Source organism: Streptomyces aureocirculatus, assembly GCF_000720475.1.
GTDB classification, from domain to species: Bacteria; Actinomycetota; Actinomycetes; order Streptomycetales; family Streptomycetaceae; genus Streptomyces; species Streptomyces aureocirculatus.
Genome location: NZ_JOAP01000070.1, coordinates 1 through 47,680 on the forward strand (window position 1 = coordinate 1; position 47,680 = coordinate 47,680).

Sequence of the window (47,680 nt, forward strand, 5' to 3'; positions counted from 1 at the left end):
GGAGGGGAGGGGGCGGGGAGGGAAATGGTTACGGTCGGTAACCGTGGGAGGGAGGGGGTGGCAAGGCGAAGTGGGGCGGAACGATTAATTCGGGTCAGGGGGACAGTGGGGGTGGTCTGGGGTGGTCCGGTCATTTCCGCAACGTTCTTGCTGAACTGTGCGCGTTTGCATCGAAAGCCGCAACGGTGATCGAATGCCTCTTCGTTGCAGGTGTTGTGTTGTCAAGGTCCTCGGGGGTGTGTCGCAGTGTTCGGCCGATGGCTGGGAAATCTTTCGGGCCGAGGCGGGAGGTCCGGGCTGCTGTCGGCGGTGACGGTGCCCACCGGCGCGGGAGTGCTCAGTTGTCGGGTGCTCGACCCGGTCAACGAGCCGGTTCAGCACGCTGAGCTGTCCCTCAGTGACACCATGGGCCGCAAGGTCGTCACCGGGGGTACGGACCCGTTCGGTTCGTTCGTCGCGACGGTGCCGACGGGGGAGTACCGCCTGGCGGTGTCGGCGGAGGGGTTCACCCCGTACCGGGCGAATATCACGGTGGGTGAGGGTGCGCATGCGTCGATGGGGGATGTGACGCTCCAGATCGCGCAGCTCGCGGCGCTGCCCGAGCCCGGGGACTGGGACCTCGACCCGCTGCACTCATCGATCGCGTTCACGGCGCGGCACATCGGCCTGGCCCGGATCCGCGGCCGGTTCAACACGTTCGCGGGGGCGATACGGCTTGCCGAGCGGATGGAGGACTCCGCGATGCACGTCGTGATCGACGCCTCCTCCATCGACACGGCCGTGAAGATGCGCGACGACCACCTGCGCTCGGGGGACTTCCTGGACGTGGCGCGGTATCCGACGATGGAGTTCTACAGCGACCGGTTCGTGCACAAGGGCGGTACACGCTGGGCGATCACCGGGGCGCTCTCGCTGCACGGTGTGACGCGGACGGTCACCCTTGACACGGAGTACCTCGGGGTCGGGCACGGCCTGGAGGGCGAGACGCGGGCCGCGTGCAGGGCGACGACCGAGCTGCACCGGGACGACTTCACCATCACCTGGCAGACGATGCTCGCCCGTGGCATCGCGGCGGTCGGCGCCAGCATCACCATCGAGCTCGACATCCAGGTCCTGCCCAAGAGCTGAGCAGACCGAAGGGCGGGCGGTACGAGGGCCGGGGAGTCACGAGGGCCGGATCACGGCGCCTCCAGCCAGCCTTCGAACTCGGCTGCAAGCGCGTCCAGTCCCGTCGCGTCCAGGCGCCGCTCGGGGTCCTCGACGACCACCAGCCACTGGGCGTCCTCGGCGTCGTCCTCGCCGGCGAGGGCGTCGCGGACGAGCTGGGGTTCCTCGCGGACACCGAAACGGTCGGGGAGCTCTTCGGCGACTTGTTCCGCGGCATCGCGGTCGGGCAGCACCAGGACATGTCGTACGTCGGTCACCTGCCCATTCTCCGGTACCGGCGGATCGGGGCGCGACGGGCTGTCAGTGGGGCGTGGGATGCTTGGCGGCGATGGCCAGGAAGAACGCAAACGACAACCCGCTCGCTCCTGTCACGGTCGCCGTGGGGCAGGAGGATCTGCTGCTCGACCGTGCCGTGCAGGAGGTCGTCGCCGCCGCGCGGGTGGCGGACGCCGACACGGACGTGCGTGACCTCACGCCCGACCAACTGGAGCCGGGCACCCTCGCGGAGCTGACCAGTCCCTCGCTGTTCGCCGAGCGCAAGGTGGTCGTCGTCCGCAACGCGCAGGACCTGACGGCGGACACCGTCAAGGACGTGAAGGCGTATCTGGGGGCGCCGGCCGAGGAGATCACGCTCGTGCTGCTGCACGCGGGCGGCGCCAAGGGCAAGGGACTGCTCGACGCGGCGCGCAAGGTGGGGGCGCGGGAGGTCGCCTGCCCGAAGATGACCAAGCCGGCGGACCGGCTGTCCTTCGTACGGGGCGAGTTCCGTGCCCTGGGGCGGTCGGCGACGCCCGAGGCGTGTCAGGCCCTTGTCGACTCCATCGGCAGTGATCTGCGGGAGCTGGCGTCGGCGGCGGCGCAGCTCGTCGCGGACGTCGAGGGCACGATCGACGAGGCGGTGGTCGGGCGGTACTACACGGGGCGGGCGGAGGCCTCCAGTTTCACCGTGGCCGACCGGGCCGTGGAGGGGCGGACGGCGGAGGCCCTGGAGGCCCTGCGGTGGTCCCTGTCGACCGGGGTCGCGCCCGTGCTGATCACGTCGGCCCTGGCGCAGGGGGTGCGGGCCATCGGCAAGCTGTCCTCGGCCCGGGGCGGGCGGCCCGCCGATCTTGCTCGTGAGCTGGGGATGCCGCCTTGGAAGATCGATCGGGTGCGGCAGCAGATGCGGGGGTGGACCCCGGACGGGGTTGCTGTTGCTCTGCGGGCCTGTGCGGAGGCTGACGCGGGGGTCAAGGGGGGTGGGGACGATCCCGAGTACGCCCTCGAGAAGGCGGTCGTCGCCATCGCCCGGGCGGCCCGGTCCCGCCGGGGGTAGGCCCACCGACCCGACCCGACCCGCCCCCCGGTTCACCGGTCCAGCTCGGCTACCGGCCGCCCGGTTCACCGGCTCGTCAGCTCGATGGCTCGGCTCGGAGTCTTGGCACCGCCGGGGCTCTCGTTTGTGGTTGCGCGCCGTTGCGGCGGGATTTTTTCTTCCCCAAGCCCGCCCCTTCCCGAAACCGGGGCTCCGCCCCGGACCCCGTACCTACGGAGCCCCGGGCCCCAGGCTCCCAGGCCCCAAAACCCCAGCCGCCAAGCCCCAGAACCCTGGGCCCCAGCACCCCGCTCCTCAGGCCCCGGAACCCAGGCCCCAAGCCCCAGAACCCCAGCCCCCAAGCCCCCAGCACCCTGCTCCCCGGGCCCCGCACCCCGGGCCCGGAAACCCCAGCACCCCGCCCCCGGGCCCCAGCACCCAAAACCCCTAACCCCCAAAAAACCTCCAACCCCCAAAAAACCCAAAACCCCCGCGTCCCGTCCTGACAAAGGACAAAACACGGGGGTCCCGGGTTCAAGCTCTTGAAAGATCCACACCCGCGTGGCGAACGCAGGCCGCGTGTGGATCGGGGTGCTGGGCGGGAGCGGAAGAGAGAGGGCCCGCTCTGGTCCGGCCAGCGGTCACATCACTGCTCAGCCCTTGAGGGTCGCGACCTTCGAAGCAAGCGCCGACTTCTTGTTGGCGGCCTGGTTCTTGTGGATGACACCCTTGGAGACGGCCTTGTCGAGCTGGCGCGCGGCTTCACGGGACAGCTCGGTCGCCTTCTGGGTGTCGCCGGTGGCAACGGCCTCGCGGGCCTTGCGGACAGCGGTCTTCAGCGAGGACTTGACGGCCTTGTTGCGCAGGCGCGCCTTCTCGTTGGTCTTGTTCCGCTTGATCTGGGACTTGATGTTCGCCACGAAAGAGCCTTCTCAGGTTCAGGTACTGCCGAGTTTTCTGACAAGCGCCTCGCGCTGAGAGGGCTACGAGACACAGCTACCTACGGTACCAGCCGCCGTCCGACCGGCCCAAACCGGTCCCCGCGGCCCACCCATGGGACGATGGAGGCTACGTATCGATCCGACCCGAGGCATAAGGCGCCTCAAGAGACAGGACCCTGCGTGCCCGCGACCCCTAAGAATGTGCCCGAACCGAGCCGTACCGACCCGGCTCTGATCCGCAATTTCTGCATCATCGCGCACATCGACCACGGCAAGTCCACGCTCGCCGACCGTATGCTGCAGCTCACCGGTGTGGTCGAGCAGCGGCAGATGCGCGCCCAGTATCTCGACCGCATGGACATCGAGCGCGAGCGCGGTATCACGATCAAGTCCCAGGCGGTGCGTCTGCCCTGGGCCCCGACCGAGGGCCCGGATCAGGCCAGGACGCACATCCTGAACATGATCGACACCCCCGGCCACGTGGACTTCACCTATGAAGTCTCGCGTTCGCTCGCGGCCTGCGAGGGCACGGTCCTCCTCGTCGACGCGGCCCAGGGCATCGAGGCGCAGACCCTCGCCAACCTGTATCTGGCCATGGAGAACGACCTCAAGATCGTTCCGGTCCTCAACAAGATCGACCTTCCGGCCGCGCAGCCGGAGAAGTTCTCCGAGGAGCTGGCCAACCTCATCGGGTGCGACCCCGATGACGTCCTCAAGGTCTCCGCCAAGACCGGGCTCGGCGTCGAGGCGCTGCTCGACAAGGTCGTCGCCGAGGTGCCGCCGCCGGTCGGCGTCGCGGACGCGCCCGCCCGCGCGATGATCTTCGACTCGGTCTACGACTCCTACCGTGGCGTGGTCACGTACGTACGAGTCGTCGACGGCCAGCTCAACAAGCGTGAGCGGATCCGGATGATGTCCACCGGCGCCACGCACGAGCTGCTCGAGATCGGTGTCTCGTCGCCGGAGATGACCGCCGCGGACGGCATCGGCGTCGGTGAGGTGGGCTACATCATCACCGGCGTCAAGGACGTCCGGCAGTCCAAGGTCGGTGACACGATCACCTCCCTGCACAAGGGCGCCACGGAGGCGCTCGGCGGCTACAAGGACCCCAAGCCGATGGTGTTCTCGGGTCTGTATCCGCTGGACGGCTCGGATTACCCGGACCTCCGCGAGGCCCTGGACAAGCTGCAGCTCAACGATGCCGCGCTCGTCTACGAGCCCGAGACGTCCGCCGCGCTCGGCTTCGGCTTCCGCGTCGGTTTCCTCGGCCTGCTGCACCTGGACGTGATCCGTGAGCGCCTTGAGCGCGAGTTCGGGCTCGACCTGATCGCCACCGCCCCCAACGTGGTCTACCGCGTGATCATGGAGGACGGGACCGAGCACACGGTCACCAACCCGAGCGAGTTCCCCGAGGGCAAGATCGACCAGGTCTTCGAGCCCGTCGTGCGCGCCACGATCCTCGCGCCCAGCGAGTTCATCGGTTCGATCATGGAGCTGTGCCAGAACCGGCGCGGGGTCATGCTCGGCATGGACTACCTCTCCGAGGACCGCGTCGAGATCCGGTACACGCTGCCGCTCGCCGAGATCGTCTTCGACTTCTTCGACCAGCTCAAGTCCAAGACGCGGGGGTACGCCTCGCTGGACTACGAGCCCACCGGCGAGCAGTCCGCCCAGTTGGTCAAGGTCGACATCCTGCTGCACGGGGACAAGGTCGACGCCTTCTCCGCGGTCACGCACAAGGACCAGGCGTACGCGTACGGGGTGCGGCTCGTCGCCAAGCTGCGCGAGCTGATCCCGCGGCAGGCCTTCGAGGTGCCCGTGCAGGCCGCCATCGGTTCCCGGGTCATCGCCCGCGAGACCATCCGCGCCATCCGCAAGGACGTCCTCGCCAAGTGTTACGGCGGTGACATCTCGCGTAAGCGCAAGCTGCTGGAGAAGCAGAAGGAAGGCAAGAAGCGGATGAAGATGGTCGGCTCCGTGGAGGTCCCGCAGGAGGCGTTCATCGCGGTGCTTTCCAGCGACGAGAGCTCCGCCAAGAAGAAGTAGCCGCCGCGTACCGCCGCGCACCGCCCCACGCAAGAGCGTCTGCCCGCCCCGCCGGTCAGGCGCTCTTGCCGTCCCCACGGCCTTGAGACGCCCCCCGGCCAGGCACTCTTCCCGTCCCCGCGCCCCCGGCCCGCCCCGCGGCCCCCGCGCCCGGGGCGCCCCACGCCCACGCGCCCCGGCGCGAGCCACCCCGCGCCCCCTGTGAGAAAGAACCCGTACGAAGTGACAGGCGGCAGCCTCTTACGCACCGGCCGCCCGGCCTTTACTCTGATCACTGCTCGGAGGTTACTCGCAAGTTAAACAAGCGTCGGAAGAGGCGCGCGAGCGTGGTAGCCGTAATCAGTGATTGGGCAGCCAGCCAGCCATAAGGACAGACGCACGCACCATCGCGGGCCCGGAGGATGTCGTGAGCGACACACAGACTTTGATCGATGACCGACCGCCCTCCGTGGCGCACCTCCTCCTTGAGCGGGTGGCGGCCACGCCGGACGCCGAGGCCTACCGCTATCCCGTCCCCGCGGCATGGGGCGAGGGGCCCGACGACTGGAAGTCGCTCAGTTGGACGGAGACCGCCGACCGGGTCTTCGCCATCGCGGCCGGCCTCGTCGACCTGGGCCTGCGCCCCGAGGACCGGGTGGCCCTCGCCTCCGCGACGCGCGTCGAATGGATCCTCGCCGACCTCGGCATCCTCTGCGCCGGCGCGGCCACCACGACCGTTTATCCGCAGACCAACGCCGAGGAGTCCGCGTTCATCCTCGGCGACTCCGGCAGCCGGGTCCTGATCGCCGACAACGCCGAGCAACTGACGAAGGCGCGCGAGCAGCGGGGGAACCTGCCCGAGCTGAAGCATGTGGTGGTCTTCGACGCCGAGGGCGTCAAGCCCGCAGCGGAGGACCCCGAGGGGTGGGTCCTCACGCTCGCCGACCTGGAGGCCCGCGGCGCCGCGTATCTGAAGAAGAACCCGGTCGCGGTCCAGGAGCGCATCGAAGCGATCCGGTCCGATCATCTCGCGACCATCATCTATACGTCGGGGACCACGGGGCGCCCCAAGGGCGTGCGGCTTCCGCACGACAACTGGTCGTACATGGCCAAGGCCATCGCGGCCATCAGGCTGCTCTCCGCCGATGACGTGCAGTATCTGTGGCTGCCGCTCGCGCATGTCTTCGGCAAGGTGCTGACCAGCGGCCAGATCGAGCTGGGGCACGTCACCGCCGTCGACGGCCGCGTCGACAAGATCATCGAGAATCTGCCGGTGGTGCAGCCGACGTACATGGCCGCCGTGCCGCGCATCTTCGAGAAGGTCTACAACGGAGCCGCGGCCAAGGCGCGGGCCGGTGGCGGCGCCAAGTACAAGATCTTCCAGTGGGCGGCGGAGGTCGCGAGGCAGTACGCGAAGACCAGTCAGGACAACTTCCGGCGTACCGGCGTCGCCTCGGTGCCGTTCGGGCTCGGCGCCAGGCACAAGGTCGCCGACAAGCTCGTCTACGCCAAGCTCCGCGAGGCCTTCGGCGGCAGGCTGCGGGCGGCGGTGTCGGGCTCCGCGGCACTCGCGCCCGAGATCGGGTACTTCTTCGCGGGCGCGGGCATCCACATCCTTGAGGGCTACGGGCTCACCGAGTCCTCCGCCGCGTCCTTCCTGAACCCCGGCGAGGCCTACCGCACCGGAACCGTCGGCAAGCCGCTGCCCGGCCTGGAGGTGCGGATCGCGGACGACGGCGAGATCCTGCTGCGCGGCCCCGGCATCATGGAGGGCTACCACGGCCAGCCGGAGAAGACCGCCGAGGTCCTGGAGTCCGACGGCTGGTTCCACACCGGGGACATCGGTGAGCTGTCCGTCGACGGCTATCTGCGGATCACCGACCGCAAGAAGGACCTGATCAAGACGTCCGGCGGCAAGTACATCGCGCCGGCGGAGGTCGAGGGCCAGTTCAAGGCCGTGTGTCCGTACGTCTCCAACATCCTCGTGCACGGCGCCGACCGGAACTTCTGCACCGCCCTCATCGCCCTCGACGAACCGGCCATCATGGCCTGGGCCGAGGAGAACGGCCTCGGCGGCAAGCCGTACGCCGAGGTGGTCGCGGACCAGGCGACGATCACGCTGGTCGAGGGGTATGTGAAGCAGCTCAACGACGGTCTTCAGCGCTGGCAGACGATCAAGAAGTTCCAGCTCCTGCCGCGGGACCTCGACGTCGAGCACGGCGAGCTGACCCCCAGCCTGAAGCTGAAGCGGCCGGTCGTGGAACGCGAGTACAAGGAGCTCATCGAGGAGATGTACGCGGGCTCGCGCGAGGCCTGACCCCGGACCCGACGACGCGGGCGGCCCGACGACCGGGCCCGCCCGCGCCGGGCCCCCGCCGGGCTTCTCCGCGCCGGGCCTCCCCGCGCCGGGCCTCCGCCCGGCCTCACCGCGCCGGGCCGCTCACCCGGCCCGCCCGCGCCGCATCTCCCGCAGCAGCTCCTCCATGTGCGTGACGTGGTGGCGCAGTTCGAGTACGTCGTTCAGGCTGCTCGCCGCCATGTGCCGCTCGACCACGGCGAGCCGGGCGGACAGCTCGTCGAACTGTGCCTGCTCGCGCGCCAGCAACCGCTCGAGCTGCTGGTTCTTGCGGTGCAGTTCGAGGAAGACGGTGACTTTCGCACGCAGCACCCAGGGGTCGAAGGGCTTGGTGAGATAGTCCGCCGCGCCCGTCGCGTAGCCCCTGAAGGCATAGCCCGCGTCGTTGTCGGTGCCCGTCAGGAAGATGATGGGCACGTCCTTCGTCTGGTCGAGCCGTTTGATGTTGGTCGCGGTCTCGAAGCCGTCCATGCCCGGCATCCGGACATCCAGAAGGATCACGGCGAAGCGCTGCCGCAGCAGGGCCTTCATCGCCTCCTCCCCGGACCTGGCCCGCACGAGCGGCTCGTTGAGGGAGCCGAGGACCGCTTCCAGGGCCATCAGGTTGTCCTCCATGTCGTCGACAAGGAGGATGCTCGCGCGGCTTTCGGGCGCCGCCTTTGTGCTCATGGTGGCAAGTGCCTCACTCGGTCGTGGGCGGAACAGCCGTCTCCCCTGGTGTGGCCTGCTGTTCCGGGTCGTCTGGGGTCTCAGGGCCCTCGAAGGAGTCGAGGGCCGCGGACGGGAGGGCCGGAGCGAGCGCCGCGGGCGCGTCGGGCTCCGCGGGCTCTTCCTGGGCGACGGGCTGTTTGTAGGCGGCCGCACCCTCGGGGTCCAGGAGCGAGCAGACGACGGTGAGCAACTGGTCCACGTCCACCGGTTTCGGCACATAGTCGGTGGCGCCCTGCGAGATCGCCTTCTCGCGGTCGCCGGGCATGGCCTTGGCGGTCAGCGCGACGATGGGCAGGCCGGTCCAGCGTGGGGTGCGGCGGATGGCGGCGATGGTCTCGTAACCGTCCATCTCCGGCATCATGATGTCCATCAGGATCAGATCGGTGTCGGGGTTGCGCTCCAGGGTCTCGATGCCCTCGCGGCCGTTCTCGGCGTAGAGCACCTCCAGGCCGACCCGGCTGAGGACATGGGTCAGCGCGAAGACGTTGCGGATGTCGTCGTCGACGATCAGCACCCGCCGGCCCGGCAGGGTCTGCCCCGCCCGGCCCTCCTTCCAGGCCTCCAGCTTGGTCGGCGCGGGCCAGTTGTCGTCCGGCTCGGGCACGGTGTCCGCGGCCTCCGCCACGCTGTGCGGGTGGGGCGTGGGCGCGGGGAGCGTGCGCGAGGAGGCGTACGCCACGGCCGCCGCGCCGTGGCCCGGGTGCACCACGGGGACGTACAGCGTGAAGGTGGAGCCCTCGCCGGGCCTGCTCTCGGCAGTGATGCGGCCGCCGAGCAGCCCGGCGATCTCGCGGCTGATGGACAGGCCGAGGCCGGTGCCGCCGTACTTGCGGTTGGTGGTGCCGTCGACCTGCTGGAACGCCTCGAAGATGACCGGCAACTGATCGGGCGGGATGCCGATGCCGGTGTCCCTGACGGTGAAGCTCACCACGTCGCCGCGGTCGCTCATGAGCGGGTCGGACGACTGGTCGACATGCTGGACGCGCAGCTCGACGCGGCCGTTGCCGGTGAACTTGACGGCGTTCGACAGGAGGTTGCGCAGGATCTGCTGGAGGCGCTGCTCGTCGGTGAACATCTCACGCGGTACGTCGTTGCCGACGTCCACGTCGAAGGCGAGCCCGCGGTCGAGCGTGAGCGGGCGGAACGTGGCGTGCACATAGTCCAGGACCTTGATCAGCGGCAGCTTCTTGGGGCGTACGTCCATGCGGCCCGCCTCGATCTTCGACAGGTCGAGGATGTCGTTGATGAGCTGGAGCAGGTCCGAGCCCGAGCGGTGGATGGTGGTGGCGAACTGCACCTCCTGGTCGGAGAGATGGCCGTCGGGGTTGTCGGAGAGCAGCCGGGCCAGGATGAGCAGGGAGTTCAGCGGCGTACGCAGCTCGTGCGACATGTTCGCGAGGAACTCCGACTTGTACTGCGAGGAGGTGGCGAGCAGGGCCGCCTTCTCCTCCAGTTCGGCGTTCGAGCGGCGCAGCTCCGCCTGCTGGCGCTGGAGCTCGTCGGAGCGCTCCTGCAACTGGGTGGCGAGCCGCTGGGACTCGCTGAGCAGCGACTCCGTACGGGAGTTGGCGATGATGGTGTTGATGGCGACGCCGATGGTGTTCACGAACTGGTCGAAGAACGCCAGGTGGACGTCGGAGAAGCGGGAGAACGTGGCCAGCTCGATGACGCCGAGCAGCTTGTCCTCGAACAGGATCGGGATGATGACGACGCTGGCCGGTGAGGCGTCCCCGAGCCCTGAATGGATCTTGATGTAGTCCGGCGGCACCTCGTCGAGGAGGATGCGTTTCTTCTCCAGGGCCGCCTGCCGCACCAGGCCGTGCGCGGGCATGCCCCCGGTGTCGACCAGGAAGCCCTCCTCGGTGCCGCGGTCCCGGGCGGAGCCGTACCCGGCGATGAAGGCGAGGCCCTTGGCGGGCGAGGTCTGTAGCGGCACCGTGCCGTCGGCGTCCGGGTCGGCCAGGAAGAAGGCGCCGTACCCGGCGTTGACCAGCGGGGTCAGCTCGCGCAGGATCAGGTCCGCGACCTCCATCAGGTCCCGGTGGCCCTGCATCAGGCCCGCGAGCCTGGCCAGGTTCGACTCCAGCCAGTCCTTGGCGCGTGTGGTCTCGCGGAGGTTGGACACCATCAGATTGATGTTGTCCTTGAGCTCGGCGACCTCGCCGCGCGTCTCCACGGTGATGGAGCGGGACATGTCGCCCTGCGCCACCGCGGAGGCGACCTCGGCGATCGCGCGGACCTGAGTGGTCAGATTCAGCGCCAGTTCGTTCACGTTCGTGGTCAGGCGTTTCCAGGTGCCGTACACGCCCTCGACCCGGGCCTGACCGCCGAGCTGCCCCTCGGAACCGACCTCGCGGGCCACCCGGGTGACCTCGGAGGAGAACGACGACAGCGTGTCCACCATCGTGTTGATGGTGGTCTTCAGCTCCAGGATCTCGCCCCGCGCGTCCACGTCGATCTTCTTCGACAGGTCGCCCTGGGCCACCGCGGTCGCGACCTGCGCGATGTTGCGGACCTGTCCCGTGAGGTTGTCCGCCATGTAGTTGACGTTGTCGGTGAGGTCCTTCCACACGCCCGACACGCCGAGGACCTGGGCACGGCCGCCCAGCCTGCCGTCCGTGCCGACCTCGCGGGCCACCCGGGTCACCTCGTCGGCGAACGCGCGGAGCTGCTCCACCATCGTGTTGACGGTGTCCTTCAGCTCCAGGATCTCACCGCGCGCCGTCACCGTGATCATCTTCGACAGGTCGCCATTGGCGACGGCGGTGGTGACCTGGGCGATGTTGCGCACCTGGGAGGTGAGGTTCGACGCCATGAAGTTGACGTTGTCCGTCAGCTCCTCCCAGACGCCGCTGACGCCACGCACCTGCGCCTGACCGCCGAGGTTGCCCTCGGTGCCGACCTCGCGTGCCACGCGGGTCACCTCGTCGGCGAAGGCGGAGAGCTGGTCGACCATCGTGTTGATCGTCGACTTCAGCTCCAGGATCTCGCCCTTCGCCTCCACCGTGATCTTCTTCGACAGATCGCCCTGGGCGACCGCCGTCGACACCAGGGCGATGTTGCGGACCTGCGAGGTGAGGTTGTCCGCCATGAAGTTGACGTTGTCGGTGAGGTCCTTCCACACCCCGGAGACACCGCGTACGTGGGCGCGACCGCCGAGGTTGCCCTCGGTCCCGACCTCGCGGGCCACGCGGGTGACCTCGTCGGCGAACGCGGAGAGCTGGTCGACCATCGTGTTGACGGTGTCCTTGAGCTCCAGGATCTCGCCGCGGGCGTCGACCGTGATCTTCTGGCTCAGGTCGCCGTTGGCGACGGCGGTGGTGACCTGGGCGATGTTGCGCACTTGGGAGGTGAGGTTCGACGCCATGAAGTTGACGTTGTCCGTGAGGTCCTTCCACACGCCCGAGACCCCGCGGGCCTGCGCCCGCCCGCCGAGCCGCCCCTCGGTGCCGACCTCCCTCGCCACCCTGGTCACTTCCGCCGCGAATGCCGACAGTTGTTCGACCATGGTGTTCACGGTGAGCTTCAGTTCGAGCAGCTCACCGGTGGCCTCGACCGTGACCGTGCGGGTCAGGTCGCCCTGCGCCACGGCCGTGGTCACCAGGGCGATGTCACGCACCTGTGCGGTCAGCCGTGAGGCCATGGTGTTCACGGCCTCCGTGACGTCCCGCCAGCTCCCGGACAGGCCGCGGACCTTGGCGCGCCCGCCGAGCCGCCCTTCGGTGCCGACCTCGCGGGCGACGCGCGTGACCTCGCCCGTGAACAGGGAGAGCTGGTCGACCATCGTGTTGACGGCGCGGCCGAGGCGGCGCAGGTCGCCGCGCAGCTCGCGGGAGCCGTCGTGCAGGTCTACGCGCTGGGTGAGGTCGCCGCCCGCGACGGCGTTGAGGACCCGGGTCGCGTTCGTGGCGGGCGCGACCAGGGAGTCGAGGAGCGAGTTCACCTCGATGATGCGGGTGGCCCAGCTTCCCTGCCCCGGGCTCGCCGTGAACCGCTCGTCGAGCCGGCCGTGGCGGACCATTTCCCGGCGTACGCGGATCAGCTCGCGGTCGAAGTGCGTGGAGCGGTCCACCAGCTCGTTGAACACCGTGACCAGCTCCGCGACCACGCCGGAACCGGTGTGCGGGGCCTTGGTGAAGTTGCCGTCGCGGGCGGCCCGCATGGCGGCGAGCAGGGCACGCAGGTCGGCGTCGGAGGCGGCGTCGGGACCGTGCCCGGCGCCATACCCGGCGCCGCGTCCGGTGCCGGCGGAGGCGCCCGCCGCGCGACGGCTCGCGGAGGGCGCCCCCGCGCCCGGCCTCCGTGCGGCCACGCCGGGCTCGGGCGCCCGCGTGGACTTGGCCGCCCGCCGGGGTGCCGACCGGGGTGCGGGTGCTTTGGCCGCCCGCTCGACGGGGCTCTTGGGCGGTACGGGTGGAACGGGTGGAACGGGTGGTACCGGTGGCTCGGCAGGCGCGGGGGCGTTGGGCGGTACGGGCGACCCGGTCGCCCCGGGAACCGCCGACGCCCCGGGCGCCCCGGCGAGTTCCGAGGCCCCGGGCGCTCCGGCGAGTTCCGACGGCTCGGGCGACCGCGCGGCTGGGACCGCTGGGCCTGCCGGGTCCGCCGGGCCTGCCGGTCCCGCTGGGTCTGCCGGTCCCGTTGGGCCTGCCGGTCCCGTTGGGCCTGCCGGTCCCGCTGGGTCTGCCGGTCCCGCCGGGCCTGCCGATCCCGCCGGGCCTGCCGATCCCGCCGGGCCTGCCGATCCCGCCGGGCCTGCGGGTCCCGCCGGGCCTGCGGGTCCCGCAGGGCCTGCCGGGTCGGCTGGGTCTGCCGGGTCCGCTGAGCCTGCCGGGTCCGCCGGGTCTGCCGGGTCCGCCGGGTCTGCCGGGTCCGCCGGGCCTGCCGATCCCGCTGGGTCTGCCGGCCCCGCTGGGTCTGCCGGTCCCGCCGAGCCTGCCGGGTCCGCCGAGCCTGCCGATCCCGCCGGGTCTGCCGGTCCCGCTGGGTCTGCCGGTCCCGCCGAGCCTGCCGGGTCCGCCGAGCCTGCCGGTCCCGCCGATCCTGCCGGTGCCCCCGGGCCCCGCGGCGCCCCCAGGTCTGCCCGGGGCTCCGTCGCCGCTATGTCCTTCACCGGCTCCCCGCCCATGCCCCTCACCGTCTCCCGTGCTGCTTCGTCCCCTGAGGAGGCCGCGGCCGAACTGCGCTTGTCGGACCGCGCTCTCGTGTCGCCCGCGCCAACCTTCCCGGCGTCACCGGGACTTGGCGGTAACGGACTGTCAGGAACCCCGGGCGTCAAGGGCGACACGGCCGAGTGGGCCTGCCCGGTGGCGGCTGGCCGGAACCCGTCGGGCGCCGGACCCGCCGCCGCGCCCGCCGCCGGAGCCTCGTTCCGCGCGGCGGGATCCGTGGTGGCCGGTGAGGGCGGGTGGGCCGGTCCGGGCGCAGGGCCCCGCGCCGGAATCGGCGCAGCACCCGCCGCGGCGTCGGTTGACGGAATCTGACCGCGTCCGAGCGCGGGCGTAGCACTGTTCTCACTCATGGTGGCCCACTTCGGTGACTCGGTGCTTATGGGCTCAACCAGTCTGTCACTCTGTCCGTGTCACCTGAGGCGTATTCGTCCGAACTGCTCAGGAGCCGCACTGTGGGGGCCATTCCGATGCAACGGGAGACCGCGTTCCGCGCTGCCGGCCAGGCCGCGGCTCGCTCCGCGCCGCCGTCGGCGGTGCGCACGTCGCTGCCCGGAAACCCGCTGGCACCCGCGGCGGCCCGCAAGTTCGTGCGCGCCGCCCTCGCCGACCGGGCGGAGCTAGGCACGCCCGCGGCCACCGGCCTCACGGACCGCCTCGCCGACGACGCGGTGCTCCTGGTCAGCGAGCTGGCGACGAACGCGGTGGTGCACGCGGGCACGGCCGTCGAGATCCTGTGCCGGTTCGACCCGGGAGTCCCGGGCGAGAGCACCGACGCCGTGGTCATCGAGGTGTCCGACCACCACCCGGCGCGCGCGGTCCGCAACGAACCGCGCAACCCCCAGCCCGGCACCCCGGAGTACGGCCGCGGCCTGCAACTCGTCGCCATGCTCTCCGAGGCCTGGGGCATCACCTACCGCTCCGGCACCAAGACGGTCTGGGCGCGGCTGCCCGTCGACATCGACGCCGACGCCCCCGCCGCGCAGGACCTGGACACGCACGCGGGCGGCCAGGAGGCAGCCCAGCGGGAGCTGAGCGCCGCCGAGATACTGGCGCCGCTGCCCAGAAGAGCCCCGCACGACACGGACTGGATCAACCGCGGTGCGCTCACCTTCCTCGCCGAGGCCTCGGACCTGCTGGCAGGGCAGTTCGACGAGAACCTGGTCGCGGCCCTGGCAGGCCAGCTCCTGGTGCCGCGGCTCGCGGACTGGTGCGCGGTGTGGCTCGACGACGAGGCCGAGGGAGCGGGGCGTGCGCTCGATGGACGCGCGCCCGGCACACGCCTCGCGCGCGTCTGGCACACGAGTGAACAGCGCATAGAGGAGCTGCGCCGGCTCCTGGAGAAGGATCCACCGTGGCTCACCGAGGCGGCCGGGTCGGGCGCGGTGTCCGTACCGTGGCCGGGCGAGGCGCTGGGCGCCGGCGAGTCGGCGGGCGCGGCGCTCGCGTACCGCCTGGTGGCGGGCGGGCGGCAACTGGGCACGCTGGTGATCGGCCGGGCCGGCCTGGTGCGCTTCCCCGACGAGGCCACGGGCCTCGTCGAGGACTTCAGCCGCCGGGTGGCGCTCGCGATCTGCGCGGCCCGCCGCTACCAGCGCCAGGCCACCATCAGCAAGGTCCTCCAGCGCGGCCTGCTGCCGGGCGCCCTCGCGGAGATCCCCGGCGTGGAGAGCGGCATCGTGTACGAGCCGCGGGAGCAGGGCGGACCCGGCGGCGACTTCTACGACGTGTTCCCCGCCGGACAGGGCCGCTGGTGCTTCGCGCTCGGCGACGTCCAGGGCAAGGGCCCCGAGGCGGCGGTCGTCATCGGGCTCGTCCGGCCCTGGCTGCGGCTGCTCGCCCGCGAGGGCTACCACGTCGCGGAGGTCCTCGACCGCCTCAACCAGCTCCTGCTCGACGACGCCACGGAGGCGGCCGACGCGGCCGCGGCCGTCCTCGCCGTCGCGGGCGGCCAGGGAGACCCGCTCGACGGCCCGACCTCACGCTTCCTCTCGCTCCTCTACGGAGAGCTCGTCCCGTACGAGGGCGGCGTGCGCTGCACCGTGGCGTGCGCCGGGCACCCCCTGCCGCTGCTGCTCGGCGCCGACGGGGTGGTCAGGCCCGCCGCGACCCCGCAGATGCTCCTCGGCGTCGTCGACGACGAGACGTACATCAGCGAGACCTTCGATCTGAAGGCCGACGACACGCTGCTGTGCGTCACGGACGGCGTGACGGAGCGCCGCTCGGGACGGCACCTCTTCGACGACGGCGACGGCCTCGCGAAGGCACTCGCGGGCTGCGCGGGCCTGGACGCGGGCCTCGTCGCCGAGCGCATCCGCCGCCTCGTCCACGAGTACTCGACGCAACCGCCCGACGACGACCTGGCCCTGCTGGTCCTCAAGGCGAAATGACGCCCACGGCCTCGATACGGCAGGGGCGACAGCTCAAGCCCGTCCGACGCGTGCAGTATCAGCCCGTCCGGCGTTTGAGGACGAGCCCGCAGGGCGACCGACGGCACCCACGGCCGGGCAGGGCGATCGACGGCACCCCCGACGCGCGGGGTACGGGACAATGGCAGACATGCCTTCCGCACTGCCCGACGGTGAGCCCATGCCCAAGGACGGGACGCTCCCCGCGTCCGCCCTAGAGGGAGCGGGCGAGCGACCGCTCGGCTTCTACCTGCACGTGCCGTACTGCGCGACCCGCTGCGGCTACTGCGACTTCAACACGTACACCGCCACCGAGCTGCGCGGCACCGGCGGCGTCCTCGCCTCCCGCGACAACTACGCCGACACCCTCGCCGACGAGGTCCGCCTCGCCAGAAAGGTCCTCGGTGACGACCCGCGGCCGGTACGGACCGTCTTCGTGGGCGGCGGCACGCCCACGCTGCTCGCCGCCGACGATCTCGTCCGCATGCTGAAGGCCGTACGCGACGAGTTCGGGCTCGCGGACGACGCGGAGATCACGACGGAGGCCAACCCGGAGTCGGTCGGCCCCGCCTATCTGAGCGCCCTGCGCGAGGGCGGCTTCAACCGCGTCTCCTTCGGCATGCAGAGCGCCAAGCAGCACGTCCTGAAGATCCTCGACCGTACGCACACGCCGGGGCGGCCCGAGGCCTGCGTCGCCGAGGCGCGCGCGGCGGGCTTCGACCACGTCAACCTCGACCTGATCTACGGCACGCCGGGGGAGACCGACGCCGACTGGCGGGCCTCCCTGGACGCGGCGATCGGGGCGGGGCCCGACCATGTGTCGGCGTACGCGCTGATCGTCGAGGAGGGCACGCAGCTCGCGCGGCGCATCCGGCGCGGGGAGGTGCCCATGACGGACGACGACGTGCACGCGGACCGCTATCTGATCGCCGACGAGGTGCTCGCCGGTGCCGGGTTCGACTGGTACGAGGTGTCGAACTGGGCCACTTCCGAGGCGGGGCGGTGTCTGCACAACGAGCTGTACTGGCGGGGCGCCGACTGGTGGGGGGCCGGGCCGGGGGCCCACAGCCATGTGGGGGGTGTGCGGTGGTGGAACGTGAAGCATCCCGGGGCGTATGCGGGGGCGCTTGCCGGGGGGCGGTCGCCCGGGGCCGGGCGGGAGGTTCTCGCCGATGAGGATCGGCGGGTCGAGCGGGTCCTGCTTGAGCTGCGGCTCCGGGAGGGGTGTCCGTTGGCGTTGCTGAAGCCTGCGGGGCTTGACGCATCCCTGCGGGCGCTGGGGGAGGGGCTGCTGGAGGCTGGGCCCTATGCGGAGGGGCGGGCCGTGCTCACCCTGCGGGGGCGGTTGCTTGCTGACGCGGTGGTGCGGGACTTGGTGGACTGACGGTCCCGTCCGGGGGGTGCCCCGCCGCCACTTGGACGGTTGCCGTCCGCTTGGGCTGTGCCCACCCGTTCCGCTCCTGGCGGACCAGTTGCCCACAGCGAGGGGGGACCAGTTGCCCGCAACGGGGGCGGTGCGGGGCAGGATGGCGGCGGGTCGCGCCGTCACGGCGGGAAGCGGTTGCTACGGGGCCGTGACGAAATCGATCAGCTCTTCCACCCTGCCCAGGAGGGCCGGTTCGAGGTCCTTGTAGGTGTGGACCTTGCTCAGGATGTGTTGCCAGGCCGCGCCCGTGTTGGGGGGCCAGCCGAGGGCGTGGCAGATGCCGGTCTTCCAGTCCTGGCCGTGGGGGATGCGGGGCCAGGCCGTGATGCCCACCGAGGACGGCTTCACGGCCTCCCAGATGTCGATGTAGGGGTGGCCGACGACCAGGGCGTGCTCGCTGCTGACGGACGCGGCGATGCGGGACTCCTTCGTACCGGGTACGAGGTGGTCCACGAGGACGCCGAGGCGGGCGTCGGGGCCCGGGGCGAACTCGGACACGATGGCGGGCAGGTCGTCGATGCCCTCCAGATACTCGACCACCACGCCCTCGATGCGCAGGTCGTCGCCCCAGACCTTCTCGACGAGCTCGGCATCGTGCCGGCCTTCCACGTAGATGCGCCCCGCGCGGGCCACGCGCGCCCGCGCGCCGGGCACGGCGAGCGAACCGGAGGCGGTGCGGGCGGGACTCCGGGGCGCGGCGACGGCCGACGGGCGCACGAGGGTCACGACGCGCCCCTCCAGGAGGAATCCGCCCGGCACCATCGGGAACACCCGGTGCTTGCCGAAGCGGTCCTCCAGGGTGACCGTCGGCCCCTCGGCCGTCTTCTCGCAGCGGATCACCGCACCGCAGAAACCGGTCCCGACCTCCTCCACGACCAGGTCGGTCTCGGCGGGCACCTCCGGGACGGCCTTCGGCTTCTTCCACGGCGGGGTCAGGTCCGGGTTGTAGCTGCGCATGGGCCAGACGTTATGGCATGCCGTCAGGTGACGCCGAACCGGCGGGCAAGGGTGTCGCGTTGGGCGCGGACGAAGGAGGCGTCCACGACGGCCCCGTGACCGGGTACGTACACGGCGTCCGGGCCGCCCAGGTCGAGCAGTTGGTCCAGGGCGGCGGGCCAGCGCGCGGGCACGGCGTCGGGCCCGGCCTGCGGCTCGCCGGACTCCTCGACCAGGTCGCCGCAGAAGACGACCCGGGGCTCGCCGGGGCCGCCGGGCACGAGCACGGCCAGGTCGTGCGCGGTATGCCCGGGCCCGACGTCGGCGAGCAGCACCCGGGTGCCGCCGCCCAGGTCGAGCGTCCACTCCCCGCCGACCAGGTGTCGGGGGCGGACGAGCAGGTCGGCGGCCTCGGCGGCGGCGGCCGGGTCGAGGCCGTGGGCGACGGCGTCGGCGCGCAGGGCGTCGCGTCCGGTGTCCAGGACGGCGTCGACGCCGACGGCACCGAACACCTCGACGCCCGCGAACGCCGCCGCGCCGAGGACGTGGTCGAAATGGGGGTGGGTGAGCGCGAGGTGGGTGACGCGGCGGTCACCGCCGAGCAGATGCCGGGCCTCGGTGCGCAGACGGGAGCCCTCGCGCAGGCTCGCCCCCGCCTCGATCATCAGGGCGGCGTCGGCGCCGGCGACGAGCCCGGCGGTGCAGTCCCACACGGGCAGCCGGCACCGCCCCACGCGCGCGGTGAGCCGTTCCCAGCCGTACTCCGCCCAGGCAGGGGTCACGACCGGGGCGGGCGGGCAGGTGTCCATGGCACGACGCTAACGCCAGGGGCCGCGGCGGGCAGTACGGGCCCCGCGGTGGCCACCCGTCGGCATGACAAAGCGTCGGCCCTTGCCGGGCCTGTACCCACCGGCCGTACACTGAATTCGTCGAAGGCTGGCACTCCCCGCGGGTGAGTGCCAAGGTGAGGGGCCGCCACGGGGGCTCAGGGCGCGGGACGACAGGTGGAGGTGTGCGCGATGCTCAGTGAACGCAGGCTCGAAGTGCTGCGCGCCATCGTCCACGACTATGTCGGCACGGAGGAGCCCGTCGGCTCCAAGGCGCTCACCGAGCGCCATCGGCTCGGCGTCTCCCCGGCCACGGTCCGCAACGACATGGCCGCGCTGGAGGAGGAAGGGTTCATCGCCCAGCCGCACACCAGTGCCGGGCGCATCCCGACCGACAAGGGCTACCGCCTGTTCGTGGACCGGCTCGCCGGTGTGAAGCCGATGACGGCGCCGGAGCGCCGCGCGATCCAGAACTTCCTGGACGGCGCGGTGGACCTGGACGACGTGGTGGGCCGCACGGTGCGGTTGCTCGCGCAGCTCACCCGGCAGGTCGCGGTGGTGCAGTATCCGTCGCTGACCCGGTCCACGGTGCGGCATGTGGAGTTGCTCTCACTGGCTCCTGCCCGGCTGATGCTGGTGCTGATCACGGACACGGGACGGGTCGAGCAGCGCATGATCGACTGCCCGGCGCCGTTCGGTGAGTCGTCGCTCGCGGATCTGCGGGCGCGGCTCAACAGCCGGGTGGCGGGCCGCCGCTTCTCGGACGTGCCGCAGTTGGTGCAGGACCTCACCGAATCCTTCGACAAGGACGACCAGGGCACGGTGGCCACGGTCCTGTCCACGCTGCTCGAAACGCTGGTCGAGGAGACCGAGGAGCGGCTGATGATCGGCGGTACGGCCAATCTCACCCGCTTCGGACATGACTTTCCCCTCACCATCAGACCGGTCCTCGAAGCCCTCGAGGAACAGGTCGTCCTCCTCAAGTTGCTTGGTGAGGCGACCGATTCGGGCATGACCGTCAAGATCGGGCATGAGAACGCCCACGAGGGGCTCAGCTCCACGTCGGTCGTCTCGGTCGGCTACGGTTCGGGGAGCGAGGCAGTGGCCAAGCTGGGCGTGGTCGGACCGACACGCATGGACTATCCGGGAACGATGGGAGCAGTACGCGCAGTGGCACGTTACGTCGGACAGATCCTGGCGGAGTCGTAAGTGGCCACGGACTACTACGCCGTACTCGGCGTGCGCCGCGACGCTTCCCAGGACGACATCAAGAAGGCATTCCGGCGGCTCGCCCGCGAGCTGCATCCGGACGTCAACCCCGATCCGAAGACGCAGGAGCGCTTCAAGGAGATCAACGCCGCGTACGAGGTGTTGTCGGACCCGCAGAAGAAGCAGGTCTACGACCTCGGCGGCGACCCGCTGTCCCAGTCCGGCGGCGCCGGTGGGGCGGGCGGTTTCGGAGCGGGTGGCTTCGGCAACTTCTCCGACATCATGGACGCGTTCTTCGGTACGGCGTCGCAGCGCGGCCCGAGGTCGCGGACGCGGCGCGGGCAGGACGCCATGATCCGCCTGGAGATCGACCTCGACGAGGCGGCCTTCGGCACCACCAAGGACCTCCAGGTCGACACGGCGGTGGTCTGTACGACCTGTTCCGGTGAGGGTGCCGCGCCCGGTACCTCCGCCCAGACCTGTGACATGTGTCGCGGCCGTGGCGAGGTGTCCCAGGTCACGCGGTCCTTCCTCGGCCAGGTCATGACCTCGCGTCCGTGCCCGCAGTGCCAGGGTTTCGGGACCGTGGTGCCCACGCCGTGCCCCGAGTGCGCGGGCGACGGGCGGGTGCGGTCGCGGCGCACGCTCACCGTGAAGATCCCCGCCGGTGTCGACAACGGCACGCGGATCCAGCTCGCCGGTGAGGGCGAGGTGGGCCCCGGCGGCGGTCCCGCCGGTGACCTGTACGTGGAGATCCACGAGCTGCCCCACGGCACGTTCCAGCGGCGCGGGGACGATCTGCACTGCACCGTCACGCTGCCGATGACGGCTGCGTCGCTCGGTACGAAGGTGCCGCTCGAGACGCTCGACGGCACCGAGGAAGTGGACATCCGTCCGGGTACGCAGTCGGGGCAGTCGATCCCGCTGCACGGGCGGGGTGTGACCCATCTGCGCGGTGGCGGGCGGGGTGACCTCATCGTGCACGTCGAGGTGCTCACGCCGAGCAAGCTCGATCCCGAGCAGGAGCGGTTGCTGCGGGAGCTTGCGCAGTTGCGCGGGGAGGAACGGCCCACCGGGCAGTTTCAGCCCGGGCAGCAGGGGCTGTTCTCGCGCCTGAAGGACGCGTTCAACGGGCGGTGACGCCTTGAGCGGAGCGGCCCGGGGTGAGCGGTGATGCCGCTCACCCCGGGCCGTTTCGTTTGCCCCTTTGCGTTGACCGGCACCCGGCGGTGGAGCTGTGCCCACCCTCCCCCAAGCTCTCGGCTCCGCTCGAGCAGGGAGGTACCCCCCTCGCCCCTGGCGGACCAGTTGCCCACAGGGGTGACGCAGCCCGGGGCCGCGGGAATCACGGGTGGGTGGGTGGGCCCCCGGCCAGCCCCCGCACAAGGCGCCCCCGCCAGACATGGCACGATGCCGGTATGTCCTCCGCGTTCAACGATCTCTGTCGCTATCCGATCGTGCAGGCCCCGATGGCAGGCGGGGCCTCGACGCCGCAGTTGGTGGCGGCCGTGTCCGAGGCCGGGGGGCTCGGATGTCTCGCCGCCGGGTACAAAACCGCCGACGGCATGTACCAGGAGATCAAACAACTGCGCGGCCTGACGGCGCGGCCGTTCGGCGTGAACCTGTTCATGCCGCAGCCCGAGTACGCCGACCCCGCCGCGGTGGAGGTCTACCGCAATCAGCTCGCGGGCGAGGCCACCTGGTACGAGACGCAGCTCGGCGACACCGACGGCAAACGGGACGACGGCTACGACGCCAAGCTGGCGATCCTGCTCGACGACCCGGTGCCGCTCGTGTCGTTCACGTTCGGCTGCCCCACCCGGCAGGTCGTCCAGGCCTTCGACCGGGTCGGCACCCGCACGGTCGTCACCGTCACCACGCCGGAGGAGGCCCAGGCGGCACAGGAGGCGGGCGCCGACGCCGTCTGCGTGCAGGGCATCGAGGCCGGCGGCCACCAGGGCACGCACCGCGACAACCCGGAGACGGACGGCGCCGGGCTCGGCCTGCTCAGCCTGATCACGCAGGTCCGCGAGGCCGTCCAACTGCCCGTCGTCGCGGCGGGCGGCCTGATGCGCGGCGGCCAGATCGCCGCCGTACTGGCCGCGGGCGCCGACCTCGCCCAGCTCGGCACCGCGTTCCTCGTCACCCCTGAGTCCGGCGCGCAGCCGCTGCACAAACAGGCCATGACGAACCCGCTGTTCGTGCACACGGAGCTGACCCGGGCCTTCTCCGGCCGCCCCGCGCGCGGCCTGGTGAACCGCTTCATGCGCGAGCACGGACCGTACGCCCCCGCGGCGTACCCGCAGGTCCACTATCTGACGGCCGGGCTGCGCAAGGCCGCGGCCAAGGCCGGTGACCCGCAGGCCATGGCGCTGTGGGCGGGCCAGGGGCACCGCCTCGCGCGGGAGCTGCCCGCGGCCGAGCTGGTGGAGGTCCTGGTGGCCGAGCTCGACGAGGCGAAGGCGGCGTTCGCCGCGCGGGGTGCGGTGTGACGGCCCCGGTCTTCGTCGTCGAGGACTTCCGGGACGCGGCCGCCGTCGGCCGGTACGTCCTGGACGGGCCCGAGGGACGGCACGCCGTGTCCGTGAAGCGGCTGCGTGCGGGTGAGGACGTCGTCCTCACCGACGGGGCCGGACGCTGGGCGCGGGGCGTCGTCGCCGACACCGAGGGCAAGGACCGCCTTGTCGTGTCCATCGGCGACGGCGGCGTACGCGAGGAGCCCGCGGAAGCCCCTCGTATCACCGTCGTACAGGCCCTGCCCAAGGGCGACCGCGGTGAGCTGGCCGTGGAGACCATGACCGAGACCGGTGTGGACGCCGTGGTGCCGTGGGCCGCCGCCCGCTGCATCACGCAGTGGAAGGGCGAGCGCGGCCAGAAGGCGCTGTCCAAGTGGCGGGCGACGGCGCGCGAGGCGGGCAAGCAGTCGCGGCGCGTGCGCTTCCCGGAGATCGCGGAGCCGGCGACGACCAAGCAGGTCGCCGCGCTCCTGGCCGCCGCGGACTTCGCCGCGGTCCTGCACGAGGAGGGCAGCGAACCGCTGGCCACCGCCGAGCTGCCCACCGCCGGGCACCTCGTCCTCGTCGTCGGCCCCGAGGGCGGCGTGTCCCCGGACGAGCTGGCGGCGTTCGCGCAGGCGGGTGCCGGTCCCTACCGGCTCGGGCGCAGCGTGTTGCGTACGTCGACCGCGGGCACCGCGGCCGCGGCCCTGCTCCTCGGCCGGACGGGACGCTGGTCCTGACCTGGACGCGTACTGCGCGCGGATCACCGACCGGGCCTGACGAGTCCCCGTACCGGACATATGGCCGTACGCGGTCTTCCGGTCCGGCGCAGACAGTGGCACCCTCGCGCGCATGGGGGCATCGAGGCGATTACCGGCAGCACCGCGGCGGGCTCTGCTCGCCTTCGGCGTCGTGGCCGCGGCCACTGCGGGCCTGGCCGGTTGTGACCCGGTCAAGGGCAACATGAGCACGTCCGCCGTCGCGATCACCACCGACAAGACGGCCACCCGCGAACTGGAGCGGCAGCACGCCGAGGTGGACTGGCTGACCTGCCACGCCTCGTACGTCGGCGGGCCCAAAGAGGCCGGAGAGTCCGACAAGAAGCGGAAGGCCGAGGTCGACTGCCGGGGCCAGACCGACGACGACAAGGTCATCACCGTCAGGGGCCGGGTCACCGACGTCATCAACGGCGCCTGCGTACGCGGGAACCTGACCGCCGAGGTCGGCAAGGAGGAGTGGTTCCGCGCCGACGTCCTGGGCGACTGCGACCGCGACGAGGACGACGGCGACCAGCACGACGGCGACCGGCACGACGGCGACGGTGACCAGAATGACGGTGGCGGCGACCGGAATGACGGTGGCGGCGACCGGAATGACGGTGGCGGCGGCCGGAATGACGGTGGCGGCGGGCAAGACGACGGCGACCGGCACGACGGCGACGGCCGGGGCGACGGCGACGGTCAGGGTGACGGGGACGGAACCGGCGACAACGGCCGTGGTGACGGCGGCAAGGACGAGAATGTCGACCACGACAAGCCCGACCCCGGCCCCACCGCCACCGTCACGGTGACCGAGCACCCCGGCCAAGAATCGGGCAAGTGATCCAAAGCGCCCCCGCCCCGCGCGGCGCCTGCTTAGGCTGACCTTGTGACGCAGCCTTCCTACCTCCGGTTTCCGCATCTGAGCGGCGAGTTGCTCGCCTTCACCGCTGAGGACGACGTCTGGGTCGCCCCACTCGACGGGGGCCGCGCCTGGCGCGTCAGCGCCGACAACGTCCCCGTGCGCCAGCCCCGCATCTCCCCGGACGGCACCACCGTCGCCTGGACCTCGACGCGGGACGGCGCCCCCGAGGTGCATGTGGCGCCCGTGCTCGGCGGGCCCGCGAAACGCCTGACGTACTGGGGCAGTCCGAAGACCGAGGTGCGCGGCTGGACGCCCGACGGCCGGGTGCTCGCCGTCACCACGCACGGCGAGGCCTCGCTGCGCAGGACCCGGGCGTACGCGGTGCCGCTCGACGGCGGTCCCGCGGAGCTGCTGCCGTACGGCCTGGTCGGGGACGTCGCGTACGGCCCGGGCGGTCAAGTCCTGCTGCTCTCCGCGCCGATGGGGCGCGAGGCCGCCTGGTGGAAGCGGTACCGGGGCGGTACGGCGGGCAAGCTGTGGATCCGCGGCACCGGGGCAGCGGACACATTCGTGCGCGTTCACGAGGATCTCGACGGGAACATCGAGTGCCCCCTGTGGGTCGGTGACCGCATCGCCTTCCTCAGCGACCACGAGGACGTCGGCGCCGTGTACTCCTCGCTGCCCGACGGCACCGACCTGCGCCGCCACACCCCCCTCGACGGGTTCTACGCCCGGCACGCGACCACCGACGGCACCCGCGTGACGTACGCGACCGCCGGTGAACTCCGGCTCCTGGACGACCTCGTGGACGCCGAGCCGCGCCACCTCGACGTCCCCCTCGGCGGCCAGCGCGCCGACCTGCAGCCGCACCCCGTGAACGCCGCCCGCTGGTTCGGTGCCGCCGCGCCCGACCACACCGGGCGCGGCAGTGCCGTCGCCGTGCGGGGCGCCGTGCACTGGGTCACGCACCGCGAGGGGCCCGCCCGTGCGCTCGCGGCCGAACCCGGCGTCCGGGCGCGGCTGCCCCGCACGTTCCGCGTGGAGGGCGAGGAGCACGTGGTGTGGGTGACGGACGCGGAGGGCGACGACGCCCTGGAGTTCGCGCCCGCCACCGGCCTCGCCCCCGGTGCGACGCCCCGGCGGCTCGCGGCCGGACAGCTCGGCCGGGTCCTCGCGCTCGCCATGGCACCCGACGGCAGCGGCGCCGCCGTCGCCGCGCACGACGGGCGGGTCCTGATCGTGGAGCGGGAGAGCGGCGAGGTGCGCGAGGTGGACCGCGCCGAGCACGGCGAGGCCACCGGGCTCGTCTTCTCGCCCGACTCCGCCTGGCTCGCCTGGTCGCACCCGGGGCCGCGCCCGCTGCGCCAGCTCAAGCTCGCCAACACCGCCGACCTGTCGGTGTCGGAGGCCACCCAGCTCCGGTTCCGTGACTACAGCCCGGCGTTCACCCTCGACGGCAAGCACTTGGCGTTCCTGTCCGCGCGGGCCTTCGACCCCGTCTACGACGACCACGTCTTCGACCTCGCCTTCGTCGGCGGCGCCCGCCCGCACCTCATCACGCTCGCGGCCACCACCCCCTCACCGTTCGGCCCGCAGCGGCACGGCAGGGCCTTCGACGCCTCTGAAGGGCCGCACGCCGAGACCCCCGACAGCGAGGGCACCCCCGCCACCCGCGTCGACCTGGACGGCCTCGCCGAGCGTGTCGTGCCGTTCCCCGTGGAGGCCGCCCGCTACTCCACGCTCAGGGCCGCCAAGGACGGCCTCCTCTGGCTGCGCCACCCCCTGCGCGGCGTGCTCGGCGCGTCCCGCGCCACCCCCGCGGACCCCGACCCCAGCTCGGAGCTTGAGCGCTACGACTTCGGCCAGCACCGCGTCGACGAACTCTGCGGCGACGCCGACCACTTCGCGGTCACCGGCGACGGCAAGCGGGTGCTGCTGTGGGCCGGCGGCAAGCTGAAGGTGGTGCCGAGCGACCGCCGTGCCTCCGCCGACGAGGACAGCGACACGAACATCACCGTCGACCTCGGCCGCGTACGCCAGTACGTCGATCCGGCCGCGGAGTGGCGGCAGATGTACGACGAGGCGGGCCGCCTCATGCGGGACAACTTCTGGCGGCCCGACATGGGCGGCGTCGACTGGGACGGGGTCCTGGAGCGCTACCGCCCCGTGCTCGCCCGCGTCGCCACCCACGACGACCTGGTGGACCTGCTGTGGGAGGTGCAGGGCGAGCTGGGCACCTCGCACGCCTATGTCTTCCCGCGCGGGAGCTGGGGCGCCGCGAGCACCCGGCAGGGCCTGCTCGGCGCGGACATCTCACGCGGCGACGACGGCCTGTGGCGCGTCGACCGGGTCCTGCCGACCGAGACGTCCGACCCGGCCGCGCGCTCGCCGCTCGCCGCGCCAGGCGTGGCCGTGCGGGCGGGTGACGCGATCCTCGCCGTGGGCGGGCGGCCGGTCGACCCGGTGACGGGACCCGGGCCGCTTCTCGTCGGCACCGCGGACAAGCCCGTGGAACTCACCGTGTCCCCGGCGGGCGGCGGTGACCTCCGGCACGCCGTCGTCGTGCCCGTGGACGACGAGGAGCCGCTGCGCTACCACGCGTGGGTCGCCGACCGGCGGGCCTACGTCCACGAGCGCTCCGGCGGCAGGATCGGCTATCTGCACGTGCCGGACATGCAGGCGCCCGGGTGGGCGCAGATCCACCGTGACCTGCGGGTCGAGGTGACACGCGAGGGCCTGGTCGTGGACGTCCGGGAGAACCGCGGCGGCCACACCTCGCAGCTCGTGGTGGAGAAGCTGGCGCGCCGCATCGTCGGCTGGGACCTGCCGCGCGGCTCGGGACCGCTCAGCTACCCCGGGGACGCGCCGCGCGGTCCCGTGGTCGCCGTGGCCAACGAGTTCTCCGGCTCCGACGGCGACATCGTGAACGCCGCGATCAAGGCGCTCGGCCTCGGGCCCGTGGTCGGCACCCGCACCTGGGGCGGCGTCGTCGGCATCGACAGCCGCTACCACCTGGTCGACGGCACCCTGGTGACCCAGCCCAAGTACGCGTTCTGGATGGAGGGCGTGGAGTGGGGCGTGGAGAACTACGGCGTCGACCCCGACATCGAGGTCGTGGCCACCCCCGACGACCACGCGGCGGGACGTGACCCCCAACTCGACGAGGCGGTACGGGTCGCGCTCGCCGCCCTGGCGGAGTCCCCGGCGAAGGCCCCGCCCGCGCTGCCCGGCACCGACCAGGACCGCCTCTCCGACGGCGGCGGGGCACGGACGTGACGACGGTGCCCGGATAGCATGCGACGGTATCGATCAGTGACCGATCAGAGATCATCCATCAGTGACCAAGGAGGGCGCCCCCATGGCGGGAGAACCGCAGGCCGACTGCCTGTTCTGCAAGATCGTCGCCGGTGACGTGCCGGCGACCGTCGTACGGGAGACGGAGACCACCCTCGCCTTCCGCGACATCAACCCGCAGGCGCCGACGCATGTCCTGGTGATCCCCAAGGCGCACCACCCGGACGCCGCCTCGCTCGCCGCCGCCGAGCCGAAGATCGCCGCCGACGTGCTGCGCGAGGCCGGTGAGGTCGCCGCCGAGGAGAAGTCGGAGAGCTACCGCATCGTCTTCAACACCGGCGCGGGCGCCGGACAGACGGTCTTCCACGCGCACGCCCACGTCCTTGGCGGCCGCGGCCTCCAGTGGCCGCCCGGCTGACCGGGCCAGTCTCCCTTGTCCGTACGTGAATTGGTGGTGCTCGGCACCGCGAGCCAGGTCCCGACCCGGCAGCGCAACCACAACGGGTACGTCCTGCTCTGGGACGGCGAGGGCATCCTCTTCGACCCGGGCGAGGGCACGCAGCGCCAGTTGCTGCGTGCCTCCGTGGCCGCGCACGACCTGAACCGCATCTGCGTCACCCACTTCCACGGGGACCACAGCCTGGGCCTCGCGGGCGTCATCCAGCGCGTCAACCTGGACCGGGTGCCGCACCCCGTGACCGCCCACTACCCGGCTTCCGGGCAGCGCTTCTTCGACCGTCTCCGGTACGCCACCGCCTACCGCGAGACGGCCGACCTGGTGCAGGCGCCGGTGGCCGCCGACGGCGTCGTCGCGGCCACGCCGTCGTACCGCCTGGAGACCGCGAGGCTCTCCCACCCCGTGGAGTCGTTCGGCTACCGCCTGGTCGAGCCCGACGGGCGGCGCATACTGCCCGCGCTGCTCGCCGAGCACGGCATCAAGGGGCCCGACGTCGGCGTGCTCCAGCGCGAGGGCAGCCTGCGCGGCGTCACCCTCGACCAGGTGAGCGAGGTGCGGCGCGGGCAGCGGTTCGCCTTCGTGATGGACACCCGGCTGTGCGAGGGCGTGCACGCCCTCGCCGAAGGCTGCGACATGCTCGTCATCGAGTCGACCTTCCTCGACGAGGACCACCGGCTCGCCTCCGACCACGGTCACCTCACTGCGGGACAGGCCGCCGCCGCGGCCCGGGACGCCGGGGTCCGGCACCTGGTGCTCACGCACTTCAGCCAGCGGTACGCCGACCCCACCGCCTTCGAACAGCAGGCGCGCGCCGCCGGGTTCGTGGGCGAGCTCACCGTGGCGCGGGACCTGGACCGGATCCCGCTGCCCAAGCGCAACGCCTGAACCGACCGCGGTTCGGGCCCGAACAGAGAACAGAAGCACCACATGCACCTGCCCAAAGCCGAACTCCACCTGCACATCGAAGGCACCCTCGAACCCGAGCTGGCCTTCGCGCTCGCCGCGCGCAACGGCATCTCCCTCGCGTACGCCGACACCGAGGAGCTCCGCAAGGCCTATCTCTTCGACGACCTCCAGTCCTTCCTCGACCTCTACTACGGCCTGATGGCCGTGCTGCGTACCGAGGCCGACTTCGAGGAGCTCGCGGACGCCTACCTCGCGCGGGCCGCGGCCCAGGGCGTGCGGCACGCCGAGATCTTCTTCGACCCGCAGGCCCACACTGCGCGCGGCGTCCCCTTCGCCACGGTCGTCGAGGGCCTTTGCCGCGCCCTCGACCGCAGCGAGGAGCGGCACGGCGTCAGCACCCGCCTCATCATGTGCTTCCTGCGCGACCAGTCCGCCGAGTCGGCCATGGCGACCTTGGAGGCCGCGAAGCCGTATCTGCACCGGATCACCGGCGTCGGCCTGGACTCGGCCGAAGTGGGCCATCCGCCGGCCAAGTTCGCGGCCGTGTACGAGGCCGCGGGGGCGCTCGGCCTGCGCAAGGTGGCGCACGCGGGCGAGGAGGGCCCGGCCGCTTATGTGCGGGAGGCCCTTGACGTGCTCGGCGTCGAGCGGATCGACCACGGGCTGCGCTGCATGGAGGACCCCGAACTCGTGGAGCGCCTGGTGCGGGAGCGGGTGCCGCTCACGCTGTGCCCGCTGTCGAACGTGCGCCTGCGCGCCGTCGACGTCCTGGCGGAGCACCCGCTGCCGCGGATGATGGCCGCCGGTCTTCTCTGCACCGTCAACTCCGACGACCCGGCCTACTTCGGCGGCTACGCGGGCGACAACTTCCTCGCCGTGCGCGAGGCCCTCGGCCTGGACCAGGAGGCGCTGCGCGAGCTGGCCAGGAACTCCTTCGAGGCGGCGTTCCTGGACGGCGGGCCCGAGGAGGAGGCGCTGCGGGCACGGTATCTGGCGGAGGTCGCGGCGTACGAGTTCCCGTAGGCGGTACGGGGGCGTACGGGGGAGGCATACGCGGAGGTGTATGGGGAGGGCGTACGCGGAGGTGGCCTCCACCAGCCGTACACCCCGCGCCTGATCATCGAGGTGGAGACGGCGGACGGCGGTACGGGCGTGGGGGAGACCTACGGGGACGGCAAGTATCTGGAGCTCGCCCGTCCGCTGGCCGCCGCGCTGGTGGGCCGGGCGGCGTCCGACCTGAACGGCTTGTTCACACTCGCGGACGAGCTGGCCGTGGACGCGGCCCGTGTCGACACCGCCGTCGACGTCGGCGGCCTGCGCGGCGCCCAGACCGTCGACAAGCTGCGGCTCTCCGTCGTGTCCGGCTTCGAGGTCGCGTGCCTGGACGCCCTCGGCAAGTCGCTCGGCCTGCCCGTGCACGCGCTGCTCGGCGGCAAGGTGCGCGACAGCGTGGAGTACGGCGCGTATCTGTTCTACAAGCACGCCGCGCACCCGCCGGGCATCGCGAGCGAGCCCGACGACTGGGGCCCCGCCCTCGACCCGGCCCAAGTGGTCGCGCAGGCCCGCCTCTTCGAGGAGCGGTACGGCTTCACCTCGTTCAAGCTGAAGGGCGGCGTCCGCCCGCCGGAGGAGGAGATCGCGGCCGTCCGCGCGCTCGCCGCCGCCTTCCCCGGCAGGCCGCTGCGCCTGGACCCCAACGGCGCCTGGTCGGTGGAGACTTCGCTGAAGGTCGCCGCCGAACTCGGTGACGTACTCGAATATCTGGAGGACCCCGCCCTCGGCACGCCCGCGATGGCCGAGGTCGCCGCGCGCTCGGGGGTGCCGCTCGCCACGAACATGTGCGTGACGACGTTCGCGGAGATACCGGCGGCCTTCGCGAGCGGCGCCGTCCAGGTGGTGCTCTGCGACCACCACTACTGGGGCGGCCTGCGCGCCACCCGGGAACTCGCCGCCGTCCGCCGCACGTTCGGGGTCGCTCTCTCCATGCACTCCAACACCCATCTGGGCGTGAGCCTCGCCGCGATGACCCACGTCGCAGCGACCGTGCCGGACCTGAGGCACGCCTGCGACTCGCACTACCCGTGGCAGTCCGAGGACGTCCTGAGCGAGCGGCTGCGGTTCGACGGCGGCCGGGTCGCCGTCACCGACGCACCCGGGCTCGGCGTCACGCTCGACCGGGAGAAGCTCGACGCCCTGCACCGCCGCTGGCTCGACGAGGACTTCGCCGCGCTGCGGGACCGCGACGACGCGGCGGCCATGCGCCGACTCGATCCGGAGTGGACAACTCCGCTCGTGCCGCGCTGGTAGCGGCTCGGTCCTGACACAGGCCTGGGTTACGTTGCCTTCATGGCTGTACCACCAGGCGCACCCCATCACACCCCCGCCGCGGGCACGGAGACCCTCGTCGATCCACTGAAGTCGGCGCGCAGGGCGGGCGACCCGCCGTGCGACGTGTACCTCACCGGGACGGTCTTCCTCGACATCATCTTCACCGGCCTGGACTCGGCACCCGTGCGCGGCACTGAGTCCTGGGCGCGCGGCATGGGATCGAGCCCCGGCGGCGTGGCCAACATGGCCACCGCCCTGGCCAGGCTCGGTCTGCACACCTCACTGGCCGCGGCCTTCGGGGACGACCACTACGGGGAGTACTGCTGGGACGCCCTCGAACACGGCGAGGGCATCGACCTGTCCTCGTCACGGACCGTTCCCGGCTGGCACTCGCCGGTGACGGTCTCCATGGCGTACGAGGGCGAACGGACCATGATCAGCCACGGGCACGAGCCGCCGTTCGACACCGCGTCGCCCGACGGCGGCGTGCCGAGCTGCCCGCCACGCGCGCGTGCCGCCGTGGTCTCCCTCGAACCGGGCACGCGGGCACCGTGGATCGCGGCGGCGGCGGCCCGTGGCACCCGGATCTTCGCCGACGTGGGCTGGGACGACTCCGGGCGCTGGGACCTCGCGGCCCTGCCCGACCTGGCGCACTGCGAGGCGTTCCTGCCGAACGCGCAGGAGGCCATGCGGTACACCGGCACGAAGTGCCCGCGGGCCGCCGCGCACGCGCTGACCGCGCACGTCCCGGTCGCCGTGGTGACCCTCGGGGCCGAAGGGGCGTACGCGGTGGACGGGCGCACCGGCGAGACCGCGTCCGTGCCCGCCATCGAGGTGGCGGCGCTCGACCCCACCGGCGCGGGCGACGTGTTCGTGGCGGGCTTCGTGACCGGCACCCTCGCCGGGTGGCCGCTGGCCGACCGGATCGCCTTCGCCGGTCTGACCGCCGCGCTGTCCGTGCAGGAGTTCGGCGGGTCCCTCTCGGCGCCCGGCTGGTCGGAGGTCGCCGCGTGGTGGCGGCGCGTGTGCGAGGTCGAGGAGCAGGACCCGGTCGCCCTGCGCCGCTACGCCTTCCTGGAGACCCTGCTGCCCGAGACCTCCCGCCCCTGGCCACTGCGCAGGGCGGTGCCGACGATCGGGTTCGGGAGGTCGCTGTAGGGCGCGGGTCCTGGGCGGGGGCTGGATCTGGGCTGAGGCAGGGGCCGGGCCGCCGGTTGGCCGGATCCCTGCCCGGGCGAGCGCGGCGGGCGGGGGCGGCGGGCGAGCGCGGTCGGGAAAAGGGCTTAGGGCTTGTCAGTGGCCCGTCGTACCCTTGGCAGTGCAGGACGCCGCTCCCCGGCGAGCCCCGTGACGAGGAGGATGAGCAGGCCTTCAGAGCCGGCCCATGACGCAGACACCGACAGCTCAGACCCCCGCGCAGCCGACCGCGCCCAAGCCCGCGAAAGCCCACTTCACCGTCCCGGCCAAGCACCCCATGGTGACGGTCCTGGGCTCCGGGGACGCGCTCCTTCGCGTGATCGAGACGGCCTTCCCGGCGGCCGACATCCACGTCCGGGGCAACGAGATCAGCGCGGTCGGAGACGCCCACGAAGTCGCCCTCATCCAGCGCCTGTTCGACGAGATGATGCTGGTGCTCCGCACCGGACAGCCGATGACGGAGGACGCAGTGGAACGCTCGATCGCCATGCTCCGGGCGGACGACAGCGGAGAGGCCGACGGCCAGGAGACCCCGGCCGAGGTCCTGACCCAGAACATCCTCTCCTCGCGGGGCCGCACCATCCGCCCCAAGACCCTCAACCAGAAGCGGTATGTCGACGCGATCGACAAGCACACGATCGTGTTCGGCATCGGCCCCGCGGGTACGGGCAAGACGTATCTGGCCATGGCCAAGGCGGTCCAGGCCCTGCAGTCCAAGCAGGTCAACCGGATCATCCTGACCCGCCCCGCGGTGGAGGCGGGCGAGCGCCTCGGCTTCCTGCCCGGCACGCTCTACGAGAAGATCGACCCGTATCTGCGCCCGTTGTACGACGCGCTGCACGACATGCTCGACCCCGACTCCATCCCGCGCCTGATGGCCGCGGGCACCATCGAGGTCGCCCCGCTCGCGTACATGCGCGGCCGGACGCTGAACGACGCGTTCATCATCCTGGACGAGGCGCAGAACACGAACCCCGAGCAGATGAAGATGTTCCTCACCCGCCTCGGCTTCGAATCGAAGATCGTGATCACGGGCGACGTCACGCAGATCGACCTGCCGAACGGCACGAAGTCCGGTCTGCGTCAGGTCCAGGACATCCTGGAAGGCGTACCCGACGTGCACTTCTCGCGGCTCACGTCCTCCGATGTCGTACGGCACAAGCTCGTCGGCCGTATCGTCGACGCGTACGAGAAGTACGACAACGAGAACGGCACGGAGAACGGCTCGCACGCCAGCCGCGGCCGGTCCAGAGGGAAGTAGCGGAACAGCACCATGTCGATCGACGTCAACAACGAATCCGGAACCGAGGTCGACGAGCAGGCGATCCTCGACATCGCCCGCTACGCGCTCGCGCGGATGCGGATCCACCCGCTCTCCGAACTGTCGGTGATCGTCGTGGACGCCGGCGCCATGGAGCAGCTCCACATCCAGTGGATGGACCTGCCGGGCCCCACGGACGTGATGTCCTTCCCGATGGACGAGCTGCGCCCGCCCATGAAGGACGACGACGAGCCGCCGCAGGGCCTCCTCGGGGACATCGTGCTGTGCCCCGAGGTCGCCCTGAAGCAGGGCCAGGAGGCCCCCACGCAGCACTCCATGGACGAGGAGCTCCAGCTCCTCACCGTCCACGGAGTGCTGCACCTGCTCGGGTACGACCACGAGGAACCGGACGAGAAGGCCGAGATGTTCGGACTGCAGGCGGCGATCGTCGACGGCTGGCGCGCGGAGCGGGGCCTGACCGGCCCGTCCCCGGCGCCGACCGTCTCCTGACGCCATGTCCCTCCAACTGATCGCCGGGGCCGTCGCCCTGGTCGTGGTGGCCTGGCTCGCCGCCTGCGCCGAGGCGGGCATCGCCCGTGTCTCCAGCTTCCGCGCCGAGGAGTCCGTGCGCTCCGGGCGGCGCGGCAGCGCGAAGCTCGCGCAGGTCGCCGCCGACCCGACCCGCTATCTGAACGTGGCCCTGCTCGTGCGCGTGGCGTGCGAGATGGCGGCCGCGGCCCTGGTGACGTACGCCTGCCTCCAGGCCGTCGACACCACCTGGGAGGCGCTCGCCATCGCCATCGGCGTGATGGTGCTCGTCAGCTATGTCGCCGTCGGCGTCTCGCCGCGCACCATCGGCCGCCAGCACCCGCTGAACACGGCGACGGCCGCGGCGTACGTCCTGCTGCCGCTGGCCCGCGTCATGGGCCCCGTACCGGCCCTCCTGATCCTCATCGGCAACGCGCTCACGCCCGGCAAGGGCTTCAGGCGCGGGCCCTTCGCCTCCGAGGCCGAGCTGCGGGCGATGGTCGACCTCGCCGAGAAGGAGTCCCTGATCGAGGACGATGAGCGCCGCATGGTGCACTCCGTCTTCGAGCTGGGCGACACGCTGGTCCGCGAGGTCATGGTGCCGCGCACGGACCTGGTCTCCATCGAACGCTTCAAGACCATCCGCCAGGCCCTCACCCTCGCCCTCCGCTCCGGCTTCTCGCGGATACCCGTGACCGGCGAGAACGAGGACGACGTCGTCGGGATCGTGTATCTGAAGGACCTCGCCCGCAGGACCCACATCAACCGCGACGCCGAGAACGAACTGGTGTCGACGGCGATGCGGCCCGCGGCGTTCGTGCCCGACACCAAGAACGCGGGCGATCTGCTGCGCGAGATGCAGCAGGAGCGCAACCACGTCGCCGTCGTCATCGACGAGTACGGCGGCACGGCCGGCATCGTCACCATCGAGGACATCCTCGAAGAGATCGTCGGCGAGATCACCGACGAGTACGACCGTGAGCTGCCGCCCGTCGAGGAGCTCGACGACGGCTGCCACCGCGTCACGGCCCGCCTCGACATCGGCGACCTCGGCGATCTCTACGGCCTTGAGGCCTACGACGACGAGGACGTGGAGACCGTCGGCGGGCTGCTCGCCAAGGCGCTCGGGCGGGTGCCGATCGCCGGGGCGTCGGCCGTGGTGGACCTGCCGGACGGGCGTGCCCTGAAGCTCACGGCGGAGGCGGCGGCCGGGCGGCGCAACAAGATCGTCACGGTCCTGGTGGAGCCGGTACGGGCCGCGGGATCCGGCCCCGAGGAGGACGACGCGGCGTGACTCCGCAGCAGCTCCGGGCCCTGTGCCTCTCCTTCAACGACGCCGTGGAGGAGTTCCCGTTCGGCCCGGACACCTCGGTCTTCAAGGTGGCAGGGAAGATGTTCGCCCTCTCCGCACTGTCCGTGCCGGACGGGGCGCCGCTGACCGTGAACCTGAAGTGCGACCCCGACCTCGCCGTCCAGTTGCGCACCGCGCACCCGGAGATCGTGCCTGGCTGGCACATGAACAAACGCCACTGGAACACCGTGACGGTCTCCGGCTCCCTCCCCGGCCGCCTGCTCCGCGAGCTCGTCGAGGACTCCTACGACCTGGTGGTCGCGGGGCTGCCACGGGCTGTGCGGCTCCGGTTGGACCGCCCTTGATCCCGCCCTGCCCCTGAGCCCTCCGGGACGTCCACGCTCCGTATGCTCGTGCCATGACTGAGCGCACCGACCTCGCCCCCGAGGACCAGAAGATCGTCACCCTCGCCCGTTCGGCCCGTGCCCGCAACGGTGTGCCCGAGGGTGCGGCCGTACGGGACGAGACGGGCCGTACGTACGTGGCAGGGACCGTGTCCCTCGCGTCCCTGGAGCTCTCGGCCCTGCGTACCGCCGTGGCGATGGCGGTGGCGTCCGGGGCGGAGTCACTGGAGGCGGCGGCGGTCGTCTCCGGCGTGGAGTCGCTGTGCGCGGAGGATCTGGCCGCCGTGCGGGATCTGGGCGGGGCCGGTACGCCCGTCTTCCTGGCGGGGGCGGACGGGGTGGTCCGGTTGCGCGCCGAGGCTGTCTGATCCCGCGCGGGGCACCCCGGACGGGCGGGAACCTCGCCGGAAAGGGCGGGTGGTGGGAAACAGCCCGCCCGGCGTTCGAGGGCGAGGCCCGGAGGGCCGAAAGCGGGGGAAAGGGGCGCAGCCCCATAGGACAGGAAACCGCCCAAGGCGCCCACGCCCGAAAAGATCAGGGAGAATGGGCGGCATGAGCGTGCGTACCCAGTCATCCCAGCCGTCCGAGCAGGCCGCCCACCGTGCCGGTTTCGCCTGCTTCGTCGGTCGCCCCAACGCGGGCAAGTCCACCCTCACGAACGCTCTGGTCGGCAAGAAGGTCGCGATCACCGCGGACCAGCCGCAGACCACGCGGCACACGGTGCGCGGCATCGTGCACCGGCCCGACGCCCAGATGATCCTGGTGGACACCCCCGGGCTCCACAAGCCGCGCACGCTGCTCGGCGAGCGGCTGAACGACGTCGTACGCACCACTTGGGCCGAGGTCGACGTCATCGGCTTCTGTCTGCCCGCGAACGAGAAGCTCGGCCCCGGTGACCGGTTCATCGCCAAGGAACTGGCGTCCATCAAGAAGACGCCGAAGATCGCGATCGTCACCAAGACCGACCTCGTCGACAGCAAGACGCTCGCCGAGCAGCTCATCGCCATCGACCAGCTCGGCAAGGAGCTGGGCTTCGAGTGGGCCGAGATCGTGCCGGTGTCGGCCGTCGGCGACCAGCAGGTCGGCCTGCTCGCCGATCTGATCGTGCCGCTGCTTCCCGAGGGCCCGCCGCTCTACCCCGAGGGCGACCTCACGGACGAGCCCGAGCAGGTCATGGTGGCCGAGCTGATCCGCGAGGCGGCCCTGGAAGGCGTACGGGACGAGCTGCCGCACTCCATCGCGGTGGTCGTCGAGGAGATGCTGCCCCGCGAGGACCGGCCCGCCGGCAAGCCGCTCCTCGACATCCACGCCTTCGTCTACATCGAGCGGCCCAGCCAGAAGGGGATCATCATCGGCCCCAAGGGCAAGCGGCTCAAGGACGTCGGGATCAAGTCCCGCAAGCAGATCGAGGCGCTGCTCGGTACGCCGGTCTACCTCGACCTGCACGTCAAGGTGGCCAAGGACTGGCAGCGCGACCCGCGCCAACTGCGCAAGCTGGGCTTCTGACGTTCAGCGCGCTGCTTCTGACGTTCAGCGCGCTGCTTCCGACGTTCAGCCCGTCCTCCGACGCTCAGCCCGCCTCGCGCTGCGCCTCCAACTCCCCCCGCAGCCACCAGTACGAGGCCTTGGGCGTCCGCTCCAGCGTCCCGTAGTCCACGTGGACGAGCCCGAACCGCTGCCCGTGCCCCTCGGCCCACTCGAAGTTGTCGAGCAGGGACCAGACGAAGTAGCCGCGCACGTCGACCCCGGCGTCCAGGGCCCGGTGCAGCGCCCGGAGATGGCCGTCCAGGTAGGTGATGCGGTCCTGGTCGTCGAGGCCTTCGTAGGAGCAGCCGTTCTCGGTGATGATCAGCGGCGGGAGACGGTCGCCGTAGCGTTCGCCGAAGGTGAGGAGCAGCTCGGTGAGGGCCTCGGGGACGACGGGCCAGCCGAAGTCCGTCAGCGGCCGGCCCTCGATCGGGCGCGGCGAGAAGGGGAGCTCGGGTGGCAGGGAGAGCCCGGAGAACTGGGTGGGGCCGGTGCCGGGGAGCGGGGCGCCCACCTTCGTCGGCTGGTAGAAGTTGATGCCGTACCAGTCGAGCGGCTGGGCGATGATCTTCAGGTCCGCGTCCAGGTCGGGTACGTCACCGCCGAGCAGCTCCGTGATCACTTCCGGGTAGCGGCCCGCGATCAGGGGGTCGGAGAAGAGTCGGTTGAGGAGCACGTCGTAGAGGTCGGCGGCCTCGCGGTCCTCGGCGGTGTCGGACGCGGGCCAGGTCGGGCCGTGCGAGTTGGCGATGCCGATGTCCTCGGCGCCCGCCGCCCGCAGCGCGCCCACCGCGAGGCCGTGCGCGAGGAGTTGGTGGTGGGCCGCCGGGAGCGCGTCGAAGAGGAGCTGCCTGCCGGGGGCGTGGCGGCCGAGCGCGTACCCGAGCAGGGTGTGCTCGGCGGGCTCGTTCAGCGTGATCCACTTCGGTACGCGGTCACCGATGCGGTCCGCGACCACGGCCGCGTACTCGGCGAAACGGTGCGCGGTGTCGCGGGCGAGCCAGCCGCCCGCCTCCTCCACGGCGAGCGGCGTGTCCCAGTGGAAGAGGGTCGGCACGGGGCGTACACCCGCCGCGCACAGCTCGTCGACCAGGCGGTCGTAGAAGTCCAGGCCGCGTTCGCTGACCTCGCCCGCGCCCCGTGGCAGTACCCGTGGCCAGGAGACCGAGAAGCGGTACGCGTCCACGCCGAGGTCGTGGATCAGGGCCACGTCCTCGCGGTAGCGGCGCACGTGGTCGCAGGCCACGGCGGCCGTCGTGCCGTCCTTGACGTTGCCGGGCAGGGCCGTGAACGCGTCCCACACCGAGGGCCCGCGTTGGTCGGCGGCGCCCTCGATCTGGTGGGCCGAAGTGGACACTCCCCACAAGAAGTCGTGCGGGAAGCGGGGCAGCGGTGCGCGCGTCGTCGCCATGCGCGCGATCATCCGGACCGGTCGGCACGGAAGTCAACGCCCGTGCGGCGAGCGGCCCCCGCCGGGCGGGAGCGCTACGAGCCCTCCTTGAGCACCCGTGTGATCAGCTCCCGCTGGTCGTCGGTCAGCCGGGGGTCCGCGCAGTACACGGTCCGGCCGTCGACGGTGAGCTGGTAGCTGAACCCGTCGGGTACGCCGATCGGTGGCGCGTCCCGGCCGTCCGCCAGGGCCCGTTCGGCCAGGGCGTGCCACTCGGCGGCGTCGGGGCGCCCGGTGGTGTCCACCTCCCCGTACCGCTCGATGCCCGCGAAACCTCCTGTGCGCTTCACCTGGATACGCATGGGTCCTGTCTACTCCAGGCTCCGGCGCCCCGCCAGGCGGCGCCGGGAGGTCCGACGGCTTCCGGCCGGATCAGGTGGTACCCACCCTGGCCCGCGTCAGGTGGTGTCCACCTTGACCTGCGCCCAGGCGTCCACGACCGCCTTCAGCTCGTCGCCGTCGCCGTACTTGGCGCGGGCGGCGGCGACCGTCAGCTTGGCGAAGTCCGTGAACGACGCGTCCTGGGCGAGTTCGCCGCCGGTCAGGACGGCGTACCAGATCTGCCCGGCCCGCTCCCAGGAGTGGCCGCCGAGGGCCTGGGCGAGCAGGTAGAAGGCGTGGTTCGGGATGCCGGAGTTGATGTGCACGCCGCCGTTGTCACGGCCGGTGCGGACGTAGTCGTCCATGGTGGCGGGCTGCGGGTCCTTGCCGAGGACGTCGTCGTCGTACGCGGTGCCCGGGGCCTTCATCGAGCGCAGCGCGGTGCCGGTGACGCGCGGGGCGAGCAGGCCCGCGCCGATCAGCCAGTCGGCGTCGGCGGCGGTCTGGCCGAGTGTGTACTGCTTGATGAGGGAGCCGAACACGTCCGCCATCGACTCGTTCAGGGCGCCGGGCTGGCCGAAGTAGGTGAGGTTCGCCGTGTACTGGACGACGCCGTGGGTCAGCTCGTGGCCGATGACGTCGACCGGGATGGTGAAGTCGAGGAAGATCTCACCGTCGCCGTCGCCGAACACCATCTGTTCGCCGTTCCAGAAGGCGTTCCCGTACTCCTCGCCGTAGTGCACGGTCGCGTCGAGGGGCAGCCCGCCGCCGTCGATGGAGTCGCGCGCGAAGTGCTTGAGGAACACCTCGAAGGTGGCGCCGAGGCCGGCGTGGGCCCGGTTGACCGTCGCGTCCTTGCCGGGCTTGTCGCCCTCGCTGTGCACCTTGCGTCCCGGCAGGTCCGTCTTGTGCCTGGCGTCGTAGACGGTGCGGTGCGGCTTGCCCTCGACCGCGCCCTTGGGTGCGGCCACGGACGGGGCGCCGACGACGGTGGTCAGGCGGCGCTGGGTGCGCTCGTAGGCGTCGCGCTGGAGGGTGCGGCGGGCGGCCTTGGCGAGCGCGGGGTTCTGGGACTGAGCCAGCGTGTCCAGGATGACGGGTGGCACGATCGTGCAGAAAACGGGGACGAAACCCGTTGGGTTGGCGGTCATGGCGGCAATGTGGCACTGGGTCATGCCGCTGTCACTAGCTGCCACCATGATTGGTGAAATAACCGCATACGGACCCATGCGGTCCTCTCCAGGTGATATACGGCACCTTTTGTCCGGTACGTTCCCCACGGTCCCGGATACTGATACGCACCCGCGCATCGCGCGCGGCTCGGCTAGGCTGCCTCGCATCATGCGTTTCGGGCTGCTTCTCCTTAGCTGCCGCGGCGAGGGTCTGTAGCAAGGCCGACCCCCTCCCCGCGGAGTTCGGTGCTGTGCCAGACCGTCGGCCGTCCCCTCCGGACCCTGTCGAGGAGCCCCGCACCCCATGCCGAACTTCCAGCGCCCCAGCTCGATGCCGATCCACAAGTACGGCCCGTACGAGCAGGTGGCCCTGCCCGCCCGGAGCTGGCCCGACCAACGCATCACGGTGGCGCCCCGCTGGCTGTCCACCGATCTGCGCGACGGCAACCAGGCGCTCATCGACCCGATGTCGCCCGCCCGCAAGCGCGCCATGTTCGACCTGCTCGTCCGCATGGGCTACAAGGAGATCGAGGTCGGCTTCCCCTCGTCGGGCCAGACCGACTTCGACTTCGTGCGCTCCATCGTCGAGGACGAGGACGCCATCCCCGACGACGTGACGATCTCGGTCCTCACACAGGCCCGCGAAGAGCTGATCGAGCGCACCGTGGCCTCCCTGAAGGGCGCCAAGCGCGCGACCGTGCACCTGTACAACGCGACCGCGCCCGTCTGGCGCGACGTCGTCTTCCGCGGCTCACGCGAGCAGGTCAAGCAGATCGCCGTGGACGGCACCCGCCTGGTCATGGAGTACGCGGACAAGATCCTCGACCAGGACACCGTCTTCGGCTACCAGTACAGCCCGGAGATCTTCACCGACACCGAGCTGGACTTCGCCCTGGAGGTCTGCGAGGGCGTCATGGACGTCTGGCAGCCCGACGCCGACCGCGAGATCATCCTCAATCTGCCCGCCACCGTGGAGCGTTCGACGCCGTCCACGCACGCGGACCGCTTCGAGTGGATGTCCCGCAACCTGTCCCGGCGCCAGTACGTGTGCCTGTCCATCCACCCGCACAACGACCGCGGCACCGCCGTCGCCGCCGCCGAACTCGCCGTGATGGCGGGCGGCGACCGCGTCGAGGGCTGCCTGTTCGGACAGGGCGAGCGCACCGGCAACGTCGACCTGGTGGCGCTGGGCATGAACCTGTTCAGCCAGGGCGTCGACCCGCAGATCGACTTCTCCGACATCGACGAGATCCGTCGCGTGTACGAGTACTGCACCCAGATGGAGGTCCCCGCGCGCCACCCCTACGCGGGCGACCTGGTCTACACCGCCTTCTCCGGCTCCCACCAGGACGCCATCAAGAAGGGCTTCGACGCCATGGAGTCCCGGGCCGCGGCCGCGGGCAAGTCCGTCGACGACATCGAGTGGGCCGTGCCGTATCTGCCCATCGACCCGAAGGACGTCGGCCGTTCCTACGAGGCCGTGATCCGCGTCAACTCCCAGTCCGGCAAGGGCGGCATCGCCTACGTCCTGAAGAACGACCACAGCCTGGACCTGCCGCGGCGCATGCAGATCGAGTTCTCGAAGATCATCCAGGCGAAGACCGACGCCGAGGGCGGCGAGGTCACGCCCGGCGCGATCTGGAGCGTCTTCCAGGACGAGTACCTGCCGAACCCCGACAACCCCTGGGGCCGCGTCCAACTGCGCGCCAGCCAGACCACCGCCGACGAGGACGGCGTGGACACGCTGACCGTGGGCGCGATCGTGGACGGCGAGTCCACGGTCCTGACCGGCACGGGCAACGGCCCGATCTCGGCGTTCTTCGCGGCCCTGCAGTCCCTGGGCATCGACGCCCGGCTGCTCGACTACCAGGAGCACACGATGAGCGCCGGCGCCTCCGCACAGGCGGCCTCGTACATCGAGTGCGTAGTCGACGACAAGGTCCTGTGGGGCGTGGGCATCGACGCGAATACGACACGTGCATCGCTCAAGGCCGTCGTCTCCGCCGTCAACCGCGCCAGCCGCTGATCCTGCCGGACACCCGTTCGACCGGTGGTTTTACGGCCCCGTCCGCCGCTGTGGCGGACGGGGCCGCCGCGCGTCAGGGGGCCCGGCCCTGGCTGGCAACCGGCCATCTCCCGTCCAAGGTACTGACGCGGCATCATGGATGTGGCTAACATCACGCCAACGCGGCAGGGCCGCCGCGGCGTCGTGGAGGTGCGTGGTGCTGCCAGATCGGGGACGGAAAGAACGGGCATCCCGCGTCTTCGGCGGGGTCGCACCGGTCCGCGGCCGACGCGTCGGCCGAGGGGACCGCACCGGCCCGTTCCCGCGCCTGCTGCACCGCGGCGGGCACCGTGGGTTCCGCGGGCCCCGGGGGTCTTTCGCAGGGCGCCTCGTCGGCACCCGCACGGCCTGGACCACCGTCTGCGACGGCGAGTTCTTCTGTCCCGGCTGCGGTGGTGACCGCAACTACCAGCGGCGCACGGGCCGTCGGCGCTTCGTCTTCCTCGGCGTGCCGCTGCTCTCCCGCGGCGAGGCGGGACCCGTCGTCGAATGCGCCGCCTGCCAGGACCACTTCGGGCTGGAGACGCTCGACCACCCCACGACCGTCCGGCTCTCCGCGATGCTGCGTGACGCCGTGCACACCGTGGTGATCGCGGTCCTCACCACCGGCGGCACCGCGTCCCGCGCCGCCCTGGACGCCGCCGTCACCACCCTGCACGGCGCCGGCTTCGACGACTGCACCGAGGAGCGCCTCACCGCCCTGGTCGACGCGCTCGCCGCCGACACCGGCAGCTTCGACGTCCCGGACTGCGTGCCCGGACTCGCCATCGAACTCCACGAGGCGCTCGGCCCGCTGACCCCCCACCTCGCGCCCGCGGGACGCGAGGCCCTGCTCCTCCAGGGTGCCAGGATCGCCCTCGCCGACGGCCCCTACACGCCCGCCGAGCGCGATGTGCTCGCCACCGCGGGCTGCGCGCTGACCATCGACCCCCACGACGTGGCCCGACTGCTCGTGGCGGCGACGCGTACGCCGTCCTGACGGCCCGTACCGCGCACGGATACTCCCCCGGGAGTAACGCGCCCTCCGTGCCACCCCGGGAGGTAAGGCCCAACTCGCTCTCGGGCGGGACGTCTTGGCCCTCGCGCGACGGAAGTCTGGGAGCCGTCAGACACCGTCACGGGAGGGAGGCCCACCGATGGGGGCCGCATCAACGTCGAAGCGCCGCCGACCACGCGCCGTGCCCTGGGCGCTGCTCGGCCTGTGGATCGCCGTGCTCGCGCTCGCCGGTCCTTTCGCGGGGAAGCTCGGCGACGTCCAGCGCGACCGGGCCGTGGACTATCTGCCCGCGAACGCCGACTCCACCCAGGTCGCCGAGGTCCAGGAGCGGCTGCCCGGCGGCGAGACGACGGAGCTGGTCCTCGTCTACCACCGCGACGCGGGGCTCACCGCCGCCGACCGGAGCACGGCGGCGGACCAGGTGGCGGCCCTCGACCGGGATCTGAAGCTCGTCGAGAGGCCGCAGGGCGTGCCGTCCAAGGACGGCACGACCCTGATGTACCCCGTCGCAAGCACCGAACCCGGCACCGACGAGGAACTGCGGGACACCTTCGTCAACGACGTCCGTGACGTCGTCAAGGCCCCCGAAGGCACGGCGGACACGGACGGGCTGAGCGTCGAGGTCGGCGGGTCAGGCGCGCTCGCCACCGACGCGAGCGAGGTCTACACCTCCCTGGACGGACCGCTGCTCTACACCACGGTCGCCGTCGTCGCCGTCCTGCTCGTCCTGATCTACCGCAGCCCGCTGCTCTGGCTGGTACCGCTCGTCGTCGCCGGTGTCGCCAACTACCTCTCCATGGGCGTCGCCTACGGTCTCAACCAGGCCTTCGGCACCACGGTCAGCGGGCAGAGCTCGGGCATCATGACGATCCTGGTCTTCGGCGCGGGCACCGACTACGCCCTGCTCATCATCTCCCGCTACCGCGAGGAACTGCGCCGCGTCGAGCGGCCGTACGACGCCATGGTCACCGCCCTGCGCAACTGCGGGCCCGCCGTGGTCGCCTCCTCGGGAACGGTCGCTGCGGGCCTGCTCTGCCTGCTCGCCGCCGACCTCAACAGCAGCCGGGGGATGGGGCCCCTCGGGGCGGTCGGGGTGCTGTGCGCGCTCGTGGCGATGATGACGCTGCTGCCCGCGCTGCTCGTGGTGCTCGGGCGGCGGGTGTTCTGGCCGCTGGTGCCGGCCTTCGGCAGCGAGCCGAAGAAGCGGAAGTCGCTGTTCCAGTCGATGGGTTCGTCCGCGGGACGCAGGCCCCGTACCGTGCTCGCGGCGGGCGCCGTGCTGCTCGGCGCCCTCGCCCTCGGCGCGTTCGCCCTGCCCGGCAACCTCAAGCAGGAGGACTCCTTCACCAGCAAGCCGGACTCCATCGCCGCCATGGAGACCCTCGCCGCCGCCTACCCCGAGCGCGGCACCCAGCCCATCAGCGTCATCGCACCCACCGACCGTGCCGCCCCGGCACTCGCCGACGCCCGTGCCGTGCCGGGCGTCGACAGCGCGGAACGCGGCCGCAGTTCGCGGCAGTGGACCGAGATCTCCGTCGTCGCCAAGGCCACGCCGCAGTCGGCGGCCGAGACCGCGACCCTGGAGAAGCTGCGCGACCGCCTCGACGCGCGGGGCGCTTACGTCGGCGGGCCGAGCGCCGAACAGCTCGACCTGAAGGACACCAACCGGCGCGACATGCGGGTGGTCGTCCCCATCGTGCTCGCCGCCGTCCTGCTGATCCTCGTCGTCCTGCTGCGCGCACTGGTCGCCCCGCTCCTCCTTCTCCTCGCGGTCGTCGCGGTGTGGGGCGCCTCGCTCGGCATCGCGGGGCTCGTCTTCGGGCCCGTCTTCGGCTTCGAGGGCACCGACCCGGGCCTCGGCCTGCTCTCCTTCTGCTTCCTGGTCGCCCTCGGCGTCGACTACGGCATCTTCCTGATGCATCGCATGCGCGAGGAGTGCCTGGCCGGGGCGGAGACGGGGCCTGCCGCGCTCACCGCCCTGCGCACCACGGGCGGTGTCATCGCCTCCGCGGGCCTCGTCCTCGCCGCGACGTTCGCCGTCCTCACCAATATGCCGCTGGTCCAGCTCGTCGAACTGGGCTTCGTCATCGCGGTCGGGGTGCTCCTCGACACCTTCCTGGTGCGGACCTACCTGGTGACCTCCGCCAGCCTGGCCCTCGGCAGGAAGGTGTGGTGGCCGGGCCCGCTGTCGAAGGCACCGCCCGGCCCGGCGCCCGCCCCCGAGCCCGACGAGCCGGAACTCGTCCGCGCGCGTTGACCACGGCCGACCACGCGGCGCCCCTCCCTGTCGGAGGGGCGCCGCCGTGCACGAAGATGGGGGTGATCGCATGGACGAACGCGGACGGGCGGGGACGGCCGGGGCCGCGGTCGGTGTGCCCGGCGGAACAGCCGGGGCCGCAGTCGCTGTGCCCGGCGGGAAGGCCGGGGGCGGATCCGATGTGCCCGGTGGGCCGGAAGGGGGAGCTGGCGACGTGTCGCAGCCGATGTCCGCCGCGGGTGCCTGTCGGCTCTGGCCGCTCACCGGGGCCGTACCCGGCACGCGCCGCGCCCTGCGCGACGACACCCTCCTCGCCGCCCTCGTCACCGCCGTCGCGGTGGTGCTCGGCGCGGTCGCGGGGGACGGGCGCAGCCTGGACGCGCTCGGCTGGACCCTGCTCCTGTGCGCCCATGTGCCTGCCGTGTGGCGCCGCAGCCACCCGATGCCGGTGCTCCTCGCCACCGTCGTGTTCGTCGCGCCGTACCACGCCGTCGACTACACGCACGTCGCCGCGGTCCCCGTCGCCATGCTCGCCCTCTACACCGTCGCCGTCACCGGGCGGCCCCGCCGTACGCTCCTGACCGGCGTGGGCGTCGTGGCCGTCACCCTGTTCGCCAACGCCCACGTCGGCCCCAAGCAGGTCGCGGAGGTCATGCGCATCTCCGGCTGGATCGTCGCCGTGCTGCTCTTCGGCACCTACGTACGCGTCCACCGCCAGTACGTCGCCTCCGCCCTGGAACGCGCCGAGCGCGCCGAACGCACCCGCGAGGAGGAGGCCAGGCGGCGCGTCGCCGAGGAGCGCCTGCGGGTCGCCCGCGACCTGCACGACCTGCTCGCGCACAGCATCACGCTGATCGGCGTGCAGACGTCGGTGGCCGCGCACGTCCTCGCCGCCGACCCAGAGCGCCTCGACCGCGCCGCCGTCGCGGGCGCGCTCGACGACATCGCGGACACCTGCCGCAGCGCGCGCGGCGAGCTGCGGGCGACCCTGGAGGTCCTGCGGGCCTCGGACCCGGAAGGGCACGGCGGCCCCGGTGAGCCCGCGGGCCCGGACGAGTCCCGGGGCCCCCTTCCCGGTCTCGGCGGCATCGGCGACCTCGCGGACGCGGCCCGCACCGCGGGAGCCGTCGTGGACCTCGCCGTGGACGCCCCGGACCCGGCGGTGCGGCCCGCCGTGGGCGCCGCGGCGTACCGCATCGTGCAGGAGGCCCTCACCAACGCCGTACGGCACGGCGGCCCGCACCCGAGCGTGCGGGTGGGGGTACGGAAGCAGGGCGGGGAGCTGCGGGTGACGGTGACGGACGACGGCGGGGACGCGGACGCGACGGCCGCCACGGGGCCGGTCCGCGCCCGCCCGGCCGGACCGGTGCCGCTCCCCGGCCGGGCGGGACGGCCTGCGCCGGACGTGCCCGGGTTCGGACTCGTCGGGATGCGGGAGCGGGCGCGCAGCGTGGGCGGCACGCTGGCGGCGGGGCCCAGGGCGGACCGGGGCTTCGAGGTGGTGGCGGTGCTTCCGCTGGGAGGGGAGCGGTGAACGGGGTGAGCCGGGTGGGCGGGGTGAACGGGGTGGGCCGGGTGGACCGGGTGGGCGGGGTGAGCGGAATGGACCGGGTGGGCGGGGTGAGCGGAATGGACC

General features: G+C 71.8%; 35 protein-coding genes and 1 pseudogene. 27 read left to right on the plus strand and 9 right to left on the minus strand.

What is annotated here, in order from left to right:
* Nucleotides 1–246: 246 nt before the first annotated feature.
* The gene (locus IG78_RS0137695) at nucleotides 247–1,128 is read left to right on the plus strand and encodes a YceI family protein (RefSeq protein ID WP_030573077.1); all 882 of its coding nucleotides are present in this window, start codon (nucleotides 247–249) and stop codon (nucleotides 1,126–1,128) included.
* 50 nt (nucleotides 1,129–1,178) lie between these two features.
* Here the strand turns inward: IG78_RS0137695 and IG78_RS0137700 are convergent, their stop codons facing one another.
* Nucleotides 1,179–1,424 carry a hypothetical protein gene (locus tag IG78_RS0137700; RefSeq protein ID WP_030573079.1) on the minus strand — a complete coding sequence of 82 codons (246 nt, stop codon included), beginning with the start codon at nucleotides 1,422–1,424 and terminating at the stop codon, nucleotides 1,179–1,181.
* A gap of 71 nt (nucleotides 1,425–1,495) precedes the next feature.
* Between IG78_RS0137700 and holA the strand changes: the two genes are divergently transcribed.
* The gene (gene holA, locus IG78_RS0137705) at nucleotides 1,496–2,482 is read left to right on the plus strand and encodes a DNA polymerase III subunit delta (protein WP_030573084.1); all 987 of its coding nucleotides are present in this window, start codon (nucleotides 1,496–1,498) and stop codon (nucleotides 2,480–2,482) included.
* Between the two features lie 632 nt (nucleotides 2,483–3,114).
* Here the strand turns inward: holA and rpsT are convergent.
* The gene (rpsT, locus tag IG78_RS0137710; RefSeq protein WP_030573086.1) at nucleotides 3,115–3,381 is read right to left on the minus strand and encodes a 30S ribosomal protein S20; all 267 of its coding nucleotides are present in this window, start codon (nucleotides 3,379–3,381) and stop codon (nucleotides 3,115–3,117) included.
* 201 nt (nucleotides 3,382–3,582) lie between these two features.
* Between rpsT and lepA the strand changes: the two genes are divergently transcribed.
* Entirely contained in the window at nucleotides 3,583–5,448 is a 1,866-nt protein-coding gene (gene lepA / locus IG78_RS0137715) for a translation elongation factor 4 (protein ID WP_030573088.1), read from the plus strand.
* 406 nt (nucleotides 5,449–5,854) lie between these two features.
* A complete protein-coding gene (locus tag IG78_RS0137720; RefSeq protein ID WP_030573091.1) occupies nucleotides 5,855–7,744 on the plus strand; it encodes an AMP-dependent synthetase/ligase in 1,890 nt (629 codons plus the stop codon).
* A 123-nt stretch (nucleotides 7,745–7,867) separates the two neighbouring features.
* Here IG78_RS0137720 and IG78_RS0137725 read toward each other — a convergent pair whose 3' ends face one another.
* Both IG78_RS0137725 and IG78_RS0137730 read right to left on the minus strand, forming a co-directional pair.
* A complete protein-coding gene (locus IG78_RS0137725) occupies nucleotides 7,868–8,452 on the minus strand; it encodes a response regulator (RefSeq protein ID WP_030573095.1) in 585 nt (194 codons plus the stop codon).
* A gap of 13 nt (nucleotides 8,453–8,465) precedes the next feature.
* Complete coding sequence (locus IG78_RS0137730) at nucleotides 8,466–12,656, minus strand: HAMP domain-containing protein (RefSeq protein ID WP_078965829.1); 4,191 nt, start codon at nucleotides 12,654–12,656, stop codon at nucleotides 8,466–8,468.
* A gap of 1,461 nt (nucleotides 12,657–14,117) precedes the next feature.
* Between IG78_RS0137730 and IG78_RS0137735 the strand changes: the two genes are divergently transcribed.
* Nucleotides 14,118–16,052: an ATP-binding SpoIIE family protein phosphatase gene (locus IG78_RS0137735; RefSeq protein ID WP_030573101.1), complete on the plus strand. Its 1,935-nt coding sequence runs from the start codon at nucleotides 14,118–14,120 to the stop codon at nucleotides 16,050–16,052.
* A 169-nt stretch (nucleotides 16,053–16,221) separates the two neighbouring features.
* On the plus strand, nucleotides 16,222–17,454 hold the full coding sequence (gene hemW, locus IG78_RS0137740) for a radical SAM family heme chaperone HemW (RefSeq protein WP_030573103.1): 1,233 nt from the start codon (nucleotides 16,222–16,224) through the stop codon (nucleotides 17,452–17,454).
* 180 nt (nucleotides 17,455–17,634) lie between these two features.
* On the opposite strand, the gene IG78_RS0137745 is transcribed toward hemW, so the two are convergent.
* Nucleotides 17,635–18,453, minus strand: a complete 819-nt coding sequence (locus tag IG78_RS0137745; protein ID WP_030573106.1) for a DUF3097 domain-containing protein — start codon at nucleotides 18,451–18,453, stop codon at nucleotides 17,635–17,637.
* 23 nt (nucleotides 18,454–18,476) lie between these two features.
* Nucleotides 18,477–19,214 (minus strand): MBL fold metallo-hydrolase, encoded by a 738-nt coding sequence (locus tag IG78_RS0137750; RefSeq protein WP_030573109.1) that lies wholly within the window; start codon nucleotides 19,212–19,214, stop codon nucleotides 18,477–18,479.
* Between the two features lie 237 nt (nucleotides 19,215–19,451).
* Between IG78_RS0137750 and hrcA the strand changes: the two genes are divergently transcribed.
* From hrcA to era, 17 genes and pseudogenes are all read left to right on the plus strand, one after another.
* Nucleotides 19,452–20,468: a heat-inducible transcriptional repressor HrcA gene (gene hrcA, locus IG78_RS0137755; RefSeq protein WP_030573113.1), complete on the plus strand. Its 1,017-nt coding sequence runs from the start codon at nucleotides 19,452–19,454 to the stop codon at nucleotides 20,466–20,468.
* Nucleotides 20,469–21,608 carry a molecular chaperone DnaJ gene (gene dnaJ / locus IG78_RS0137760; RefSeq protein WP_030573115.1) on the plus strand — a complete coding sequence of 380 codons (1,140 nt, stop codon included), beginning with the start codon at nucleotides 20,469–20,471 and terminating at the stop codon, nucleotides 21,606–21,608.
* 278 nt (nucleotides 21,609–21,886) lie between these two features.
* The gene (locus tag IG78_RS0137765) at nucleotides 21,887–22,960 is read left to right on the plus strand and encodes a nitronate monooxygenase (protein WP_030573117.1); all 1,074 of its coding nucleotides are present in this window, start codon (nucleotides 21,887–21,889) and stop codon (nucleotides 22,958–22,960) included.
* Nucleotides 22,957–23,706 carry a 16S rRNA (uracil(1498)-N(3))-methyltransferase gene (locus tag IG78_RS0137770; protein WP_030573119.1) on the plus strand — a complete coding sequence of 250 codons (750 nt, stop codon included), beginning with the start codon at nucleotides 22,957–22,959 and terminating at the stop codon, nucleotides 23,704–23,706. Before IG78_RS0137765 ends, IG78_RS0137770 begins: the two co-directional genes overlap by 4 nt.
* A gap of 112 nt (nucleotides 23,707–23,818) precedes the next feature.
* Nucleotides 23,819–24,568 carry a hypothetical protein gene (locus IG78_RS44565; RefSeq protein WP_157856003.1) on the plus strand — a complete coding sequence of 250 codons (750 nt, stop codon included), beginning with the start codon at nucleotides 23,819–23,821 and terminating at the stop codon, nucleotides 24,566–24,568.
* A 45-nt stretch (nucleotides 24,569–24,613) separates the two neighbouring features.
* Nucleotides 24,614–27,865 carry a S41 family peptidase gene (locus IG78_RS0137780; protein ID WP_051853377.1) on the plus strand — a complete coding sequence of 1,084 codons (3,252 nt, stop codon included), beginning with the start codon at nucleotides 24,614–24,616 and terminating at the stop codon, nucleotides 27,863–27,865.
* Nucleotides 27,866–27,947: 82 nt separating this feature from the next.
* Entirely contained in the window at nucleotides 27,948–28,301 is a 354-nt protein-coding gene (locus IG78_RS0137785; protein WP_030573125.1) for a histidine triad nucleotide-binding protein, read from the plus strand.
* Nucleotides 28,302–28,316: 15 nt separating this feature from the next.
* Entirely contained in the window at nucleotides 28,317–29,225 is a 909-nt protein-coding gene (locus IG78_RS0137790; protein ID WP_030573127.1) for a ribonuclease Z, read from the plus strand.
* A gap of 42 nt (nucleotides 29,226–29,267) precedes the next feature.
* The gene (locus IG78_RS0137795; RefSeq protein ID WP_030573128.1) at nucleotides 29,268–30,269 is read left to right on the plus strand and encodes an adenosine deaminase; all 1,002 of its coding nucleotides are present in this window, start codon (nucleotides 29,268–29,270) and stop codon (nucleotides 30,267–30,269) included.
* Nucleotides 30,270–30,332: 63 nt separating this feature from the next.
* Nucleotides 30,333–31,553: pseudogene (locus tag IG78_RS0137800) on the plus strand (enolase C-terminal domain-like protein); the annotation flags it as partial.
* A 39-nt stretch (nucleotides 31,554–31,592) separates the two neighbouring features.
* Nucleotides 31,593–32,732 (plus strand): carbohydrate kinase family protein, encoded by a 1,140-nt coding sequence (locus IG78_RS0137805; RefSeq protein ID WP_030573131.1) that lies wholly within the window; start codon nucleotides 31,593–31,595, stop codon nucleotides 32,730–32,732.
* A 226-nt stretch (nucleotides 32,733–32,958) separates the two neighbouring features.
* Nucleotides 32,959–34,032, plus strand: a complete 1,074-nt coding sequence (locus tag IG78_RS0137810; protein ID WP_030573133.1) for a PhoH family protein — start codon at nucleotides 32,959–32,961, stop codon at nucleotides 34,030–34,032.
* A gap of 12 nt (nucleotides 34,033–34,044) precedes the next feature.
* Complete coding sequence (gene ybeY / locus IG78_RS0137815; RefSeq protein ID WP_030573136.1) at nucleotides 34,045–34,542, plus strand: rRNA maturation RNase YbeY; 498 nt, start codon at nucleotides 34,045–34,047, stop codon at nucleotides 34,540–34,542.
* A gap of 4 nt (nucleotides 34,543–34,546) precedes the next feature.
* The gene (locus IG78_RS0137820; protein WP_030573139.1) at nucleotides 34,547–35,854 is read left to right on the plus strand and encodes a hemolysin family protein; all 1,308 of its coding nucleotides are present in this window, start codon (nucleotides 34,547–34,549) and stop codon (nucleotides 35,852–35,854) included.
* Nucleotides 35,851–36,216 (plus strand): MmcQ/YjbR family DNA-binding protein, encoded by a 366-nt coding sequence (locus tag IG78_RS0137825; protein WP_030573141.1) that lies wholly within the window; start codon nucleotides 35,851–35,853, stop codon nucleotides 36,214–36,216. Before IG78_RS0137820 ends, IG78_RS0137825 begins: the two co-directional genes overlap by 4 nt.
* A gap of 53 nt (nucleotides 36,217–36,269) precedes the next feature.
* Nucleotides 36,270–36,623, plus strand: a complete 354-nt coding sequence (locus IG78_RS0137830) for a cytidine/deoxycytidylate deaminase family protein (RefSeq protein WP_030573146.1) — start codon at nucleotides 36,270–36,272, stop codon at nucleotides 36,621–36,623.
* 175 nt (nucleotides 36,624–36,798) lie between these two features.
* Nucleotides 36,799–37,761, plus strand: coding sequence for a GTPase Era (gene era / locus IG78_RS0137835; protein WP_030573149.1), 963 nt, complete (start codon nucleotides 36,799–36,801; stop codon nucleotides 37,759–37,761).
* 64 nt (nucleotides 37,762–37,825) lie between these two features.
* On the opposite strand, the gene IG78_RS0137840 is transcribed toward era, so the two are convergent.
* The 3 genes from IG78_RS0137840 to IG78_RS0137850 form a co-directional block, all read right to left on the minus strand.
* The gene (locus IG78_RS0137840) at nucleotides 37,826–39,205 is read right to left on the minus strand and encodes a GH1 family beta-glucosidase (protein WP_199813344.1); all 1,380 of its coding nucleotides are present in this window, start codon (nucleotides 39,203–39,205) and stop codon (nucleotides 37,826–37,828) included.
* A gap of 62 nt (nucleotides 39,206–39,267) precedes the next feature.
* On the minus strand, nucleotides 39,268–39,534 hold the full coding sequence (locus tag IG78_RS0137845) for a protealysin inhibitor emfourin (RefSeq protein WP_030573155.1): 267 nt from the start codon (nucleotides 39,532–39,534) through the stop codon (nucleotides 39,268–39,270).
* A gap of 96 nt (nucleotides 39,535–39,630) precedes the next feature.
* The gene (locus IG78_RS0137850; protein ID WP_030573158.1) at nucleotides 39,631–40,704 is read right to left on the minus strand and encodes a M4 family metallopeptidase; all 1,074 of its coding nucleotides are present in this window, start codon (nucleotides 40,702–40,704) and stop codon (nucleotides 39,631–39,633) included.
* Between the two features lie 325 nt (nucleotides 40,705–41,029).
* Here IG78_RS0137850 and leuA point away from each other — a divergent pair, with 325 nt between their 5' ends.
* The 4 genes from leuA (at nucleotide 41,030) to IG78_RS0137870 (ending at nucleotide 47,578) form a co-directional block, all read left to right on the plus strand.
* A complete protein-coding gene (leuA, locus tag IG78_RS0137855) occupies nucleotides 41,030–42,751 on the plus strand; it encodes a 2-isopropylmalate synthase (RefSeq protein ID WP_030573161.1) in 1,722 nt (573 codons plus the stop codon).
* Between the two features lie 307 nt (nucleotides 42,752–43,058).
* Nucleotides 43,059–43,769, plus strand: coding sequence for a TerB family tellurite resistance protein (locus IG78_RS0137860; protein WP_030573164.1), 711 nt, complete (start codon nucleotides 43,059–43,061; stop codon nucleotides 43,767–43,769).
* A 157-nt stretch (nucleotides 43,770–43,926) separates the two neighbouring features.
* Complete coding sequence (locus tag IG78_RS0137865; protein WP_030573167.1) at nucleotides 43,927–46,044, plus strand: MMPL family transporter; 2,118 nt, start codon at nucleotides 43,927–43,929, stop codon at nucleotides 46,042–46,044.
* Nucleotides 46,045–46,258: 214 nt separating this feature from the next.
* Nucleotides 46,259–47,578: a sensor histidine kinase gene (locus IG78_RS0137870; RefSeq protein ID WP_430739066.1), complete on the plus strand. Its 1,320-nt coding sequence runs from the start codon at nucleotides 46,259–46,261 to the stop codon at nucleotides 47,576–47,578.
* The last annotated feature ends 102 nt before the right edge of the window (nucleotides 47,579–47,680 follow it).

Bases quoted from the DNA above. Each gene is read 5' to 3' on its own strand.
- IG78_RS0137795 (WP_030573128.1), top strand. From the start codon at position 29,268: ATGCACCTGCCCAAAGCCGAACTCCACCTGCACATCGAAGGCACCCTC.
- leuA (WP_030573161.1), top strand. From the start codon at position 41,030: ATGCCGAACTTCCAGCGCCCCAGCTCGATGCCGATCCACAAGTACGGC.
- IG78_RS0137840 (WP_199813344.1), bottom strand. From the start codon at position 39,205: ATGATCGCGCGCATGGCGACGACGCGCGCACCGCTGCCCCGCTTCCCG.
- era (WP_030573149.1), top strand. From the start codon at position 36,799: ATGGGCGGCATGAGCGTGCGTACCCAGTCATCCCAGCCGTCCGAGCAG.
- IG78_RS0137745 (WP_030573106.1), bottom strand. From the start codon at position 18,453: ATGCGCAGCTACAACCCGGACCTGACCCCGCCGTGGAAGAAGCCGAAG.
- IG78_RS0137805 (WP_030573131.1), top strand. From the start codon at position 31,593: ATGGCTGTACCACCAGGCGCACCCCATCACACCCCCGCCGCGGGCACG.
- holA (WP_030573084.1), top strand. From the start codon at position 1,496: ATGGCCAGGAAGAACGCAAACGACAACCCGCTCGCTCCTGTCACGGTC.
- hemW (WP_030573103.1), top strand. From the start codon at position 16,222: ATGCCTTCCGCACTGCCCGACGGTGAGCCCATGCCCAAGGACGGGACG.
- IG78_RS44565 (WP_157856003.1), top strand. From the start codon at position 23,819: ATGGGGGCATCGAGGCGATTACCGGCAGCACCGCGGCGGGCTCTGCTC.
- IG78_RS0137810 (WP_030573133.1), top strand. From the start codon at position 32,959: ATGACGCAGACACCGACAGCTCAGACCCCCGCGCAGCCGACCGCGCCC.
- IG78_RS0137725 (WP_030573095.1), bottom strand. From the start codon at position 8,452: ATGAGCACAAAGGCGGCGCCCGAAAGCCGCGCGAGCATCCTCCTTGTC.
- IG78_RS0137730 (WP_078965829.1), bottom strand. From the start codon at position 12,656: ATGCGGGCCGCCCGCGACGGCAACTTCACCAAGGCCCCGCACACCGGT.
- IG78_RS0137765 (WP_030573117.1), top strand. From the start codon at position 21,887: ATGTCCTCCGCGTTCAACGATCTCTGTCGCTATCCGATCGTGCAGGCC.
- IG78_RS0137830 (WP_030573146.1), top strand. From the start codon at position 36,270: ATGACTGAGCGCACCGACCTCGCCCCCGAGGACCAGAAGATCGTCACC.
- IG78_RS0137865 (WP_030573167.1), top strand. From the start codon at position 43,927: ATGGGGGCCGCATCAACGTCGAAGCGCCGCCGACCACGCGCCGTGCCC.
- ybeY (WP_030573136.1), top strand. From the start codon at position 34,045: ATGTCGATCGACGTCAACAACGAATCCGGAACCGAGGTCGACGAGCAG.
- IG78_RS0137785 (WP_030573125.1), top strand. From the start codon at position 27,948: ATGGCGGGAGAACCGCAGGCCGACTGCCTGTTCTGCAAGATCGTCGCC.
- IG78_RS0137850 (WP_030573158.1), bottom strand. From the start codon at position 40,704: ATGACCGCCAACCCAACGGGTTTCGTCCCCGTTTTCTGCACGATCGTG.
- hrcA (WP_030573113.1), top strand. From the start codon at position 19,452: ATGCTCAGTGAACGCAGGCTCGAAGTGCTGCGCGCCATCGTCCACGAC.
- IG78_RS0137845 (WP_030573155.1), bottom strand. From the start codon at position 39,534: ATGCGTATCCAGGTGAAGCGCACAGGAGGTTTCGCGGGCATCGAGCGG.
- IG78_RS0137820 (WP_030573139.1), top strand. From the start codon at position 34,547: ATGTCCCTCCAACTGATCGCCGGGGCCGTCGCCCTGGTCGTGGTGGCC.